Annotated in this window: 38 protein-coding genes; 18 read left to right on the top strand and 20 right to left on the bottom strand. The window is 69.8% G+C overall.

Going from position 1 to position 48,986, the window contains the following annotated elements:
* Positions 1 to 127: 127 nt before the first annotated feature.
* On the bottom strand, positions 128 to 565 hold the full coding sequence (locus tag BQ8420_RS10795; RefSeq protein ID WP_087097931.1) for a hypothetical protein: 438 nt from the start codon (positions 563 to 565) through the stop codon (positions 128 to 130).
* A 200-nt stretch (positions 566 to 765) separates the two neighbouring features.
* Here BQ8420_RS10795 and msrB point away from each other — a divergent pair, with 200 nt between their 5' ends.
* The 3 genes from msrB to pssA all read left to right on the top strand — a co-directional run bounded on the left by msrB (position 766) and on the right by pssA (position 2,949).
* Positions 766 to 1,212, top strand: a complete 447-nt coding sequence (gene msrB, locus BQ8420_RS10790) for a peptide-methionine (R)-S-oxide reductase MsrB (RefSeq protein WP_087097929.1) — start codon at positions 766 to 768, stop codon at positions 1,210 to 1,212.
* 263 nt (positions 1,213 to 1,475) lie between these two features.
* A complete protein-coding gene (locus BQ8420_RS10785; protein WP_087097927.1) occupies positions 1,476 to 2,144 on the top strand; it encodes a phosphatidylserine decarboxylase in 669 nt (222 codons plus the stop codon).
* The gene (gene pssA / locus BQ8420_RS10780) at positions 2,131 to 2,949 is read left to right on the top strand and encodes a CDP-diacylglycerol--serine O-phosphatidyltransferase (RefSeq protein WP_087097925.1); all 819 of its coding nucleotides are present in this window, start codon (positions 2,131 to 2,133) and stop codon (positions 2,947 to 2,949) included. Before BQ8420_RS10785 ends, pssA begins: the two co-directional genes overlap by 14 nt.
* A gap of 94 nt (positions 2,950 to 3,043) precedes the next feature.
* On the opposite strand, the gene hemQ is transcribed toward pssA, so the two are convergent.
* Complete coding sequence (hemQ, locus tag BQ8420_RS10775) at positions 3,044 to 3,754, bottom strand: hydrogen peroxide-dependent heme synthase (protein WP_087097923.1); 711 nt, start codon at positions 3,752 to 3,754, stop codon at positions 3,044 to 3,046.
* Positions 3,751 to 5,229 (bottom strand): protoporphyrinogen oxidase, encoded by a 1,479-nt coding sequence (gene hemG / locus BQ8420_RS10770; protein WP_200815886.1) that lies wholly within the window; start codon positions 5,227 to 5,229, stop codon positions 3,751 to 3,753. Before hemG ends, hemQ begins: the two co-directional genes overlap by 4 nt.
* A 212-nt stretch (positions 5,230 to 5,441) precedes the next feature.
* Here hemG and BQ8420_RS10765 point away from each other — a divergent pair, with 212 nt between their 5' ends.
* Positions 5,442 to 6,560 (top strand): DUF4349 domain-containing protein, encoded by a 1,119-nt coding sequence (locus BQ8420_RS10765; RefSeq protein WP_235006061.1) that lies wholly within the window; start codon positions 5,442 to 5,444, stop codon positions 6,558 to 6,560.
* A 76-nt stretch (positions 6,561 to 6,636) separates the two neighbouring features.
* Here the strand turns inward: BQ8420_RS10765 and hemE are convergent, their stop codons facing one another.
* Positions 6,637 to 7,605 (bottom strand): uroporphyrinogen decarboxylase, encoded by a 969-nt coding sequence (gene hemE, locus BQ8420_RS10760; RefSeq protein ID WP_235006062.1) that lies wholly within the window; start codon positions 7,603 to 7,605, stop codon positions 6,637 to 6,639.
* Positions 7,606 to 7,986: 381 nt separating this feature from the next.
* On the opposite strand from hemE, the gene BQ8420_RS10755 reads away from it, so the two are divergent.
* The 10 genes from BQ8420_RS10755 (at position 7,987) to BQ8420_RS10710 (ending at position 19,353) form a co-directional block, all read left to right on the top strand.
* On the top strand, positions 7,987 to 8,562 hold the full coding sequence (locus BQ8420_RS10755) for a DUF3000 domain-containing protein (protein WP_087097941.1): 576 nt from the start codon (positions 7,987 to 7,989) through the stop codon (positions 8,560 to 8,562).
* A gap of 185 nt (positions 8,563 to 8,747) precedes the next feature.
* Positions 8,748 to 10,010, top strand: a complete 1,263-nt coding sequence (locus BQ8420_RS10750; RefSeq protein WP_235006059.1) for a ribonuclease D — start codon at positions 8,748 to 8,750, stop codon at positions 10,008 to 10,010.
* A gap of 211 nt (positions 10,011 to 10,221) precedes the next feature.
* On the top strand, positions 10,222 to 11,376 hold the full coding sequence (locus BQ8420_RS10745; RefSeq protein ID WP_200815885.1) for a tetratricopeptide repeat protein: 1,155 nt from the start codon (positions 10,222 to 10,224) through the stop codon (positions 11,374 to 11,376).
* Between the two features lie 101 nt (positions 11,377 to 11,477).
* Positions 11,478 to 12,089 (top strand): FBP domain-containing protein, encoded by a 612-nt coding sequence (locus BQ8420_RS10740; RefSeq protein WP_235006057.1) that lies wholly within the window; start codon positions 11,478 to 11,480, stop codon positions 12,087 to 12,089.
* Positions 12,090 to 12,368: 279 nt separating this feature from the next.
* Positions 12,369 to 13,568 (top strand): acetyl-CoA C-acyltransferase, encoded by a 1,200-nt coding sequence (locus BQ8420_RS10735; protein WP_087097915.1) that lies wholly within the window; start codon positions 12,369 to 12,371, stop codon positions 13,566 to 13,568.
* Positions 13,565 to 15,658 carry a 3-hydroxyacyl-CoA dehydrogenase NAD-binding domain-containing protein gene (locus tag BQ8420_RS10730; RefSeq protein WP_087097913.1) on the top strand — a complete coding sequence of 698 codons (2,094 nt, stop codon included), beginning with the start codon at positions 13,565 to 13,567 and terminating at the stop codon, positions 15,656 to 15,658. The genes BQ8420_RS10735 and BQ8420_RS10730 overlap by 4 nt, the downstream gene beginning before the upstream one ends.
* A 173-nt stretch (positions 15,659 to 15,831) precedes the next feature.
* Positions 15,832 to 16,311, top strand: a complete 480-nt coding sequence (locus tag BQ8420_RS10725) for a hypothetical protein (protein ID WP_369825496.1) — start codon at positions 15,832 to 15,834, stop codon at positions 16,309 to 16,311.
* A 202-nt stretch (positions 16,312 to 16,513) separates the two neighbouring features.
* Entirely contained in the window at positions 16,514 to 17,092 is a 579-nt protein-coding gene (locus BQ8420_RS10720; protein ID WP_087097911.1) for a TetR/AcrR family transcriptional regulator, read from the top strand.
* 110 nt (positions 17,093 to 17,202) lie between these two features.
* The gene (locus BQ8420_RS10715) at positions 17,203 to 18,567 is read left to right on the top strand and encodes an MFS transporter (RefSeq protein ID WP_087097909.1); all 1,365 of its coding nucleotides are present in this window, start codon (positions 17,203 to 17,205) and stop codon (positions 18,565 to 18,567) included.
* A gap of 24 nt (positions 18,568 to 18,591) precedes the next feature.
* Positions 18,592 to 19,353: an SDR family NAD(P)-dependent oxidoreductase gene (locus BQ8420_RS10710; protein ID WP_087097907.1), complete on the top strand. Its 762-nt coding sequence runs from the start codon at positions 18,592 to 18,594 to the stop codon at positions 19,351 to 19,353.
* Between the two features lie 77 nt (positions 19,354 to 19,430).
* Here BQ8420_RS10710 and BQ8420_RS10705 read toward each other — a convergent pair whose 3' ends face one another.
* On the bottom strand, positions 19,431 to 21,692 hold the full coding sequence (locus tag BQ8420_RS10705) for an MMPL family transporter (protein WP_087097905.1): 2,262 nt from the start codon (positions 21,690 to 21,692) through the stop codon (positions 19,431 to 19,433).
* A 151-nt stretch (positions 21,693 to 21,843) separates the two neighbouring features.
* On the opposite strand from BQ8420_RS10705, the gene BQ8420_RS10700 reads away from it, so the two are divergent.
* Together BQ8420_RS10700 and BQ8420_RS32670 are read left to right on the top strand one after the other, a co-directional pair.
* Positions 21,844 to 22,635, top strand: coding sequence for a TetR/AcrR family transcriptional regulator (locus BQ8420_RS10700; RefSeq protein ID WP_087097903.1), 792 nt, complete (start codon positions 21,844 to 21,846; stop codon positions 22,633 to 22,635).
* A gap of 567 nt (positions 22,636 to 23,202) precedes the next feature.
* Complete coding sequence (locus tag BQ8420_RS32670; RefSeq protein ID WP_235006055.1) at positions 23,203 to 24,048, top strand: neutral zinc metallopeptidase; 846 nt, start codon at positions 23,203 to 23,205, stop codon at positions 24,046 to 24,048.
* 35 nt (positions 24,049 to 24,083) lie between these two features.
* Here the strand turns inward: BQ8420_RS32670 and BQ8420_RS10690 are convergent, their stop codons facing one another.
* The 3 genes from BQ8420_RS10690 to BQ8420_RS10680 form a co-directional block, all read right to left on the bottom strand.
* Positions 24,084 to 25,499, bottom strand: coding sequence for an FAD-dependent oxidoreductase (locus BQ8420_RS10690; RefSeq protein WP_087097899.1), 1,416 nt, complete (start codon positions 25,497 to 25,499; stop codon positions 24,084 to 24,086).
* Positions 25,500 to 25,552: 53 nt separating this feature from the next.
* The gene (gene dxs / locus BQ8420_RS10685) at positions 25,553 to 27,481 is read right to left on the bottom strand and encodes a 1-deoxy-D-xylulose-5-phosphate synthase (protein WP_087097897.1); all 1,929 of its coding nucleotides are present in this window, start codon (positions 27,479 to 27,481) and stop codon (positions 25,553 to 25,555) included.
* Between the two features lie 275 nt (positions 27,482 to 27,756).
* Positions 27,757 to 29,025, bottom strand: coding sequence for an RNA-guided endonuclease TnpB family protein (locus BQ8420_RS10680; RefSeq protein ID WP_200815883.1), 1,269 nt, complete (start codon positions 29,023 to 29,025; stop codon positions 27,757 to 27,759).
* Positions 29,026 to 29,080: 55 nt separating this feature from the next.
* Here BQ8420_RS10680 and BQ8420_RS10675 point away from each other — a divergent pair, with 55 nt between their 5' ends.
* Entirely contained in the window at positions 29,081 to 29,287 is a 207-nt protein-coding gene (locus BQ8420_RS10675; RefSeq protein ID WP_087097933.1) for a helix-turn-helix domain-containing protein, read from the top strand.
* Positions 29,288 to 29,390: 103 nt separating this feature from the next.
* On the opposite strand, the gene BQ8420_RS10670 is transcribed toward BQ8420_RS10675, so the two are convergent.
* The 6 genes from BQ8420_RS10670 to BQ8420_RS10645 all read right to left on the bottom strand — a co-directional run bounded on the left by BQ8420_RS10670 (position 29,391) and on the right by BQ8420_RS10645 (position 36,845).
* Positions 29,391 to 30,161, bottom strand: coding sequence for a sulfite exporter TauE/SafE family protein (locus tag BQ8420_RS10670; RefSeq protein WP_087097893.1), 771 nt, complete (start codon positions 30,159 to 30,161; stop codon positions 29,391 to 29,393).
* 38 nt (positions 30,162 to 30,199) lie between these two features.
* A complete protein-coding gene (locus BQ8420_RS10665; RefSeq protein WP_087097891.1) occupies positions 30,200 to 31,462 on the bottom strand; it encodes a styrene monooxygenase/indole monooxygenase family protein in 1,263 nt (420 codons plus the stop codon).
* Positions 31,463 to 32,071: 609 nt separating this feature from the next.
* Positions 32,072 to 33,349 carry a sugar ABC transporter permease gene (locus BQ8420_RS10660; protein ID WP_087097889.1) on the bottom strand — a complete coding sequence of 426 codons (1,278 nt, stop codon included), beginning with the start codon at positions 33,347 to 33,349 and terminating at the stop codon, positions 32,072 to 32,074.
* On the bottom strand, positions 33,346 to 34,146 hold the full coding sequence (locus BQ8420_RS10655) for an ATP-binding cassette domain-containing protein (RefSeq protein ID WP_087097887.1): 801 nt from the start codon (positions 34,144 to 34,146) through the stop codon (positions 33,346 to 33,348). The genes BQ8420_RS10660 and BQ8420_RS10655 overlap by 4 nt, the downstream gene beginning before the upstream one ends.
* 114 nt (positions 34,147 to 34,260) lie before the next feature.
* Complete coding sequence (locus BQ8420_RS10650) at positions 34,261 to 35,406, bottom strand: sugar ABC transporter substrate-binding protein (protein WP_087097884.1); 1,146 nt, start codon at positions 35,404 to 35,406, stop codon at positions 34,261 to 34,263.
* Between the two features lie 263 nt (positions 35,407 to 35,669).
* Entirely contained in the window at positions 35,670 to 36,845 is a 1,176-nt protein-coding gene (locus tag BQ8420_RS10645) for an ROK family transcriptional regulator (protein ID WP_087097881.1), read from the bottom strand.
* A 118-nt stretch (positions 36,846 to 36,963) separates the two neighbouring features.
* Here BQ8420_RS10645 and BQ8420_RS10640 point away from each other — a divergent pair, with 118 nt between their 5' ends.
* The gene (locus BQ8420_RS10640) at positions 36,964 to 37,560 is read left to right on the top strand and encodes a uridine kinase (protein ID WP_087097879.1); all 597 of its coding nucleotides are present in this window, start codon (positions 36,964 to 36,966) and stop codon (positions 37,558 to 37,560) included.
* A 78-nt stretch (positions 37,561 to 37,638) separates the two neighbouring features.
* Here the strand turns inward: BQ8420_RS10640 and BQ8420_RS10635 are convergent, their stop codons facing one another.
* From BQ8420_RS10635 to BQ8420_RS10610, 6 genes are all read right to left on the bottom strand, one after another.
* On the bottom strand, positions 37,639 to 39,669 hold the full coding sequence (locus BQ8420_RS10635) for a serine/threonine-protein kinase (protein WP_087097877.1): 2,031 nt from the start codon (positions 39,667 to 39,669) through the stop codon (positions 37,639 to 37,641).
* 155 nt (positions 39,670 to 39,824) lie between these two features.
* Positions 39,825 to 42,158: a serine/threonine-protein kinase gene (locus BQ8420_RS10630; RefSeq protein ID WP_087097875.1), complete on the bottom strand. Its 2,334-nt coding sequence runs from the start codon at positions 42,156 to 42,158 to the stop codon at positions 39,825 to 39,827.
* Positions 42,159 to 42,289: 131 nt separating this feature from the next.
* Positions 42,290 to 43,591 carry a hypothetical protein gene (locus BQ8420_RS10625; RefSeq protein WP_235006053.1) on the bottom strand — a complete coding sequence of 434 codons (1,302 nt, stop codon included), beginning with the start codon at positions 43,589 to 43,591 and terminating at the stop codon, positions 42,290 to 42,292.
* Positions 43,581 to 45,539, bottom strand: coding sequence for a hypothetical protein (locus tag BQ8420_RS10620; protein ID WP_143847196.1), 1,959 nt, complete (start codon positions 45,537 to 45,539; stop codon positions 43,581 to 43,583). Before BQ8420_RS10620 ends, BQ8420_RS10625 begins: the two co-directional genes overlap by 11 nt.
* 47 nt (positions 45,540 to 45,586) lie before the next feature.
* Positions 45,587 to 46,888: a hypothetical protein gene (locus BQ8420_RS10615; RefSeq protein WP_087097868.1), complete on the bottom strand. Its 1,302-nt coding sequence runs from the start codon at positions 46,886 to 46,888 to the stop codon at positions 45,587 to 45,589.
* The gene (locus BQ8420_RS10610) at positions 46,878 to 48,932 is read right to left on the bottom strand and encodes a hypothetical protein (RefSeq protein ID WP_087097866.1); all 2,055 of its coding nucleotides are present in this window, start codon (positions 48,930 to 48,932) and stop codon (positions 46,878 to 46,880) included. The genes BQ8420_RS10615 and BQ8420_RS10610 overlap by 11 nt, the downstream gene beginning before the upstream one ends.
* Positions 48,933 to 48,986: the final 54 nt, after the last annotated feature.

Here is a 48,986-nt window from a genome sequence, read left to right as displayed (position 1 = left end):
TATAAGAGTCAGCCCCTGTGGTGCCCCGACCCCCGGCACCGCCCATGAACACACTGGAGGGGCCTCACCGTGAGGCCCCTCCATCGTCATGCACACCCGTTGGTTCTTCCGGTCACCACTCGTGCCTCTAGCGTCGGCGACGCTGTCGCTTGGAAGCGAAGACCAGGAACGCCAGCGGTAGGAACACCAGTCCTACCGCCAAGGCCCCCGCCGCGGCGAACAGCATGGCGTCGGACGAAGTCATCGCCCACTGCGCCATACCCGCTCCCAGGAGGACCGCCACCGCGACCGCGGCGACGGCGATCATGCCGAAGAGCCAGGTCAGCCCTCGGTCACTCCAGGGTTCGGGACGCGCGTGTTCGATCCCCGCCAATGTGGAGCGGACGCTGAGCTCGGTCGCCCAGCGCAGTTCCCGGCCCACGGTGGCCGTACCGTCGGTGACGACGCGAGCCCGTGTGCGGGCCCCCATCGTCACCTGGTCCAGCCGCCACAGCCCGTAGCGAATCCTTCCAACGCGCAGTGGTCGCCGACTGACTCCGAGTGCCTGTTGAGCTGTAACAGCCATGCCACCTGCCTCAGTGCACCTCGACCACTAACCCCTCTTGAGCCCGTACCCGCCAAGATCATTACCGAACGTCGCGAAGGGGTGAAGATAGGTGCATGTGGCCCTAAGGATGATTTACCTACCCCCGAGGTGATCATCCGTTTCTGTCTGGTTCAGCGCCCGGTCGGCATCGAGGCCCGTTTCCGGGTAGCGTCATCACCATGGCTGACGCATCGGACCAGGCACCGCGTTCCAACGCCGGAGCCGCACAGGACCTGCCCACGAACGAACAGGGGTGGCGCGAGCGCCTGGACCCCATGGAGTACGCGGTACTCCGTGAGGCGGGTACCGAGCGCCCCTGGACCGGCACCTATGTCGACACCAAGACCACGGGCGTCTACCGTTGCCGGGGATGCGGGACCGAACTGTTCCGCTCGGACGAGAAGTTCGACTCCAACTGCGGTTGGCCGAGCTTCTTCGATCCGGCCGACTCCGAAGCCGTGACCCTGCACGAGGACGGATCCCTCGGCATGGCCCGGACCGAGGTGCGGTGCGCCACCTGCCGCTCCCACCTGGGTCACGTCTTCCGCGGCGAGGGGTACGACACCCCCACCGACGCCAGGTACTGCATCAACTCCGTAGCGCTGTCCCTAGAGGCCACGGAGTAGGCTTATCTTTTCGGTTCGCCGGGTATCCCGTGGCCACGGCCATGGCGGGGTACCCGGCACCTCACCGATTCCCGCCCCCGTGGGATCAGGGATATTCTCACCAGCGCACCGACGATCGACCCCCTGGTCGAACGGAAGCCGCGCGCACGGCGGGGATACCTCACCCGGTGACCGCGCATCGCCCCGCCACCCGTACGGGGCCCGACCCTCACAGCGGTGACCGATGTGCGGGCGAACCGACCGACCCGCGACGAAAGCGCCCGATGACCGACGACTCACCTTCCTCCTCCGTCTCCCCACGTCCCCCGGCCCGACCTCGCATGGGCATGGCCCAGGGTTCGGCCCCTTGGTTGGTACCGGCGTTGGGTGCCGCGGGTGCCGCGGCCCTGGCCGCACGGGGTTCCAGGGCACGAACCCTGGCCGCCCTGCCCGTGATCGCCCTCGCGGCGGGGATGACCTGGTTCTTCCGCGACCCGGACCGCGGCCCGGCCACCGGGCGTGTGCTGTCCGCGGCCGACGGCGTCGTCCAGAGCATCGACCCCCGGCCCGACGGGCGTACGCGGGTCGCGGTCTTCATGAACCCCCTCAACGTGCACGTCAATCGTGCCCCCCTTGCCGGAGTCGTGACCGGCGTCGAGCATCGCCCCGGGGGATTCCGGCCCGCCTTCGACAAGGACAGCGAGCGTAATGAACGCGTCATCTGGACCCTTGAAACCGAGATCGGTGAGATCACGGTCGTTCAAATCGCCGGCGCGATGGTCAGGCGTATCATCCCGTATCTCGCTGCGGGGCAGAAGGTCGAACAAGGCGAGAGGATCGGCCTCATCCGGTTCGGGTCACGCGTCGACGTCTACCTTCCGTCCGGGGTCGCCCCGGCGGTGGAGATCGGCCAGAAGGTCCGCGCCGGGGAAACCCGTCTTGACGCCGGCTGACACCACGAGTGCGCCGGAGACCGGTGAGGCCCCGGAGGAGGCGCCCAGGCTCCGCCTGGGAGTCGCCGACTACCTGACCCTGGGCAACGCCCTGTGCGGTTTCCTGGCCGTATGGGCCCTGGCCACCGCGCAGAGCGCCCATCTGGCCGCCGGCGCGGTCGGCCCGCTGCCCAAGGCCGCGTTGGCCACCGTGGTGGGCCTGATGATGGTGGCGGCCGCCTTGGACGTGCTCGACGGCCGTGTCGCCCGTAAGTGGGGCGGCAGCGGCATGGGCGCGGAACTGGACAACCTCGCGGACGTGATCAGCTTCGGTGTCGCCCCGGCGTTCTTCTTCCTCGTGTGGGGCACCATCACCACCGAAGGCGCGATGTGGCCCTTGGCCGGCGCGAGCGCCGTACTGCTCGCGGTGATCGTGCGGCTGGCCCGCTTCTCCTGCCAGACCCCCGGGGCCGACTACTTCACCGGTCTGCCGTGCCCGTTCGGGGCGATGGCCGTGGTGACGATCGTCCTGTTGGACCCTCCGGCCCTGGTCGGCGTGGCCGCGACGCTGCTGGTGGCCTGGCTGATGGTGAGCCGCATGGAGTACCCCAAACCCAAAGGTCGCAAGGCCTACGTGGTACTGGGGCTGCTCGCGGGCGGCGTGGTCCTCATGGTCGCCTGGGGCCTCGGTCTGCCCGCCGGTGACGTGCTCATCTACCTGATGAGCGCCATGGTGTTGGCCTTCATCATCACCATCCCGTTCTACGTGATCGCCACCCGGCGGGGCGCCACCACGCCCCGGGGTGAGAGCACCCCCGTCGAATAGACACGGTCGAACAGGCACGCGAACGCGAGAGGGACCCCGCGACTCCGGTGGAGTGGCGGGGTCCCTCTTCTTTCGCGCGTGGACCCGTGTCCGGTTACGGCAGGGAGGCGACCAGCTCGGCCGCGCTCTTGCGACGGCCGCTGTAGAAGGGGATCTCCTCACGGGTGTGCAGGCGGGCCTTGGCACCGCGCAGGGTGCGCATCAGGTCCACGATGCGGTGCATCTCGTCGGCCTCGAAGGCGAGCAGCCACTCGTAGTCGTTGAGGCCGAACGAGGAGACCGTGTTGGCCCGCACGTCCGGGTACGGGGCGGCCATACGGCCGTGCTCGGCGAGCATGGCGCGACGCTCGTCGTCGGGGAGCAGGTACCACTCGTAGGAGCGCACGAACGGGTAGACGCAGATGTTGTCGCGCGGCTCCTCACCGGCCATGAAGGCCGGCACGTGGCCGCGGTTGAACTCGGCGGGGCGGTGCAGGCCCATGACCGACCACACCGGGGTGGAGGCACGGCCGATCCGGGTGCGCCGGAAGTCGGAGTAGATGTCCTGCGCCTGGTCGGAGGTGTCGGCGATCCACCAGAACATGATGTCGGCGTCGGCGCGATAGCCCTGCACGTCGTAGCTGCCGCGCGTGGTGACGCCCTGTTCGGCGGCCTTGTCGAGGAGCGCTTGGAGCTCCTCCGCGGCGGCGTCGCGGTCCACACCCTCCAGGCTGTCGACCTTGAAGACCGACCACATGGTGTAGCGGATGATTTGGTTGAGGTCGGTCCCGTCCTGCGTGATCGACTCGTTCTGCCGGCCTGTCACGGGTTGACTCCTTGCTCGTTCGTTCCCTCGGCGCTTCGGGCGCCGCGGCTGGTGTGGCTGTGGTCGATGAGCGTGTCGGCCAGACGCGCGGCCTCGCGGCCGGCGTCGGCGACACAGGCGGGGATGCCCACTCCCCCGTAGGCGGCTCCGCACACGCCGAGTCCGGTGCGGCCCTCCACGTCCGCGCGGATCCGCTCCACCCGACCGGCGTGGCCGACCCCGTACTGCGGTAGACCGTCGGTCCAGCGGGTCACGCGCGTCTCGACGGGTGCGCCCCTCATCCCGGTCACCTTCGTCAGGTCGGTGAGGGCGGCGGCGGCCAGTTCCTCGTCGGAGCGGTCCAGGACGGACGCCTCTCGGAAACGGCCGATGGAGCATCGTAGAACGACCAGGTCCGCGCCCGGTTCGACCCTATCCAGCTCCTGGGCGATCCAAGGCCACTTGTTGCTGGAGAAGGTCGCGGCCTTGATGGTCGTCCCCTCCCCCGCCGGAACCAGGAATCCGGTGCCGGTCAGGGGCTCGGGGAAGGCGGAGGCGGGCAGGGCGAAGGTCACCAGGGCCATGCTCGCGTAGTCGACTCCGCGCAGTTCACGGGCGGCGGTGGGCGCGGTGTCGGCGAGGAGCCTGGCGGCCTCGGCGGCCGGGCAGGCGAGCAGCACCGCGTCGCAGGCGATCTCCTCGACCCCCTGCGCGCTCTCCAGTCGCACGCTCCAGCCTTGCGAGGTGCGGGCGAGGGCCTGGACTCGGGTCCCGGTGCGCAGGTCCTTCTGGCGGGCGGTCAGGGCGTCCACGACGGACGCGACCCCTCCTCGCAGGGAGGCGAAGACCGGGCCGGCCTTGGTGGGCGCCGAGCCCCGCCCCTTCAAGCTGCCGTGCACCGCCCGCATCAGCGAACGGTCCGACCGGGCCATCGGCGCGATCTGCGGCAGCGTGGAGTCGAGGGAGAGCTCCTCGGCCCGGCCCGCGTACACACCGCCGAGCAGGGGTTCGACCAGTCGTTCCACCACCTGGCGCCCCATACGGGTACCCACGTAGGTCGCCACCGGTACGTCCGAGCGCACCGGGGTGCTCGGCCAGACCAGGTCCAGCGCGGCCCGCGCGGTCCCGGCCGGGGACAGCACCCCGCTGCGGGCCAGGGCCCGCAGGTCGCCGGGCACGCCCATGAGCTGCCCCTTGGGCAGGGAGCGGATGCGCCCTCGACTGTAGACGGCGGCCGAACCGGGGCCCGGGTGGACGATCCGGTCGTCCAGTCCGAGCTCGGAGAACAGCTCCACGGCCTCGGGTCTGCGGGCGAGCACCGCCTCGGCCCCGGCGTCGACGGACACGCCCGCCACCGGCGAGGCGCGCAGCTTGCCCCCCGGAACGTCCGCGGCCTCCAGCACGGTGGTGGTGATCCCCCGGGCGTTGAGACGGTACGCGGCGGTCAGTCCGGAGACCCCGCCCCCGACCACGACGACATGCGGTGCTTCAGGCATGTCTCCAGCCTTCCAGATGCCGTGCGTCACAGCGTCCCGCCTCGCCCCTACGGGACGTCGGCCGGACGGACGTGCCCCGATGACCCGTGATCGAGGGGCGTCCGACCCGTTGTCCCGCCGTTACCGGATGAGCAGAACGCGACCCGGTTCCGTCACGTCGAACAGGTATGGACACTTCAACGCCTTCGGGTCCAGGGCGCGTCGTCACGCTGATGGCCTCCGCCGTCCTGGGCGCACTGTTACTGACCGCCTGCGGCGCTTCCCCACAACAGGCGGACTCCGAGGCCTCCGGGAGTTCGGCCCCCGATTCCCGGGATCTCACCGCGCCCGAGAACGCCGACGCCGAGGCCCCCGAGGCGGCCGAGCAGGACGGTGGTGAGTCCGAGTCCGTCGACTCGGTCGGCTCCGACGTGGAGATCGACGACCGGCAGCTCATCCACACCGCGCACATGACCGTGCGGGTGCAGGACGTGGCCGAGGCCTCCGACGCCGCCAAGGAGCTGACCCGGGACACGGACGGGTACGTCGCCTCCGAACAGCTGTCCACGCCCGCTGACGGCACCCCCGAGGGGGAGCTGACCCTGCGCATCCCCAACGGTGAGTACGAGGGAACGCTCACCGCCCTGGCTGAGCTCGGCGACCGCTCCGACATCGAACGCTCCGTGGAGGACGTCACCGAGGAGATCGCCGACGTCGAGAGCCGCATCGAATCCTCCGAGACCGCTCTGGAGTCGCTGCGCGGCTACCTGGAGGAGGCCGAGGACGTCGACGACCTGCTCCGGGTGGAGCGGGAGATCCAGGACCGTCAAGCGGACCTGGAGTCGTTCCAGGCCCGGTTGGAGACGTTGCGGAACCAGACCTCGTACTCGACGGTGCACCTGACGCTGCGACCGCCCGCCACCTACCTGGAGGAGCGGTCCGACGACGAGTCGATCGGCTTCCTGGGTGGGCTGGAACGCGGCTGGCGCGCACTGTTGTCGCTGGGTGAAGGCCTGTCCGTGCTCGTGGGCTGGCTGGCGCCGTTCGCCCTGGTCGTGGCGGTGATCGGAGCCTGGCCGCTGTGGCGGTGGCGTCGTCGCCGGCAGGAGAACCCGAACGCGGGCGGCCGGAGCGGACGCCGGTTCGGTCGGGTGCGTCCCCGTCGACACCGGGCGCCCGTACCCGCCGGGACACCCTCCACGACGGGCGGACGCTCGGGCGAGGGCACCACCGACGAGCCCGGGTACGTGCCCGAGGACCGGCCGAACTCCGAGGGCGTCGAGGGCGTCGAGAGGCCCGACGACGTCTCGGAAGCCGGTGAGGAGGGCCCCGACGGCCGATCGGGTTCCTGACCTCGCCCCCGAACACGCCGACGCCCGGCTCCGTGAACAGGAGCCGGGCGTCGGCGTGAGAACGATCGAACCGCTGCTAGTGCGCGGTCTCCTCGTGCACGAACGCGGTGAGGCGTTCGAGCATGGTCGGGTCGGTGGTCGGCAGCACGCCGTGACCCAGGTTGAAGATGTGGCCCTCGGCGGCGCGTCCACGGGAGAGGATGTCGCGCGTACGGTCGGCGACCACCTCCCAAGGGGCGAACAGGGTCGCCGGGTCCAGGTTGCCCTGGAGGGCGAGGCCCGGCTGGACCCGCTGGGCGGCCTTGTCCAGCGGTACCCGCCAGTCCACGCCCACCACGTCGGCGCCGGATTCGCCGAGCAGACCGAGGAGCTCGCCGGTGCCCACACCGAAGTGGATACGCGGCACCTCGTACTCGCTGAGCTGGCCGAAGATCCAGGAGGTGTAGGGCATCACCAAGGCGCGGTAGTCCTCGGCGCTCAGCGCGCCGACCCAGGAGTCGAACAGCTGGACCGCGCTGGCCCCCGCCTCGATCTGGGTACGCAGGAAGCCGAGCGAGATGGAGGCCAGACGGCGCATGAGCTCGTCCCACAGCTCCGGCTCGCCGTACATGAGCGCCTTGGTGTGCTCGTGGTTCTTGGAGGGCCCGCCCTCGATGAGGTAGGAGGCCAACGTGAACGGCGCACCGGCGAACCCGACGAGCGGCTTGTCGCCGAGCTCGCCGACGATCTGGTCCACGGCCTCGGTGATGTAGTGGACGTCATCGGGTTCGATGTCGCGCAGTCGCTTGATGTCACCGGCGCCGCGGATCGGGTCCTCGACCACGGGGCCGACCCCGGGCTTGATGTCGAGGTCGATGCCGATGGCCTTGAGCGGGACGACGATGTCGCTGAAGAAGATCGCGGCGTCGACGTCGTACCGGCGCACCGGCTGCATCGTGATCTCGGTGACCATGTCCGGGCGCGTGCACGACTCCAGCATCGGCACGTCGCCCCGGACCTGTCGGTATTCGGGCAGGGAACGCCCGGCCTGGCGCATGTACCACACCGGGGTGTGGGACACAGGAAGGCGCCGGCAGGCACGAAGGAATGGAGAGTCTTGAAGCGTCACACCTTGAATCGTGCCATGCCCGTGGCGATGGTCCCACTCGGATCACCGGGTAGGACGAGGGGAGGCCGGCCACACCCTCCGTCGGCGGGACCGGAAACCCGACGGGCACCGAATCGGATTCGGTCGTGAACCGGCGCGGTTGGCGTGTTCGCGGTCCCAAGATCATCACGAAACCCCGACACGCCGGGGGATCTGCGACCCCCCACCGGTGACTCGTGCCACCGTCGACCAGTGCCCACCATCACACCATCGGCGGGACACGTCCCGAAGACCCCGCCAGGACGTGATCACCACAATATGAAGGCTGACGTTTTCACCATGCCCGATGTCGGTAACGCCGAGAACGCACAAGACACGTTCCGGCGAGCGGTCGAGGCCCTGCGGTCCCCTCTGCTGCGCCCCGAGATCGCCGTCCGGGAGATCCCCTCGCCTCAGCGGTTGGCGCCGCACTCCGCCGCCGTCTCGGCCGAGGTCACCGTCCAGGACGAGGAGATCGCCTGGGGACGCCTGATCGTCCTGTACGACCCCGAGAACACCCGCGATTGGCCCGGACCCTTCCGGGTCGTGTGCCAGGCCAACTCCGAACTGGAGTCGGAGATCGCCACCGATCCCCTACTCGGTCCGGTGGCCTGGAGCTGGCTCACCGACGCCCTGGAGGTCAGCGAGGCCACGCATCACACGTTGAGCGGGACGGTCACTCGGGCCACGACGGAGGGGTTCGGCACCAAAGCGCACGAGGGCGCGAACACCGAGGTCGAGATGCGCGCCTCGTGGACCCCCGAGGCGAACGATCTGGCGCCCCATGTGAACGCGTGGCTGGCTCTGTTGGCCTCCGCTTCCGGTTTGCCGCCCTTGGACGTCACCGACATCGCCCGCCAACGTTCACGCCCCTGACCGCCCTTCGGAGGCACCCCGCACCACCGGCGTTCTCCCTGTTCACAGCCCACGAACGGCGTGGCCGGGTCACCGTACGGCCACCTTCGAGGAAGACCCCTCGAACACGAAGCCGGCACAGTTCCACGGCCGCCACGGGACGCTTCATATCCGCGTCCGGTAGTCACAGCGCATACCGTAGTGGTGTGGCGAACGCGTTGAACTCCAAGACAGACTCCCGCGAAACCGACAACGACGAATCGGAGAGGGCGCCTCTGCTGCGGGAACCACGCGAGGGCCTGCCCGAGATCACGGCGGACGCCGATTCCCTCGCGGGTGTGGTCGCGGCGCTCCGCGCCGGTTCCGGTCCCGTCGCGGTGGACGCCGAGCGTGCCTCCGGTTACCGATACGGCCAGCGCGCCTACCTGGTCCAGTTGCGCCGTGAGGGCTCCGGTTCGGCCTTGATCGATCCGATCGCCTGTCCCGACCTGAGCGAGATCGACTCCGCGATGGACGAGGCCGAGGTGGTGCTGCACGCCGCCCACCAGGACCTGCCGTGTCTGACCGAGGTGAACCTGCGCCCCTCCCGGTTGTTCGACACCGAACTGGCCGGGCGGCTGCTCGGGTACCAGCGGGTCGGCCTGGGGTTCATGGTGGAGCGGCTGCTGAACCTGCGTCTGGCCAAGGAACACTCCGCGGTGGACTGGTCGCAGCGACCGCTCCCCGAGGACTGGCTGCGGTACGCCGCGCTGGACGTGGAGATCCTCATCGAGCTTCGGGACAGCCTGGAGAGCGAACTGGAGGAGACCGGAAAACTGGAGTGGGCCCGGGAGGAGTTCGACTCGGTCCTGGCCGCACCGCCCAAGGAACCGCGCCCCGACCCCTGGCGGCGCACCTCCGGTATCCACAAGGTCCGCAACCAGCGTTCCCTCGCCGCGGTGCGCGAGCTCTGGTACGAGCGCGACCGCATCGCCCAGGAACGCGACACCTCCCCGGGTCGGGTGCTTCCCGACGCGGCGATCGTGGAGGCCGCGACGGCCATGCCGCGCACCACCCCCGAACTGACCAAGATCCGCCAGTTCGGCATCAAGCTCGCCAGGCGCTACCTGAACACTTGGATCAAGGCGATCAACCGGACGCGGGACATGGCCCAGGCCGACCTTCCACGCCCCAACGCCCCGGGGGACGGGCCGCCCCCGGTGAACCGGTGGGCCGATCGCGCGCCCGACGCCGCCCGACGCCTCGACACGGTCCGCTCCACCGTGACGAGGATCGCGGAGGAAGTGGTGATGCCGACGGAGAACCTCCTGCTGCCGGACAGCGTCAGAAGGTTGGCGTGGGCACCCCCGGAGACCGTGGACCCGGACTCGGTGGGTGAGTTCCTGCGCTCGCGCGGGGCTCGGAACTGGCAAGTCGGGCTGACGGCGGAGGCTCTGACCGACGCACTGCGCGAAGCGGAAAAGGCGTAGCGATTCCCCCATCGGGGCGCATCGAACCCTAACGTGAGGGAAGTCACCACCCCTCAAGGGCGGTTCATGCCTGTTCCGTAGCCCGGTGTCCGATTAAGTTATAGAAGCGTGCCCCGGATCGTCAGGGGATCGTTATCTGTTCGTTGGGTGTGTATCGGACCGTGGACCCACAAGGTCCCGGTACGTGATCAGGGAAATGTGGTGAGTCCGCTTGTCGTTCTGGCGTGTGTTGCTGCACAGGGCCGGGTTGACGCGTTCTGCCGAGGTCCAGCCGACCAAGGCCGTCCAGCCCACTTCCACGGACCGCACGGAGCATCCCGAGGAACGTGCCGCGGACTCCGAGGTTCGTTCGACCCCGGTGCCCGAGCAGATCTCGGCGACGGCCGTCATCGCGCCCGTCAAGGCCTTGGCCGCCGCGCTGCCCAGGCGGCCCGAACGGTCCGCACTTCCCGAGCGGCCCGAACGACCCGAGCTGCCTGCCGGGTCCGGCGCGGGAACGACCTCCGTGCAGGACACCGGTCGGAAGGACATCGCCCCCACGACGAGGGCGGCCTCCGTGAAGAGCTCGGGCTCCGGTCCGGGCGTTCCCACCGCCGGGATGCGCGCCGCGAGCCTGGAGCGCACCCTGCAGTCACTGGTGGAGCGACTCGGCACCGAGCACCCCGACACCATCACCGCCCGCAACAACCTCGCGACCAAGTACGCACAGATGGGGCGGCGTCAGGCAGCCGTGCAGCAGTTCGAGCTGGCGTTGGCCGAGGCCGTCGCGGTCTACGACGAGGAGCACCCGCGCAGCGAGATCATCCGGGAGAACCTGGCCTGGGCGTACGAGGACGCCGGTCGTCCCGCCGACGCCGCCGGTCAGTGGGAGACCCTGCTCAGCCAGCGCGAGAGCCAGTTCGGCCCGGCCGACGAGGACACGGTGGAGGCGCGTATGCGCCTGGCCGCGTGCTACCGGCGCAGTGGTCGGGTGGACGCCGCCGTGGCCCACTACGAGCGGGCCATCGAGGACGTCGCCTCCACCAAGCGCCGTGAGGAGCTGCGTCTGGGTCTGAGCGCCGCGCAGAGCATGGCCGGCCGCTACGAGGAGGCCGTCACCCAGCTGCGCATGGTGCTGGCCGCCCGCAGGCGCCGGCTGGGCAAGGGCCACCTGGACACGCTGGCCGTGCACCACCGACTGGGTCGCTCCCACACACAGGCGGGCCGCCCCGACCATGCCGTCGAGGTGCTGCGCGAGGCCTACCGGGTGGCGCTCAACTCCTCCGGTGACCCGGAGGTGCGCCGGTTGACGGTGCGTCTGCGCCGTGACCTGGCCGGGGCCTACAACGCGGCGGGACGTCACCGCGACGCCAACGCTCTGCTCTGAGCACCGACAGTCGCACACCGACAGGCACACGGGGCCGGGGATCCTTCGGGGTCCCCGGCCCTCGGTGTTCTCGGTGCGACGGGCCGGACCCGGGGCGCCACGTGCGAAAACCACTCGCGTGCCCGGAGCCTGGCCGGCAGTATCCGTTGGTCGCCCCCATCGACCACGCCATACCCGTCGACCGCATCGAACGACCGGAGAACGCCATGCTCGAACTCAGCGACGGGGAGATCCGCTCCTCGTTCGTCAACTGCCCCAAGGGCGAGACCAAGCGCATGCACTATCCGCCGACCATGCCCGTCCTGGGCTGGGAGGACACGGACTTCCTGGGGTGGGTCGACCCGAAGGCGCCCAACCGCGCCTATCTCGTGATCGACGCCGGCGAGCACCCGATCGGGGTCGCCCTGCGTCTGCCCAACAGTGGCCGCAAGACCGACTTCTCCAAGTCGATGACGTGCTCGTTCTGCGTGACCGTGCACCCGGCCGGTGGCGTGCGCCTGTTCAGTGCCCCCAAACCCGGCAAGGCCGGCAGGCAGGGCGACACCGTGGGGCTGTACGTGTGCGCCGACCTGGCCTGCTCGCTGTACGCGCGGGGCAAGCGGGAGTCCTCGTTGATCCAGCCCGCGGAGACGATCGGCCGGGAGGAACGGATCCAGCGCCTGCGCCTCAACGTCGACCGTTTCGTATCCCGCTTCCTCGACGGGCAGGGCTGAGATCGGGCGGGTTCTCCCACCCGGGACGGGACTCCGACCGGTAGGTCCGAGCGACGCGGCGTGTTCGAGGTCGGGATCGGCCGCGCACACTCCAGGCTTGGTGTCGGAGGACGGAATCCACGCTCCTCGCACCGCGTTGTCCATTGCGCCCACGAACACCGGGGGTCGGGCGCTCTCCTTACTTCCGGAATGACCCGCCCCGCTGCTCGCACTATTTGTTACTGGCGAGTAGCATGACCTCAACAGTCCACCCCATCGCTTGAAGAAGGAGGGGCCATCGTGCCGCGAACCGCCCGCGAAGTCGTGTTCGTCGACGGGGTCCGCACCCCGTTCGGCAAATCAGGCAAGGGCCTCTACGCGGAGACGCGCGCCGACGACCTCGTCGTCCGCGTCATCCGCGAACTGATGCGCCGCAACCCGGGCCTCCCCCCGGAGCGCGTCGACGAGGTCGCCATCGCCGCCACCACCCAGATCGGTGACCAGGGCCTGACCCTCGGCCGTACCGCCGCCCTGCTGGCCGGTCTGCCCCGCAGCGTCCCCGGCTACTCCATCGACCGCATGTGCGCCGGCGCGCTCACCGCCGTCACGACCTCCGGAGCGGGCATCTCCTTCGGTGCCTACGACGTCGTGATCGCCGGTGGTGTCGAGCACATGGGCCGCCACCCCATGGGCGAGGGCGTCGACCCCAACCCCCGCATCATCTCCGAGAAGCTGGTCGACCCGTCCGCGCTGGTCATGGGCAACACCGCCGAGAACCTGCACGACCGGTACCCGTCCATCACCAAGGAGCGCGCCGACGCCTACGCGGTGCGCAGCCAGGAGAAGGTCGCCAAGGCCTACGCCGACGGCAAGATCCAGGACGACCTGGTCGAGATGCTGGTCCGCTCCGCGGAGAAGGGCTTCGGCCTGGCCACCGAGGACGAGCCGCCGCGCCCCGGCACCACCATGGAGACGCTGGCCGCCCTCAAGACCCCGTTCCGCGCGCACGGCAACGTGACGCCCGGCAACGCCGCCGGCCTCAACGACGGTGCCACCGGTGCCCTCATGATGGCCGAGGACGTCGCCGAGGAGCTGGGCCTGGACGCCAAGATGCGCATGGTCGACTTCTCCTTCGCCGGTGTCGAGCCCGAGGTCATGGGCGTGGGCCCCGTCCCCGCCACCGAGAAGCTGTTCGCCCGCCGGGGCATCTCGATCGACGACATCGGTCTCATCGAGATCAACGAGGCCTTCGCCGTCCAGGTGCTGGCCTTCCTCGAACACTTCGGCGTCGCCGACGACGACGCCCGCGTCAACCCGTGGGGCGGCGCCATCGCCCTCGGTCACCCGCTGGCCTCCTCCGGTGTGCGCCTGATGATGCAGCTCGCGCGCCAGTTCGCCGAGCGCCCCGACGTCCGTTACGGCATCACCACCATGTGCGTGGGCCTGGGCATGGGCGGGACCATCCTTTGGGAGAACACCAACTACGAGGGGGGCAAGTGAGCACCGCGATCGAAGAATCCCGGAAACTGTTCAAGGACGAGATCGTCACCAAGGCGCTCTCCCGTGACATCGAGCTCCCCTACGGGGCCGGCAAGGCCGTCCTGATCACCCTGGACAACGGGCACGACCACACCAAGCCGAACACCTTCGGCCCCGGCGGTCTGCTCAGCCTGGACGCCGCGATCGAGGCCGCCAAGGCGCGCACCGACATCGTCGCGGTCGCCGTCACCGGCAAGCAGTTCATCTTCGCCGTCGGCGCCGACCTCACCGGTGTCCCCGCGATCCAGACCCTGGAGCAGGCCAAGGCCATCGGCAAGCTCGGGCACGACGTGTTCCGCAAGCTCGGTGAGCTGGACGTACCGACCTTCGCGCTGATCAACGGCGCGGCCATGGGCGGCGGCGTCGAGGTGGGCCTGCACTGCACCTACCGCACCATCTCCTCCGGCGTACCGGCCTTCTCCCTGCCCGAGACCTTCCTCGGACTCGTCCCGGGCTGGGGCGGCACCTACCTGCTGCCCAACCTGATCGGTGCCGAGAAGGCCCTCAAGATCATCATCGACAACCCGCTCGCCCAGAACAAGGTCATCAAGGGCAAGCAGGTCTTCGAGATGGGCATCGCCGACGCGATCTTCGAGCCCGCCGACTTCGTCGAGGAGTCCCTGCGCTGGGCCGCCCGGGTCCTCAAGGGCGACGTCCAGGTGGAGCGCCCCGAGGTCGACAAGGGCGAGGCCTGGGACAACGCGGTCAACATGAGCCGTTTCGTCGTCGAGGGCAAGCTGCACGGCGCCGCCCCGGCCCCGGCCCGCGCCGTCGAGCTGGTCGCCGCCGCCAAGACCGCCACTCGTGACGAGGGCTTCGCGGCCGAGGACCAGGCGCTCGCCGACCTCATCATGAGCCCCGAGCTCAAGGCCGGCCTGTACGCCTTCGACCTGGTCCAGAAGCGCGCCAAGCGTCCCGCCGGCGCCCCGGACAAGTCGCTGGCGCGCAAGGTCACCAAGGTCGGTGTCGTCGGCGCCGGTCTGATGGCCGGCCAGCTGGCCCTGCTGTTCGCCCGCCGCCTGGACGTTCCGGTCGTCATGACCGACCTGGACCAGGACCGCTTGGACAAGGGCGTGGCCTACGTCCACGGCGAGGTCGACAAGCTCCTGAAGAAGGGGCGCGTCAACCAGGACAAGGCCAACCACCTCAAGGCCCTGGTCACCGGTTCGCTGACCAAGGACGCCTTCTCGGACGCCGACTTCGTCATCGAGGCCGTCTTCGAGAAGATGGAGATCAAGAAGCAGGTCTTCGCCGAGGTCGAGGCCGTGGTCTCCCCCGAGGCGATTCTGGCCACCAACACCTCCTCGCTCTCGATCACCGAGATGGCGTCCGAGCTCGAACACCCCGAGCGGGTCGTGGGCTTCCACTTCTTCAACCCGGTCGCCGTCCTCCCGCTGCTGGAGATCGTCCGCGGCGAGAAGACCGACGACGCTTCCCTGGCCACGGCCTTCGCCGTCTCCAAGAAGCTGAAGAAGACGTCGGTGCTGTGCAAGGACGCCCCGGCGTTCGTCGTCAACCGCCTGCTCACCCTGTTCATGGGCGAGGTTCTGGCGGCCGTGGGCGAGGGCACCGAGCCCGAGATCGCCGACCGCGCGGTCGCTCCGCTGGGTCTGCCGATGTCGCCGCTGATGCTGCTGCAGCTGGTCGGCCCGGCCGTCGGTCTGCACGTCGCGGAGACCCTCAACGGAGCGTTCCCCGAGCGCTTCGCGGTCTCCCCGCAGCTGAAGGCCGTGGTCGAGGCCGGCAAGTCGGAGATCTTCGCTCCGGACTTCACCATCGACACCGAGGTGAAGGAGCTCCTCAAGGGCGGCGAGAACCCGTCCGAGGAGCCGGAGATCCTGGACCGGGCCCTGCGCGCCCTGGCCAAGGAGATCCAGATCATGCTGGACGAGGGCGTGGTGGCCGAGGCCGCCGACATCGACCTGTGCCTGATCACGGGCGCCGGTTGGCCCTTCCACACCGGTGGCATCACCCCGTACCTGGACAAGGTCGGCGTGTCCACCGCGGTCAACGGCAAGCCCTTCCACGAGGGCGCCCCGCAGGCCGTCTGAGGTCTCACCAGCAGTGCCCGAACGGGCCCGGTCTCCACACGGAGACCGGGCCCGTTCCATGTCTTTCATGGCATTATTCTTGAACCATTCCCAAAACGACTTATCCCCACATTCGCATTACTCGCACATACCCATAAGCAACTCTCGGACCTCCGGGTTTCACCCTCAAGCCCGTGGTCTTGGGCCCCGATCGCATTCCGGCGATCACCGATCCGACAGAGGTCGGACGTTTCCCGACTTTGGGCGTTTTGTCCGCTGCGGCGCATGGGCCGGCCGACCCTGACGTGATCCGGGCTCTCCACAAGGGTCTGGATTCGATCGACCAGGAAATGGCGACGAAGTATGTTGGATACGCTCTGCACCTGCTCACCGACAGCAACGGCCAGAGGGCTCTGGAGGAGCTGATGATGACGGACACGTACGAATACACGAGCGCCTGGACTGAAAGCCTCAAGGCCGAGGGCGAGGCGAAGGGCGAAGCGAAGGGCGCGGCGAGGACACTCCTCCGTGTGCTGGAACGCGACGGGGTCGAGGTCGCGGAGCAGGCACGCCAACGCATTCTCGACTGCACCGACCCGGGGCAGATCGAAGCCTGGGCCGACAAGGTCTTCGGTGGTCCCATCACCCACATCGACGAGCTCTTCGACGAGTGAATCCCCGCGTCCGGGGCGCCAGGTCGTTCCCTTGCCGAGAGCGGCCAGGAGGGTGGGCGGTGGACATTCTTCAGCCGACCCTCCGCGTTACTCTTGGCGTTGCTGCTCGGGGCTGAGGGGATGCCCCGTCACCATCATCACTCAGGTAACCCCACTCCTTCTTTCTTGACCGATCGTTCTCGAAAGAGATAGCCTCTCCACCATGGCGAGAACCAAGGAGTTCGATCCGGACACCGCACTACTCCGCGCGATGGAACTTTTCTGGCGCAAGGGCTATGAGGCCACGTCCATGGCCGACCTGGTGGCGCACGTGGGCGTGAGCCGGGCCGGCCTGTACAGCACCTTCGGCGACAAGCACGCGCTCTATGTACGGGCGTACGACCGCTATCTGGAAGAGGGGGTCGACTTCGTCGGCGAACTCTCCCAACCCGGCCCCGTGCTGCCGGTGATCCGGTCGCTGCTGACCAGGTACGCGGAGGAGTCGGCGACCGACTCCGACCGTCGCGGCTGCCTCGTGGTGAACACGGCCGTGGAACTGTCCCCGCACGACACCGTCCTGGCACGCCGGGTCGAGGCCAACTGGAGCCTTGTGGAGACGGCCCTGTTCTCTGCACTCACCAGAGCCCGCGCCCAGGGTGAGCTATCGCAGGGCCGCGACCCCCGCGCACTGGCGCGCCTGCTACTCGTGACCCTCCAAGGGATGCGGGTCGTCGGCAAGAGCAGTGATGACCCCGCCCGCCTGCGCGACGCGGCCACGGAGATACTGACCCTCCTGAGCTAGCCCCTCGAACTCACGCTCCACCCCCGCACACGCCCGGGACCGGGCCCCAGGCATGGGGGCGACTTCTGTTCAAATTCAAGAATGATCATTCTCAAAAGAGGGATCGCCCCTTGTCTCATCTCCCGCCCCCACCCGCTTCGGCCGGGGAACAACGCTCCTCCACTCCCCGCATTGCCTTCGCCCTCCTGGGAACGGTTCAGGTCACGCTCATCGCCGGGATCACGGTGCTCGTCGTGGCCCTGCCGCAGGTTCGGCTGGCACTCGGCCTCACGAACAGCGAACTCGCCCTGGTCACCAGCGCCTATGGGGTCTCGTTCGCGGGACTGCTCCTGCTCGGCGGTCGTCTCGCCGACCTGTACGGAGGCCGCCTCCTCCTGGTGACCGGACTCGTACTGTTCGCAGTGGCGTCCGCGGGCTGCGCCGTGGCGCCGACCGCGTACACCCTGGTAGCGGCGCGGTTCGCCCAGGGAGTCGGGGCCGCGTTGGCCTCACCCGCCGCCATGGCGCTGGTCTCCTCTGTCGTCACCGAACCCGCCTTGCGTGTCCGTGCCTTGGCTCTGTGGGGGGTGCTCTCCGGGACCGGGGCCACCTTGGGCGCTCTGCTCTCCGGGTTGTTCGCCCACAACGAGTCTTGGAGAGGGATTTTCGCCGTCCTCGTGGCAGTGGCCCTCCTCTGCCTGGTCGGCACCTTCCGGTTCGTACCCGCGCCGCCACCCGTCGGGGCCGGGCGCCTGGACATACCCGGCGCGGTCCTGGGCACCACAGGGCTGACCGCGACCGGTTACGGCATCATCGAGGTCGCGCCGGTCGCTCTCGCGGTCGGGGCGGTGTCCCTGGTCGCTTTCGTGCTCGTCCAAGCCCGTTCCTCGCAGCCGCTGGTGCCACTGGGACTCCTGGCCACTCGACCACGTGCCGTGGCCCTGGGTTCCATCGTGCTTGCGTCGGCGGCCATGGCCGGCGGGTTCTTCTTCCTGTCCCTGTACTTCCAGGACGAACGGGGCGCGTCCGCCCTGGCCACGGCGTCGCTGTTCCTACTGTTCGGTCTGGCGCTCACCGCGACCGGCCTCCTGGCCGGACGCCTTGTCTCTCGGTACGACGTGCGGCCCGTTCTCACCGCCGGTCTCGTCATCGGCGCCGCCGGGCTGCTTCTGCTGGCCCCGCTGGGCACGACGGTGCTCGCGGGTCTGGTCGTGATGCCGGTCGGAGTGGGGCTGGTCTTCTCCTCGGCCACCGTCCTGGCCGCACGCGACTCCCCCGCCCGTCTGTCCGGCGTGGTGGCGGCCGTGGCGACCACGGCCATGGAGGTCGGTCCCACGGTCGGTTTCGCCCTCCTGGTGGCGCTCGCCTCCGCGGCGGGCGGCTACGGACCCGCCCTGACCGGCGCCGCGCTCCTCTTCCTCCTCCTGACACCCGCCGCACTGACCCTGCGCCGGACCACCCGGACACCCCTTCGGGAAACCTCATCCGACCAGTAGACGCACCCTCCAAGGAGCCCAGTCATGACCTCCCGATTCCACCAGCGCGTAGTCCTCGTCATCGGGGCCGGTTCCGGCATCGGCCGGGCCACCGCACTCGCCTTCGCCAGAGAGGGTGCCACCGTGGTCGCGGCCGGCCGCGACAAGGACCGCCTCGCCGGAACCGTCGAACAAATCCGCTTGGTCGGAGGCACCGCCGACCACTTCGTCACCGACCTCACCCGAGAGGAACAGGTCGAGGAGCTGGTCGCCAACGTCGTACGGCGCCATGGCGCACTGCACGTGGCCCACAACAACGCCGGGACTTTCGGGCCGGCCGCGCCCGTGGCGGACATGGATCCCGACGAGTGGCGTCGGACGCTGGAGACCAACCTCACCGGCACCTTCCTGGCGCTCAAGTACGAGGTCTCCCACATGCGCGAGCACGGGGGTGGCGCCATCGTCAACACCAGTTCCAACATCGGGGCCCATCTGCGCCTGCCCCACCTGGCCGCTTACGCCGCTTCCAAGGCCGGTCTCAGCACCCTGACCAGGGTCGCCGCGCGCGACCACATCGCTGACGGGGTGCGGATCAACGCGGTCAGCCCGGGCCCGGTGGACGCGCCCATGTCGCGCCAACCCGGCGAGAGCGATGAGGAGCGGACCGCCCGCCTGGGGCCGAGCATCCCCCTCGGCCGGATCGCCTTCCTGAACGAGGTGGTCTCCGCGGTCCTGTGGCTCGCCTCGGACGACGCGGGCTTCACCGTGGGGTCCGACCTGGTCATCGACGGCGGCGCCAGCGCATAGCCCACACAGGTGTGCCCGGCTCCGGGGCGGGGCCGGGCACGAACATGAGGTGACCGGTGACCGGTGACCGGATGCGGTCAGATCCCCGCGGGGATCTGTTCACGCTCCTTGTGTTCCGGCCCCTCGCCCTTGCCCCCCGTTCCCTCCTCCTTGACGGAGGGGCGGGCCTCGTCCTGGTCGTCGCCGCCCTCGGAGATACCGATGCGGTCGTGCAGCCAACGCAGCGGGCGGGGCAGCCACCAGTTCCAGTCGCCGAGCAGGCGCATGGTGGCGGGCACCATGATCGCTCGCACCAGGGTGGCGTCCACCAGGACCGCGATCGCCAGGCCCACACCGATGACCTTCAGGAAGAGCAGGCCGGAGGTCCCCATCGCCAGCAGGACCACACCCAGCAGCAGGGCGGCGCTGGTGATGATGCGTCCGGTGCGTTGCAGGCCCAGCGCCACCGAGGCGGTGTTGTCGCCGCCGCGCAGGTACTCCTCACGCACCCGGCTGAGCAGGAACAGCTCGTAGTCCATCGCCAGCCCGAAGGCCACGATGGTGACCAGCACCAGATAGGTGGGGTCGATGGTGCCGACCGCCTCGAAGCCCAGCAGGGCCGAGAAGTGCCCTTCCTGGAAACCCCAGATCACCACGCCCAGTGAGGCGCTCAAGGACAGCGCGCCCATGAGCACCGCCTTGATCGGCAGCACGATCGACCCGAAGGCCAGGAACAGCAGGAACAGCGTGGATCCGACGATGAACGCGATCGTGGTGGGCGCGTTGTCGACGATGGCGTCGAGGTTGTCCAACTGCATGGCGGCCACGCCGCCCACCAGGGCCTCGTCGGCGCCCTCCGGGGCCGGTTCGGCGCGCACGTCCTCCACGAGTGCCTGGACCTCGGGCGCGTCGGTGGCTCCCTGGTAGCCCACCTCGATGTGGACGACGCCCTCTCCGGCACGTTCCACTGTGGTGCGCACCGAACCCGGCAGGGCGTCCAGTCGGTCGACGTACTCGTCGAGGTCCTCCTCGGTGGGCTCTCCCGTCACGACCACGTGCAGTCGGCCGACCTGACCGGCCGGGAAGTCCTCCCCCATGGCCTCGGTCGCGATCCGGGAGTGGGCGTCGGCGGGCAGGTAGCGCTGGTCGGTGGTGCCCAGGTCGGTCGAGGCCAGCCCGGAGCCGAAGGCGACCAGGACGCAGCCGACCGCGACCAGCGAGACGGCGGGGCCGCGCATGATGGTGCGGGCCAGACGGGCCCAGGCCCCGGCGTTCTCGTCGAGGGTCCCGGTGACGGTGCGGCGCGGCAGCGGCAGCTTCATCCGGTCGATCCGGTGCCCCACCACGGACAGCAGGGCGGGCAGGAAGACGAGGGCCGCGACGAGGTCGAAGGCGACGACGGCGATCCCGCCCCACCCGATGGACTGCAGGATGGGTTGGGGGAAGAAGAGCAGCCCGGCGAAGGCGATGCCGACGGTGACGCCGGAGAAGGCGACGGTGCGCCCTGAGGTGTCCACGGTGCGCCGGACGGCGTCGCGTACGTCGCGGCCCTTGTTCAGTTCCTCGCGGAAGCGGCTGACCATGAACAGGCCGTAGTCGATCGCCAGCCCCAGCCCGAGGAGGGTGGCCACGTTGATGGCGAAGACGGAGACCTCCGTGACGTGGGTGAGGGCCCGCAGCACGGTGAGGGAACCGAGGATGGCCAGGCCACCGACGGCGAGGGGCATCAAACCCGCGACGAGGCCGCCGAAGATCACGACCAGGAGGAGCAGCAGCACGGGCAGGGTGAACAGTTCGGCGCGGACGATGTCACTCTCGGCGGTCTCGGAGAGCTCGTGTTCGACCGCGATGGGGCCGCCCAGGTGGGTTTCGAGGGGACCGGCCTCAAGCGCGGCGGACGCCTCCTCGTACTGGTCGAGTCGTTCCTCGTGGGTCCGGCCGGTGAGGGTGATCGGTATGTACGTGGCGTGCATGTCCTCGGACACGAGCATGCCGCGTTCGATATCGGCGAGGTCCTCGTCGAGGTAGAGGTCGTGGTCGGCGACGACGTCCTCGGGCAGGCCGTCCGAGACGCGCTGCACGGCTTGGGCGAAGGTGGGGTTGTCGACCTTGATCTCGTCGCTGCGGTACATCGCGATGATGTCGATGTCGGCGTGGCCCAGTTCGTCTTCGAGGACCTCCATGGCCTGGGAGGACTCCGATCCCGGATCCTCGAAGCCGCTCTCGCTGACGTCCTGGAAGACCCCGAGACCCCAGACGACGGAGAGCACCGCGAAGAGGCCGGTGACGGCGATCACCCACCATCTCCCGCGGTGGGCTCCGAGCCCCAGCCGGCCGAAGAACCCCGTTTTCGTCGACATTGCCGCCCCTCCGCGCGAACATGAGTCATGTTCGTTAACAGTGTTTGCTAACGGTGTTCACTTAAGCGTGCGCCCGTTACGATGTCAATATCGTCGACGTGAACAGAGCGACGCCGGCGAACCGGCGTCGAGACGGGGTGGACCACTGAACATGACGAAACCGCCGGTCACGAGCGAGCCTCGACCCGAGGCCGTACTCAGTCGTCGCGATCGTGTGCGCGAGGCCACACTCACCGAGATCAAGTCGATCGCGCGGCGACACCTCGTGGAGCACGGTGTCGCCGGGGTCTCCCTGCGCGCCATCGCCCGTGAGATGGGCATGACCGCACCGGGGCTGTACCGCTACGTGCCGGGCATCGACGCACTGTTGGTGGCGATCACCGCCGACATGTTCGAGGAGTTGGCCGACACCGTCGCCGCCGCCGACGCGTCGGCCCCGCCCCAGGACACCGATCTGCGCCTGCACAGTGCGCTTCGAGCACTGCGGTCCTGGGCCATCACCCACCCCGCCGAGTTCTCCGTGATGTTCGGGCCGAGCACTCGACTCGACCCGGAGGCCGACATCTCCCCCGCCCTGGAGGCGGCCAGGCGCTTCGCGTCCACCTTCTTCGCCCTGTGCGATCGCCTGCTCCAGGAGAAGGACATCCCGCTGCCCGCGGACGAGGAGATCGGGCCCGAGCTCACCGCCGAACTGCGTTCCTTCGCCGACACCGTGGGGTTGTCCGCGCACGTCATGCAGACAGGGGCGGCCCTGATGCTCACCCGGTGCTGGATCCGCATCTACGGCGTGGTGTGCATGGAGGTGTTCCAGCACCTGGGATTCGCCGTCAACGACATGGAACCTTTCTTCGAGGCCGAGCTTCAGAACCTGATGACCGGCCTCGGTGTCCGGTATCTCCCCGTCGAGCACATGGGGAGGCCCGTCACGGGCACCGCCGGTTGACCCATACTGGAGGCTTGGGGCAGTTGTCCGTTTCGTGGGTACGAAACGGACATGCCCTTTCCCTGTCGGCGCGATGACGAGGATGGCCCCGTGGAAAACCGAACCGGAGACGAGGCTCCCGGGGAGAACCTCCCTCGGCCCGACCGGCACGGCACCCACCCCGGAGACGCTCCGGGACCGGAGCCGATGTCCCGCGCGCCCGAGGCCCCACGGGCCCCGGAGGGCGCGCACGCTCCAGGCGCCCCGCAGGATCCGCGTGGAACTCCACAGGGCGCACCGCCGCGAGGGCCCGTGGCCCCTCCGGCCTCGTGGGCGGCTCAGGCGGCTCCGAACCCGCACCCGCCACAGGGTCCGGGCGCCACCCACGCGCACGCCCCTGGCGCACCACAGGCCCCTGGAACCGCACGGGCGCCGTGGCCCCCGCAAGCGTTCCCCGGGACTCCCCCGCCGGCGGCCTGGGCACACGGCGGCCCCGGAGGCCCCGGCCCGCAGGGACCACCGTGGTATCCGCATTGGGGGCCACCGACGTGGTACCCGCCGCCTCGGCGTCCGGACCGGGGCAAGGGCGTGCTCATCGCTGCCTTCGCCGCCGCTTCGATGGCACTGGTCGCCCTCATCGCCGGCGTGGTGGTCGTGGTCAACACACCACAGCAGCAGTCCTCCCCCGGGGGAACCGATCTGTCCGCCCTTCGGGACCGGGAACTGCTCGCCCGGCCGGCGCCCGCCGAGATCGACCTGATCGACCACCCGCTGTACGACATGACCACGCCACCGCCGATCGACTGCGACCTGCCCGACCTGGACGTCGAATCCGACGAATCCTGGGAGGGGTTCTCACGGGAGGCCGGGAACTGTCTGGACGAGCTGTGGGCACCGGTCATGGAAGAACTCCGGCTCGTCCCCGCCCTGCCCGACGTCACCGTCATCGGCGAGGGCCTGGACAGCGACACGGAGGACGCCTTCACCCTGGCCTACTACGAGAGCGACGTCAGCACCATCACCGTGATCCTGCCCAACGTGCGCGAGGTGTCGGAGTTCATCCCCGCGGACGAACGCGAGGTCGTGTGGCTGGCCCTGATGGGCCACGAATACGCCCACCACGTCCAGAACTCCACCGGAATCCTGCGGGTCTCCCACGACCTGCGCCGCAGCGCGGGCAACGCGGCCGACGAACTCGACACGCTGCGCCGTACCGAACTACAGGCCGAATGCATGGCCGGGATCGCGCTGCGCGGCATGGTCGATCCCGGAAGTGACGCCCTCGACGTCGTCAACCGGCACTTCAACGACGGCGGCGATCTGGACACCCACGGCAGCGCCGCCAGCCGCACACTGTGGCTGGAGGCGGGTTGGGAGGGGGAGACCGTGAACGGTTGCAACACCTACGGCGCCGAACCGCACCAGGTCGGTTAGGGGATGCTCCACGGAACACTCCCCCGGAGAACCCCTCAGCCGCGGCCCAACGCCTTGCGGTAGGCCTCCCAACCACCGAGTTTGACCCGTGGCCCCCGGTCGAGCTCGGCGGCGAGCCCCGCCTCCGCCTCGTCGATGCGCAGCCAACCCTGGTAGTCGCTGGCGGTCAGCCCCCGCTCCGCGAGGAGCTCGACCAGACCCACCGGTTCGGGCACCCCGGCGCGCAGGGCGTCGGCGTCGGCCAGCAGGGAACGCACGGTCGCGGCGGCGTCGGACTTGTTGGTACCGATCACCCCGGTGGGGCCGCGTTTGATCCACCCGGCGACGTAGTCGCCCGGCACTCTGCTCCCCCCACCGTTCAACACCCGTCCCTCTTCCTGGGGGACGGTGCGTACGCGCTCGTCGAAGGGCACCCCGGCCAAGGGCACGCCCGCGTAGCCGACCGAACGCAGCACCATGCCCACGTCCAGGGTCGAGTGCTCCCCGGTGTCCACCAGCCGTTCCCGGTCGTCCAGACGGGTGTGCTCCACCCGCAGCGCCTCCACCCCGTCCGTGCCCAGGACTCGCTCGGGGCGGGTCCAGAAATGGAACTCGATCCGGCGCGGACGCCCCTGGGGCGCGCGCTCGGCCTGTTCGCGCAGCAGCTTGAGGTTGGTGCGGGAGGCCTTGGCGACCTCGCGTAGCCCCGGCCGGTCGGCGCCCACATCGGCGAGGTCGATGTCGACCTGGTCCGGACGCACGACCACGTCCACGTCCGGCAGCTTCATCAGATCGCGCAGCTCGGGTGCGGTGAACTTGGCCTGGAGGGGTCCGCGTCGGGCGAGTACGTGCACGGTACGGACCCGGCTCCGGGACAGCACGTCCAAGACGGGCTGGGGGATGTCGGTGTGGCGGAGTTCGTCCGCGGTCTTGACCAGGATGCGGGCCACGTCCAGGGCGACGTTGCCCGCCCCGACCACGGCGACCTCCTCGGCGTCCAGGACGAAGCGTTCGAGATCGCTGTCGGGGTGGCCGCAGTACCAGTTGACGAAGTCGGTGGCGGCCACGCTTCCGGGCAGGTCCTCGCCGGGGATCCCCATGCGCCGGTCCACACTGGCGCCGGTGGCGTACACCACGGCGTGGTGGGAGCGGGCCAGGTCCTCACGGGTCAGGTCGGATCCGAACTCGACCCCGCCGACGAAGGTCACGTGGGGATGCTCCAGGATCCCGCGCAGCGCCCTGGCCACACCCTTGATCTTGGTGTGGTCGGGGGCGACGCCGTGGCGGACCAGTCCGTAGGGGGTGTGCAGTCGGTCGAGGACGTCCACACGGACGGGGACCCCACGTTGACGGGTGAGCGCGTCGGCGGTGTAGATACCGGCGGGGCCAGAGCCGATCACGGCCACCCTGAGCGGGGCGGCCTCCTCCGGTTCGGGCGATTCGAGGTTCTGCTCGGGTTCGGAAGAGGTCATGGCCCCATTCTGGCAGCACCGAAGCTTCCATCCGATGCTGCCAGAGCCCGAGGTCAGGCGGTTTCGTCGGCCAATTCGCGGGCGTCGCCCGCGCCCTCGCCGCGACGGGAGACCGTCTCGGTGAGCTTGCGGGACAGCTCCTGCGGGGTCAGGCCCTGCTGCTGGAGGATCCGGTCGCGCTTGGCGTGGTCCAGGAACTCCTGCTCGATGCCGAAGGTGCGCACGGGCACGTCCACCTCGTGGTCGCGCAGCAGACGGGCCACGGCGTCGCCGACGGCGCCGGTGCGGCCGTTGTCCTCCACCACGGCGACCACGGAGTGCGCGGCGGCCTCCGCCACCAAGGCCTCGTCCAGGGGCTTGACCCAGCGCGGGTCGATGACGGTGACGCCGATGCCCTGGTCGGCCATGCGGTCGGCGACCTCACAGGCGACCTGGGCCATGGTGCCCACGCCCACGATGAGCAGGTCCTTGGAGTGGCCGCCGTCGGTGGCCCGGCGCAGCAGGTCCATGGAACCGACCTTGCCGATCTCGGGCAGTTCCTCGGCGACGGCGCCCTTGGGGTAACGCACGACGGTGGGAGCGTCCTCCACGGCCACGGCCTCGCGCAGCAGCGTGCGCAGGCGGGTGGCGTCGCGCGGAGCGGCCAGGCGCAGCCCGGGCACGACCTGGAGGATGGACATGTCCCACATGCCGTTGTGGCTGGCCCCGTCGTTGCCGGTGACTCCGGCGCGGTCCAGACAGAAGGTGACGCCCTGACGGTGCAGGGCGGCGTCCATGAGCACCTGGTCGAAGCAGCGGTTGAGGAAGGTCGCGTAGACGGCGACCACCGGGTGCAGCCCGTTCATCGCCATGCCGGTGGCGGAAGTGGCGGCGTGCTGTTCGGCGATGCCGACGTCGAAGATCCGGTCGGGGTAGGCGTCGGCGAACTTGTTGAGGCCGGTGGGGTGGAGCATCGCGGCGGTGATGCCGACGATGTCCTCACGCTCGGCGCCCAGTTCGACCATGGTCTCGGCGAAGACGCCGGTCCACTTCTCCACCTTGGGCCCGGGCTTGGACTTGCCGGTGTCGATGTCGAAGGGGCCGGGGGCGTGGAACTGGTCCTCGTCGTGGTTCTCGGCGGGGGCGTAGCCCTTGCCCTTCTGGGTGAGGACGTGGACGATCACCGGCCCGCCGAAGTCGCGGGCGCGGCGCAGCGACTTCTCCAGGCTCTGTTCGTCGTGGCCGTCGATGGGGCCGAGGTACTTCAGGCCCAGGTCCTCGAACATCATCTGCGGCTGGATGGTGTCCTTGAGGCCCTTCTTGAGGCCGTGGAGGGCCTCGTAGATGGGCTGGCCGACCACCGGGGTGCGGTGGAGGGTGGTCTTGGCGAGGTCGAGGGCCTGTTCGTAGCCGGGGGCCATGCGCAGCGAGGCCAAGTGGTCGGCGATACCGCCCGTGGTGGGCGAATACGAGCGGCCGTTGTCGTTGACGACGATGACCAGGCGGCGGTTCTTCTTCTCCGCGATGTTGTTGAGAGCCTCCCAGGACATTCCACCGGTGAGCGCGCCGTCACCGATGACGGCGACGACGGTCCGGTCGGTGCGGCCCTGGACCTCGTTGGCCTTGGCCATGCCGTCGGCGTAGGAGAGGGCGGTGGAGGCGTGGGAGTTCTCGATGAAGTCGTGCTCGGACTCGGCACGAGAGGGGTAGCCCGACAGCCCGCCCTCGGACTTGAGGTTCGTGAAGTCGTGCCGGCCGGTGAGGACCTTGTGCGTGTAGGCCTGGTGGCCGGTGTCGAAGAGGATGGGGTCGCTCGGCGAGTCGAACACCCTGTGCAGGGCGATGCTCAGCTCGACGACGCCCAGGCTGGGGCCCAGGTGCCCACCGGTCTCCGAGCACGACCGGATCAAGAACTCCCGGATCTCCCGGGCCAGCACAGGGAGCTGATCGGCCGAAAGCCTCTTGAGCGCTTCCGGATTCTGTATCGACTCGAACAGTGTCACTGTCTCGTCAGTCCCCTCGTCCCGCGTGTCCGCTTACGTTTGCCAGAAGCGTCCCCGGTCTCGGGGCGGCCTTGGCTACCGGCAGGTATACATACCCGAGTTTATGGGCCCTCGTCCATGGGTTCCGCCGGGTACCCCGAAGTCGGGGATCCAACACCACCCGTGGGGAGCACGGCGGTACCTCTCGTGAGACGTCACGAAGGGATCCACCGTCACACCGGTTCCGGCGTGAAGTCTCCCTCGCGTGAACGCGGGGGCTTCCTGCTCAAGGTCGGTCATGCCGTTGCCTTTCGCTTCGGTTGACGCTTCAACGCCCCGCCCAACGGCTGGAGGGCTCCACGTCCTGCCACGCCGCTTCCCGGCGCGGTTGGCTTCGCTGCTTGGAGAGCGGCGAAGTGGGTGTTCTTCGCGGCGTTGGTGTCAGCGTTTCCGACCCATCCACAGGTGGGGTTGGTGCAGGCGAAGACCGCTTGGCTCTTACGGTTCCTCGCATCCACGAACCCGCACATGTGGCACCTCTGGGAAGTGCCAGGGGCAGGAACAACGACCACACGGCCGCCGCGTTCGGTGGTCTTATACGTGAGTTGGGTGTGCAACTGGTGCCATGCCTCGCCCTGGATGGACCGGTTCAGCCCGGCCTTCTGACGGACCTGCTCGCCGGGGGTCTCAGCGGTTCCGCGTGCGGAGCGGACCATCCCGGCGATGTTCAGGTCCTCCAACCCGATCAGGCTGTAGACGCTGGCGAGGGTGTGGGTGGTCTTGTGCTGCCAGTCCGCGCGCCTCCGGGTGAGACGAGCACGAAGGCCGTGGATTTTGTCGTAGGTGGCCTTCAACCGGTTCGACGTCGAGTCACCAGGTTTATGGGAACGGCGTTGCCGTGCGGCCTGGCGCTCCAACCTGACCAAACGCTCCGACTGCTTGGGGTTGGACCACTGCGGGTGGGTGTAGTCGGTTCCGTCCGACAGCGCCAACGGCACCACGACACCCCGATCAATGCCCACGGTCGGCCCGGTGTGAGGGGCGGGGTCGTCTTGTTCCCAGTGGGCGCGGAGCACGATGTGCCACCCGTTGGCCTCCCGCACCACACGCGCTCCGGTGACCTTGCCGGGGATGGGGCGATGGGCTCGGAACCGCACCACACCGACCTTGGGAACCTTCACAATAGACCAGCGGCCGGACAGCCGGGTGATGTTCAAGTCTCGACCTTGGGGGAGGTCCACGGTCATCTTCGACCGGACTCGGGACTTGAACCGAGGTGTTTCAGCCCGGCCTTCCCAGCAGTTCACCCACGCGCGGTGGTACTGCCTCAACACCTGCTGAGCAGCCTGCGCGGGAAGACCCGCCAGCCAAGGGATGTCTTTGCGTGCCTGCCGGATGGCTTTGTCGGCGAGGGTGAGGCTGGGGCGGCGCGAACGGCCTCCCCATGTCCACCAGTCGTGCAGCAGGTTCCACATGGCACGGGCGGCGTGCCCCTGCGTTTGGAGGGCTTCGGCTTGTTCGGGGGTCGGGTACAGGCGGAACTTGATGCCGCGCTGGATCTCCACACCAACCCCCTTGTTCAATCTGACCATGAACAGCCTACCGAATACCATACTGACTATGAACATTGAAGGGTGGGCCACCACCCAACAGGCTGCCGATCTCCTTGGCGTCGAGCGAGAGTCCGTGTACATCTACGTCCGACGCCTCAAAGACTTCCCACAGCCGACCAAAATCGGCCGCACCTTGCTGTTCGACCGGCAAGCACTGCTGGATTGGCGTAAGGACCACCCCGCCCGAGGCAAACGCGATTCACCCCCGGCCTGAAGAGCACGGCCCTCTCGCGGACATTCGGTAGATTACTCGGTTTCGCCACCGTCTTTACCCCGGAACTCCGAGAACGGGCGTGCCGGGGCCACGGGTGCCGAGGCTATCCGAGTGCGGCCTGCGCGAGAAGTCCCACGGCGGAGACGGACACCACGGTGAGCAGGACGGCGCGCATCCGGGCCGGGTTCACTCTGCGACGCAGCCGGTTCCCGATGAAGAAGCCGAGGCCGATGAAGGGGATCACGGAGAGGCCGACGGCGGTGGTCCGGGTGTCGATCTGGCCGCCCACGACCAGGGCGGCCAGGGAGAACAACCCACCGAACAGGAAGAACACGGCCAGGGTGGCGCGGACCTTCTCCGGCGGCTCGTTCTGGTAGACCAGGGCCATCGGAGGGCCGCCCACGGAGGTGGCGGTGCTCGTGAAACCCGAGAGCGTTCCCGCGACGACCAGCGAGAACGGGGTGACATGGACCTTGAAGGAACGCACGGTCAGTGCGACGGCCACCAGCACCATCACCCCGACGAACGCCGCCAGGGCCCGGGGTTCGAGCCCGGCCACGACCCAAACGGCGATCAGGGTGCCCGGAACGCGGGCCGGAAGTCCCCACGCCATACCGCGCCAGTCCACCTGACGCCACTCCTGCAGGAGGGTGAGCACCGGAAGGACGCTCGCGCTGATCAGGAGGGTTCCCGGCATCAGCGTGGGGTCGAGGAAGGAGATGACGGGGGCGGCGACCAGGCCGAGGCCTAGCCCGACCATGCTCTGGACGGCGGCCCCGACCAGGACCGCGGTCGCTGTGAGGAGGAGGAAGACCCACGGGTCGATCTGGCCGAACAGTCCGTGAGCGGTGGGTGTGAGGAATTCAGCGAGCATCAAGGGAAGAAGCTATATCCCCCCTCACCCGGTCGGATTCAGGTGGTAGGAAGATGGGATGAAAAGTCGGTGGTGCGCCGGATCCCGTCCACGTACTCCAGCGCACGTTCGGGATGCAGGAACCAGTCGATCAGCCCGGTGGGGTCGCTGAAGGAGTCGGCGAACCGGTCGGCGGTGGGCCGGTGCCGTTCGGCCAACCGGTACAGCTCCCACACGTGGGGCGGCCCGGACAGCATCACCCGGCTCCAGGCGGTCACCTGTCGGGCGCTGCGCCAATAGGTATCGAAGGCCCCGCGCATGAACGCCTCGTCGAAGGGGCGGCCACCGTGGTCGACGATGGCACGCCGGTACACGTCGGCGCACAGCGACGCCATGTTGGCGCCCTGGGCGGTGATGGGGTCGTTGGAGACCACGGAGTCGGCCATCCCCCAAACGAGCGTCCCTCCCGGCATCCGGACCACGGGTTCACGGACCACCGGGACGTAGCCGCCGTACAGGGCTGCCCTGGGGTCGGCCAGGCGGGCGCTGGAGAAGCGTTCGTACTCCCAGGGCGCGTACCGGCGCATCACGTCCAGCAGCCCGGCGAGCACGACGTCTCCGGTGGCACCCCGGGGCAGGGGGCGATCCAGCGGACCGCCCGGTACCGCCTCCACCATCACGGCGTGGCAGGGGCCGTTCAGCGACAAGGTGGGCAGGGTGAAGACCTCCCCCGCTTCGGGGACCACGGTGCGCGCGAGGACTCCCCCGGCCGGGTGTTCCTCGCCCCCGCTCACGTAGGCCAGTGCCAGGCGCCGCTGAGGTTCCTCGAAGTGGAAGCGCCGCGTGTCGCGGGGGAAGATCTCGGCGAGCCCGCCCCGGCCCGCGGCGACCACCACGAGGTCGTATTCGGTGCCGAGCGCCTCCATCTCCGCCCGGCTGACCCGGTGGCGCAGGAAGCGACCACCGCCCTGGACGAACAGCTCCAACCAGGTCGCGAGCTTGAGCCGTTGGTCGACCGACCGGGCGGGTTCGGTCAGACGCCCCACCCAGTCCACGTCGGGGACACCCCCGCCCCGCCGCGCGGCCACCCGCACTCCGACACCGTTGACCTCGGGCGCCTCGTCATCCCAGAAGGCGAGTCCGTGGCGGCGTTCCCGGCGCAGCGCGGGTCCGAACAGACACTGCGTGGACATCACGCCACCCGCCCTGACCTCGTCGGGGCCCCTGGGGTCGACCAGGGTCACGTCGTAGTCCTCCGAGAGCAGGCCGAGGGCCAACTGGAGCCCGGACTGTCCGGCACCGACGACGAGGATCTTGCGCATGTGTCTCCTTCGCACCCGTGCGCCGGAGAGGCCACGGGGCAGAGTGGTCTCCAAGCCCAGGATTCGGGCACGACCGAGCCGGGACACGTCGTCCTGGTGGGCGACGCCCCCATCACGGCCGGTGGCTTCATCGAGCGAAGCTAGCAGTGCTCGCACGAGCCCCGGGCGCACCCCTCGACCACGGGACCTTCGCCCCCGACGCGGTGGGACCAAGGGGCCCCCGACCCCTCGTGATCGGGGTCACCGTGGACGACCGGACCCGGAACCACTCCCCCCGCGCGCGTCGCAGCGTCGACACAGGTCAGAGCGAGCACCCGGGGCGCACTTCACGTTCACGGCGATGCCCGGTGCCCGCGGGGCCGGTGTCGCGCACGACGAGCGCCGTGCGCACCGGGTGCCCCGACGCCCCTCCGCCGAGAAAGGGACACAGTTCACACCCCTGCCGTCCCGGACCGGTCGGCCCTTCCCCACCAGGACATGACGAAGGCCCGGGCCGGTGGGAGTGTGGCCGGCCCGGGCCTCGAAGGAGGGTCCGGGGTGAACCCGTCCTTCTCATCCTCCAGGAGAGGTCTTGTGGGCGACGCGCGAGCGCCGCTCCGGTGCGGTCCCTCAGCCACCGCCCCTGGCGTGGGTCTTGCGTCCACGACGGGAGATCGCGTCCAGGATGACGGCGATGAGCAGCACCGCGGCGGTGATCATGAACCGGACGGAGGTGTCCATCTGCAGCAGGAGCAGCCCCGAGGTGATCGCGCCGAGGACCAGACCGCCCAGCAGCGCCGAGTAGGCGTTGCCGCGCCCACCGAAGAGGCTGGTTCCGCCGATGACGGCCGCGGCGATGGCCATCATCAGCTCCTCGCCACCACCGGTGGACACGCTCGCCGCGAAGTTACGGGAGACGAACATGACACCGCCGATGGCCGCGAGCATCGAAGCGATGCCGAACACCGTGATCCGGACGAAGTCCACCCGGATACCGGCACGCCGTGCCGCCTCGGAGTTACCGCCCACCGCGTAGACCATGCGCCCGTAACGGGTCTTGCGCAGGACCAGGTCGAGGATGACCACGAAACCCACGAAGATCAGAAAGGCCAGCGGCACGCCCTTGTACTGGTTGAGGATCCACACACCGCCCATGAGCGGCAGGGCCAGCAGGAAGGCGCGGAAGAGCACCTCGACGAGCGGCTTGTAGGGCAGGTCCGCCTGTCGACGACGCCGCTCGACCAGCAGGACGGAGACCAGGTACACGATCAACGCCACGGCGACCAGGAACCAGCCCACCACGGGAACGAAGTAGGTCTGGGTCAGCATCGCGATGGGGCCGGTGGCGCTGGTGTTGATGCTGCCGTCGCTGCCCATCAGGTTCAGGTGCAGCCCCTGCCAGCCCAACAGACCGGCGAGGGTGACGACGAAGGCCGGGACGCCCATCTTGGCGAAGATGAAACCGTGGAGCAGACCGACCAGCAGGCCGATGCCCACGGCCACACCGATCGCGATCCACTCCGATACCCCATGGCGGACCGCCAGGACCGCGAGGACACCGGCGGACAGACCCGCGACCGAGCCGATGGACAGGTCGATCTCGCCCAGCAGCAGCACCATGATCACGCCGGTGGTCATCAAACCCACCGCGGCGATCTGGACGGTCAGGTTCGACAGGTTCTGCGGGGACAGGAACCGGTCGTTCATCGACTGGAAGACGATGCCGATCAGGATGAGGCCGACGATGACCGGGGCGGGCCCGAGTTCGCCTCCTTTGAGGCTGCGCTTGACCGCCTCCAACCACCCGCTGGGTGAGGCGACGGTGGCCAGCAACCGAGGGTCACGCCGGGCTCCGGTGTTCTCCCCGTTCACCTCGGCGTCTTCTGTTGCGTGTGTCTGCTGGCTCATTCCTTGTCCTTCGTGGCCGTGGCCGATGAGCCGGTGCGGGTGGAACGGCGGGATACCGGGTTGTCCGAGGCGCCCGTGATGGCGGCCACGATCTCTTCGTAACTCGTCTCCGCGATGGGGAAGTCACCGGCGTCGCGCCCCAGGCGCAGGACCATGGCGCGGTCGGCGACCGCCCGGACATCGGCCATGTTGTGGCTGATCAGGACCACTCCCAGCCCTTGGTCGCGCAGCCGTTCGATGAGGTCGAGCACCTGCGCGGTCTGGGCGACGCCCAGGGCGGCGGTCGGCTCGTCCAGCATGACCACGCGGGGCTGACCCAGGAGGGAACGGGCGATCGCGATGATCTGGCGCTGGCCGCCGGACAGTGCCGCGACGGGGACGCGCAGACTCGGGATGCTCACCGACAGGGAGTCGAGGAGCTCCACGGCGCGGCGCTCCATCTCGACCTCGTCCAGGGTGCCCGGGAAGTGCAGTCGCTCGTTGCCCAGGAAGAGGTTCCCGACGATGTCGAGGTTGTCGCACAGGGCAAGGTCCTGGTAGATGGTGGCGATGCCCAGGCGCTGGGCGTCGGCCGGGGTCCCGATGGTGACCGGCGTTCCGTCCCAGGTCATGACGCCGCCGCTGTCGGCGGGGTGCGCGCCCGAGATGACCTTGACCAGTGTGGACTTGCCCGCGCCGTTGTCACCGAGTAGGGCGACGACCTCTCCGGCACCGACGTGGAAGTCGACCTCGCTGAGGGCGCGTACGGCCCCGAAGGTCTTGGAGATCCCGGATAGTTCCAGGATGGGTGTGCTCATGCTGATTCGTCTCTTCTCTCGTCCCGGCGAGGAGGGCGGGCCTCCTCGCCGGGGCGTCCCCCGAAGGGTCGGCCCCGACGGCACGGGCCCGGGCCGACCCGGATGACCCGGTGCTTAGAGGGCTTCCTTGCAGAAGTCCGTGTCCTCGTAGTCGGAGGTGCAGATCTCCTCGATGCTGTAGAAGCCGTCGGAGACGACCGTGTCGCCGATGTTCTCCTCGGTGACGGAGACGGGCTCCAGCAGGACCGACGGAACCATCTCGCCGTCGGCATCCTCGGTCTCGGTGACCGCGTGCTCGCCCGCTTCCAGTTCCTCACCGGTGGCCAGGGAGACGGCCATGGCGGCGGCGAGCTCGGCCTCGGGCCGGATGGCCTTGTAGACGGTCATGTACTGCTCACCGGAGATGATGCGCTGGATGCCGTGCAGTTCGGCGTCCTGGCCGGTGACCGGGGGCAGGTCCTCCACCGAGACTCCGGCGCTGCGCAGCGCGGAGACGATGCCCGCGGCCATGCCGTCGTTGGCGGAGTACACGCCCACGATCTCGTCCAGTCCCAGGGAGGTGATGGCGCCCTCCATCTGGCTGTTGGCCTCGTCCGGCGACCAGTCGGGGGTGTCGAACTCCTGACCGATCTCCACCTGGTCCTCGAAGATCTCGTGGGCGCCGGCCTTGAAGTCGCCCGCGTTGGGGTCGCTGGGCGAGCCGTTGATCATGACGATGGAACCGTCGCCGGCGGTGCCCTCCTGCTCCAGGGCGCCGATCAGCGCCTCGGCCTGGACCTGGCCGACCCGGACGTTGTCGAAGGAGACGTACATGTCGGCGCCGCCCTGGGCCAGGCGGTCGTAGGCCACGACCGGCACGCCCTGGGACTGGGCCTCGTTGACGGTGCCCGCGGCGGCCTCGGAGTCGACGGCGCCGAGTACGAGCACGTCGACACCGTCGGTCAGCATCGCCTGGGCCTGCGTCTGCTGCTCGTCGACGTCCTGGTCGGCGTTGGCGTAGGAGAACTCGCACTCGGGGCAGAGATCTCCGAGCGCTTCCTCGAAGTAGGGCCGGTCGAAGGCCTCGTATCGGGCGGTCTGGAGTTCGGGCAGGAGGAGTCCGACGTGGAAGCCCTCGTCCAGGGTGTGTTCCTGGGACTCGGTTTCGGCGCCGTCGGTGGTGAGCGAGCCGCAGGCCGAGGTGAGCAGGGCCAGGGCGGCCCCGGCGGCGGCCAGCCCGAGGGCGGCCGTACGTCGGGGGTGGAGGCGTTGTGTGTTCACGACGCGTTACCTCTCAAGGATGCCTGTACGGGGTGGGGGTGGTGCGGGGTGGGAACTCGCGAGTGCTGTTGTGAAGTAGAACCCCGCACAGGCCTTGCCGTCAACTAGTGAACACATAACCGAAACATCACGAGTATTAGCTTCACCACATGAAGACAATAAAAGGGCAGGTCAGAGCCGCTTCGAGGGTATGTGATCATCTGTTACGGCCGACCGGGAACACGACCCGACCGTTCAGGCCGCGACAACGGGCGGCCCCGGGTTCAGGCCAGGGAGTGAGAAGCCATGAGCAGAGCGCCACGAAGCGCCGCGTCGGCGCCCTGGGTACTGGCCACCACCCGAAGATCGGACAGGGCGCTGCCCAGCGTTCCCAGCTCCATGGCCCTGCGCATCGGGTCGAGCAGGAGGTCGCCCGCCGCGGCCAACTCCCCACCGATCACCACCAGCTCCGGGTTGAACAGGTTGGCGATGATCGCCGTTCCCTGCCCCAGAGCCGTCCCGGCCTCGGCGATCACCCTGCGGCTGCCCGGGTCGCCCTCCAACGCGGCGTCCACCACGCCCGCCAGACCCGCGGTCCCGGGGCCGGCGCCACGGAAGGAGTCACGGGGCAGCATGTGCATCAGGTAATCGGTCCCGACGAAGGTCTCCAGGCAGCCGCGGTTACCGCAACGGCACACCTGTCCCCGCTGGTCCAGGCCGATGTGCCCGACCTCGCCCGCGGTTCCACCGGCCCCCCGGAAGAGCTGCCCCGACATGACGATGCCCGCGCCGACCCCCACGTCCAACACGAGCCGGATCACGTGGTCGACGCCCTGGGCCGCGCCCAAGGCGCGCTCGGCCGTCACCGCGAGGTTGGCGTCGTTCTCCACCAGTACGGGCGAACCCAGACGCTCCGACAGGGCCGGCCCCGGCCGGAACCCGGCCCAACGGGGCACGCAGGAGATGTCCCCGACCACCCCGGTGCCCGGGTCGATGGGTGCGGGCACCGAGGCCACGACCGCCCCGACCCGACCCGGATCGATCCGGGCGCGGAGCAGGGTGGTCTCGACCAGCCAGGCCGCCCGGCGCACGGCGCGTTCGGGATCGGTCGTCACCTCGTACTCGATCTCCTCGCCGGCCAGGGGGTTGCCGTCGCTGTCCCCCACGGCCACGGAGATCCGGTCGACCGTGAAGGCGAGGGCCACCACCGTCCCCGGTGGGCGCAGTAGCGTGACGGCACGCGCGCGTCGACCGTTCGAGGAGGTGTTGCGCACCGAGACCGCGCCCGCGGAGCGCAGACCGCGCACGATGTTGGAGACGCTCGCCGCGGACAGCCCGGTGGCACGTGCCAGTTCGGCCTGGGTCCGGGTACCGTCGCGTCGCAGTACCTCGACCACGCGCCGCTCGTTGGCCTGACGCAGCGCTGACTGCGACCCGGGGGTCGTGTCGGCCTCGGTCACCGCGTACCCCTTTGTGGTCGACTGTGCTGGCACTGATGCTCGATCGAATGTTACAAGCCTTAAAAGCGGGCGGGGACGCGTGGCCGCCCGCCCACACGGGGAGTCGAGGGACCGGTACATGGTTCGGGTGCGGACGGACGAGGTGGAGTGGGCCGCTCGGGTGGCACGGAGGGTGTCGGTGGTGCCACGACACGGACATCGGGTACGCGTGGTGTCGGTGGAGGGGCGTTCGGGTTCGGGCAAGAGCACGGTGGCCGAACGGGTGCGGAGCGAACTGGTCGCACTCGGAGAACCGGTGGCGACGCTGACGATGGAGGACCTCTACCCGGGCTGGGAGGGGCTCGCACGGGCTCCCGAACTGCTGCGGACCTGGGTGTTGGGGCCCCTCGCCGAGGGGCGGACGGCCGCATGGCGGCGCTATGACTGGGAGAGCGGCGCCTTCGAGGAAGGGTGGCGAACCCTGCCCGAGGACCTGGGTGCGGGCGGGACCCTGCTCGTGGAGGGGTGCGGTTCCGGAGCGGGCGCCGTGCGCGGGTGGAGCGACGTCCTGGTGTGGGTCTCGGCCCCCGACCACGTGCGCCGGGCCCGGTTGGACGCTCGGGAGGACGCCGACCTGTACGCGCCCTTCCGGAAGGCGTGGGCCCGCCAGGAGGAGGCGTTGTACTCGCTCGACCACCCGCGCGAACGTGCCGACCTGGTGGTCGACAACCCGTGACCGTCACACCGCCGGTGATGCGTTCCGGGCCCCGGGGACACGACACCCTCCGGCCGAAAGGGGCCTGGTGTGCTCGGATCAGCGCGAGGCGGCGGGCCCGGAACAGATCTGCCGCGCCCGTGCCAGGTCCTGGTCCATCATCCGTAGGCCCCGCTCGTAGTGCTGCCCCATCGACGACTTCTGTTTCTCCAGGTTCTGATCCTTGGAGTGGGATCGGAACTCCATCCCCACCCAGCCCGCCAGCAGCAGCACGAACAGCACGCACGACAGGACCCCGAGCGCGATGGCGGGGCCCACACCCGTGGCGGCTCCCGACACGCAGGAGACCAGGGAGAACGTCAACGCCAACGTCACGAGCCACAGCATGCCCATCCGCGCGGCCTTCCTATCGCCCTGTCCCGAGGACGCGGACCGGTGCGCGGCGAGATCCCCCTCCCAGCGGTGACGCTCGGCGGCCAGGTGCACCACCGTGCTCGCGGAGCCGTGGACCGCGGCGCCCGCACCGGCACGGTCCGCACCCGGGCTCGCCTCCACCCGGGACCAGAGCACCCTGAACCATTCCCGAGCCCAGGGTCTCGACCCGGGATCCGGTGCGACGAGCGCCGTGGGGTGCAACAGGAACACCAGAGTCAGTGCGGGATCGATCTGGGAGCGGATACTCCCCCAGCCGGTGAGTCCCTCGGTGAGTTCACGGAGGAAGTGCGTGCCCGCACGCTCGGCCCGTGCCAGCTCCTCGGCCAGCGAGCGCAGCCGGTCGGAGTCCTCGCCTTCGTGCCGCGCCATCACGCGCAGCACCTCGGGTCTGGCCAGCAGGAGCAGTTCGTTGTCGGTCGGGTCGCCGGTGCCCAGGGGCCGGGGGTCGTGGAAGAGCACGGAAAGTCCGGTGACGGACGCGTCGTGGTCACGGAAGCGTGGCGGCAGTGCCGGGTTCGCCTCCGCGATGAAGGTGGCCAGGGCGAGGTTGACGTCGCGGATCTCCCGACGGAACAGGGCACGGTCGACCTCGGTGTCACTCAGGTCCTCCATCACCCAGGACCCCAGGGTCGCGAACTCCGCACGGTCGGCGAAGATCCGCAGCGCCTCCGGCCAGTGCCGTTGGAAGGCGGCGGCCAGATCCGCCACATTCGTGAAACGGGTACCGGCGAAGTGGTACGGAGGAACGTCCCCGCCGATGGAACGTTCCGGCCCCGCCTGGTCCTCGGGCACCCCCCACGAACCGGCCGAGTGCGTACCCGCCGGATGTGCGCCGGGAAGGGCCGAAGCGTCCTTCGGCGGCTGCTCCACCGGCGTGGTCCGAACGGGGGCGGTGCCCTCCACCAGGTGCCGCAGCAGAGTCCGCGCGTCGGGCCGGTCCTCGGGTTTCTTGGCCAGGCAGGCCAGGATGATCTCCAACAGCGGCCCGGACAGATCGCCGGTGTCGGGCTTCCCTCCCAGAACCCGCGCGATGCGGGCGGCCTGGCTGGGCCCGGGGAACGCGTCCTTGCCGGTGGCGGCGAAGACCATCACCGCGGCCCAGGAGAACACGTCCACCGAGGTACCGATGCGTGTGCCCTCCAACTGCTCGGGGGCCATGTACCCGACCGTCCCGACGATGCCGCTGGCGGTCACCGACGTGGCCTCGATGGCCCGCGCGATACCGAAGTCGATCACCCGCGGCCCGTCCGACCCCAGCATGATGTTGTCCGGCTTCAGGTCCCGATGCACCACACCGGCGGCGTGGATCGCCGCCAACGCCGTCGCCGAGGACACCGCCAACCGCCGCATGTCGCCACCGGTACGGGGGCCGTTCTCGGTGACCGCCTGTTGCAGGGTGGGGCCGTCGATGTACTCGGACGCGATCCAGGGTCGGTCCGCGTCGGGGTCGGCGTCGAGGATCTCGGCGACATAGGAACCACCGACGCTGCGCGCCCGCTCCACCTCCGCGGCGAAGCGCCGCCGCATGTTCTGGTCATCGGACCAGGTCGCGTGCAGCAGTTTGACCGCCGCGCGGGTCCCGTCCTCGGCCTCACCGAGGAGGACCTCACCGAATCCACCTATGCCCAGCCTTCTGACCAGCCGGTATCGGCCGACCGTGCGTCCGGGGCCGACCTTCTCCGTGGCCTCGCTCACGAAGCAGCCTCTCTTGGGTCGTGCGTTCGGGGGTAGCCGCGCTCGGGGGTCGCGCGGACGAGCTCGCCCGGGCGAACCGCCGAAATCAGCATTCGCTCATCCGGGACACGAGCCGATGTGCAGTTCCTACAGTACGTGCGGACGAAACGATCGGGTCAGCCGGAGGTGATCCGCCGGGCACGTTCCAGGTCGGAGCGGATCCGGCTCACCCCGTGGTTCAGCTGGGGCAGCTGCTGGCGGGAGTGCTGGAGTTCCATGACCCGTTGGGCCCGACGGGCCGCGCCACCGCACATCACCCAGTTGGTGACGCTCACGCCGACCGCGCCCACCAAGGCGAGCACGCCGAGCCCGAACAGGAACTCGGCGAACCCTCCCCCATCGGCCAACCCGAGTACGAAACCGACCGGCAGGGCCACGATTCCGTACTTGCACGCCTGTGCCGCCCTGTGCATCCGCTGCTGGAACGTCACCTTGTCCTCAAGGGCCTCGTGTGCCCCGGAGACCTCCGAGTGGCGCCCCTCCCAGTAGTGGCGCTGGCGGGACAGTGCCTGGACGGTGGGCATGGCGGCGTGGACGGCGGCGGCGTACCCGGCGGAGTCGGGGAGTTCCGCGCCGATCACGGACCGCCACAGGATGTCCACCCAGTCCGCCACCGCGCTGTCGCGGCCGTCACCGGGCGGGGTCATCTGGTCGGGGGTGAGGAGGAAGGCCATGACCAGCGCCGGGTTGACCGTGACCCTGGTCGATCGCCAGCCCTCCAGTTCTTCGGCCAGGCGGGCGCACAAGGCGTTGCCGGCTCGTTCGGCCCCGTCCAGGTTCTCGGCCAGGCGGTGGTGCGCCCCTGGTTCGGGACTCTGATGCGCGCCGAGGATCCGTAGGAGCTCGGGGCGGGCCAGGAGGACCATCTCGTTGGCCCGCGGGGCTCCGGTGAGCAGCGGGCGCGGGTCGGCGAACAGGGACCGCAGGTCGCTCATGGCGACGGCCCGCCCGCGAAAGACCGGGGGCAGGTCGGGGCGCAGCTGTGAGATGAAGGAGGCCACGGCCAGGTTGGCGTCGCCCACCTGACGGCGGAACAGGGATCGGTCGATGGTGGTGTCGCCCAGGTCGTTCATGATCCAGGCGCCCAGGACGGAGCGTTCCGCCGGGTCGTTGAAGACCTGGACCGCGGCGGACCAGTCGCGCTGCATGGTCTCGGCCAGCGTGCCCGCGTCCTGGAAGCGGGCGCCGGCGAAGTGGTACGGGGGGACCAGGCCCGAGGGCGCCGGCGTGCTCGGGGCCCCGAACGGGGCGCCCTGGTTCTGAGGATGGACCATCGGGCCCTGGGCTTGCGCGGCGGAGAAGGACGCGCCCACCGGGTACGGGCCGGACTCCGCGGTCCGCCCGTGGGGCGGGGCCGGCGATGGCCGCCCCGGTGGGGTCGTGGCCGGTGACCGGCCCACGGCCGCACCCGGGCCCGCCGTTCCACCCGGGTCCACGCCCGCGACCCGGGTCGGGTCGACCCGGGCCACTCGGGTGGGGTCGACCGGCACGACGCCGGCGGGCGGATGCTCGGCCACGCGGGTCCGGTCCACCCCGACGCGGGTCATCGCGTCCGGTGCGGGCGTGACCGTGGTCGCGTCCGGGGCCTCCACCGCGGCGGGTGGCGTGGATACCGGTCGGGCTCCGGTGGGTGTGCTTCCACCGGCCGGGCCCGCGATCAGGTGCCGCAACAGGGTGGAGGCGTCCGGGCGGGCGTCGGCGTCCTTGTTCAGGCAACCGGCGAGAACGCCCACCAGGGGACCCTCCACGCCCTCCAGGTCCGGTGTGCCTGCGAGGATGCGTGCGATGCGGGCAGCCTGGGTGGGTGCCGGGAACGCCTCCCGGCCGGTGGCGGCGAACACCATCACCGCGGCCCAGGAGAACACGTCGACGGCCGCGGTCAGGCGGGCACCCTCCAACTGTTCGGGTGCCATGTAGCCGATGGTGCCGACCACGCCGCTGGCGGTCACCGAGGTGGCCTCCACCGCTCGCGCGATACCGAAGTCGATCACCCGGGGCCCGTCCGACGCCAGCATGATGTTGTCCGGTTTCAGGTCCCGATGCACCACACCGGCGGCGTGGATGGCCGCCAACGCCGTCGCCGTGGACACCGCCAACCGCTGCAACTCGCTGCCGGAGCGGGGCCCCTCGGTCTGCACGGAGTCCTGAAGCGTCGGTCCGTCGATGTACTCGGAGGCGATCCAGGGCTGCTCGGCCTCCAGGTCGGCGTCCAGGATCCGCGCCACGCAGAATTCGCTCACCCGGCGCGCCTGCTCCACCTCCGCGGCGAAGCGCCGCCGCATGTCCTGGTCGCCGGACCAACTGACGTGCAGCAGCTTGACCGCCGCACGACCGCCGTCCTCGGCCTCGCCGAGGAACACCTCACCGAATCCACCGCGTCCAAGGGACCTCAGCAGCCGGTAACCACCGATCACGCGTTCGTGCGCGTCCTGGTTCCGGGGGTCGTCCACAGCCTGCCCCGTCTCTTGCTCGTCGTGTCTCCCACAGGCCCCGCGGGGCCTCCCCCGTCAGGGTGTCACAAAGGTGGGACCGTGCATGCCCCGCCCGGGTTCCCTCCGGAGCCCGAATCGATGTCGGGACGTTACCGGCGCCCGGAGTGGTCTCCGCGCAGGACCCGTTCCACCAGGTCGTCCCGGAGGGTGCCGTAACCGGTGGCCGCCCACACGCTCTGCTCCGCCGGCACCTCGTAGTAAGGGATCTCCTCCCCGTCGTGCGGGGCGGGCAGCACCGTGGGACGGACCCGGCCGCGTACGGCGCGGGCGCACTCGGCGCACAGGGGCACCCGGATGGTACGGGAGCCGCCGAATTCACGCCACTGGGTCGGTTTGGTCTCGGTGCCGTGCAGCGGATTGGCGTAACAGGGCCTGCGCGGGCTTCGCCGCCCCACCAGGGCGTCCTCGGACAGATCCAAGAGGACGAGTACACCCACCGCGTCGGGCAGGGTGGGGCCTTCGGCGACCATGCGGTCGTGGACCCGGGCGGCGGCGTCGCGGGCGTCCAGGGCCCGGGACAGGTCCTGTGGGTCGACCCGGTCGGCGGCTTGGAGGCGCTCCCCCAGTTCGATGAGGTCGCGTGCCCCGTTCTCGACGACGGACTCCAGGCGGGCACGGTCGGCGTTGTCGAACGCGGCGTGCTGGGCGACGGGCGTGGCCGAACGCCGCCGCGTCCGGACCAGGAACAGGGAGATCCCGAACCCGACCAGCCCCACCAGGACGACCAGGCCCACGTTTCGCAGAACGGGGTTCATGGGCGTAGTGGGGGCGGAGTCATCGCTCGTGCCGCGTTCCTCTTGGTAGTCGGCCATGGCGGCCTCGTAGGCGGCTTCGGGGTCCTCCGACAGGGCCGCCTCGACCGCGGCGTCCACCTCGGTGGGGATGAGGCTCTGGCCGCCCATGGTCTCGTAGCTCGCGGCGAGCGCCCCGTGGAAGGCGGGCTTGGTCCAGTCGTCCGAGGCGGTGCCCAGGTCGTGGCCGTCCAGACCGCCCGAACTGTTGTAGATCAGGTAGTGGCCCTCTCCGCCGCCCGTGCGGTCGTGCACGGCCGAGGCCACGGCCTCGCTCTCACCGTTCCAGGTGTCGCCCTCGGTGAGCGGGACGACGATGACGTACAGGTCGAGATCGCTCTCGCCGATCCGTTCGGCGACACGTTCGCGCGCCTCGACGGCGAAGGCGTCCTCGTAGGCGGGGTCGACGTGGACGGGCGACTCCCCCAGGCTCTCGGCGATGGCCTCCGCCGGGGTCGCCTCGCTCTCGGCGGCCCCCTCGGTGGTGTCGGCCAGGGCCGCCGGGGCGAAGGCCGCCGAAACGGCCAGGACCAGAGCGGGGACCGATGCGCGGAGCATCACCCACGGGCTCCGGCGAGGGGTGCGCGATTCAGTGGACACGGTTCTCCTCAAGTAGCCGTCCGATCATCCGAACGGGCTTGTGCACGCCGAAGGCGTGGCTGATCCACGGGTCCTTCGACGACTTCCGGTAGGAGTGCGCCGTGGTCGTGGTGCGCAGTTTCAGGACCCTCGCGAGGCGCTCGTCCTCCGAGAGTCGGGCGCAGGACGAGCACAGGTACCCGCTGCCGCCCGCCGCACGGGTGGCGTAGCTCTGCGTGGAGAACGGATGCAGCGGGTTGACCACGCAGGGACCGGTGGCCGCGTCCGGGCGCTCGGCGACGGCCCGGACCCTGCGGCCCAACACCACGACACCCAACAGGTCGAGTGTTGCGAGGTCACGATCGGCGAGCAGGAGCACCGCTTCCGCCTGTCGCATGAACTTCTCCGGGATGGCCTCCGGGTCCCGGTCGAGCAGCTCGCGCACTCGGTCGGCCTCCCCGGAGGCCATCCGGCGCAACCGGTTCGGTCCCATCACGGTGATCAGAGAACCCTCGCCGGTCCGCTTCCTCAGGTACAGGGTCAGGTAGCTCAGGCCGATGACGAGGCCGGCCAGGAGTGGTCCCAAGAGCAGCACGCCGGGGACGAACCCCTCCCCTCCCCAGAAGCGTTCGGCGCGCGGCTCGGGCAGGTTCGGCTCACGGTCGGTGAAGAGCGGCTCGAACCCGTCGCCGGGGGTGAAGTCCACTTCGGCCAGCTCCGTGACGGCCTGTTCCACTATCGCCGGCAGGGACGATTCCTCTATTCGACTCATCGGCGACCACAGCGCGTACGGGTCGACGTCCAGTCCGCTCACCGCGGCCCCGACGTCGGGGGTGTGGGTTCCGGGGCCGACGACCAGGTAGACGCCGTCCCGTTCGGCCACCGAGGCCAGGGCCGCCGCGAGAACCTCGGCCTGGCCCTCGACCTCGTCATCGGTCGCCAGTGGCACCACGGCCACGTGGACGGGGACAGGGGCGTCGGTGAGCGTCTCTCGGACCTCCGCCAAGCCCTCTCGGGACAGCGACGACAACGGGTCGACGTACAGGGGGTCCTCGGTGAGCTCCGCGGCCAGACGCTCGGCCCGGTCGGTGGTGACCACGTAGGGGGCCTCCAGGCGGGCCAGTTCCTCGGGGTCGGCGACCTCCGAACCGCCGACCGGCGCGCTCATCGTGTACACGTGGGCGCCCGCCACCACGGAACCGGCGGTCGCCAACGTGACCGCCACGGCGACGACGGGGAGCACGCGCCGGCCGCGTCGCACCCCTCGCCAGGCGATCCACCCCCCGATGATCACCAGAGCCCCACCCGTGGTCCCCACCAACAGCCCGAGGTTGTTGGGCCCGTTGAAGCTGTTCGGGTCGATCTCACCCAGGAAACCCTCGGGTCGACGTTCCAGCTCGACCGCGGGTGGTTCCTCCCCGGCCAATCCGGCCGCCACGAGCGACGCCACGTCCTGGGCCGGCGCGCTGTAGGCCTCCGCGTCGCGCACCGCTTCCCGGGCGCCGTCCACCGACAGGTCCGCCCCGTACACCTGCAACTCGGTGTACATGCCCTTCGGCGGCAGGAGCACGTAGACGCCGTCGGCGCCGAGTCGGTCGTGCACGGCGGGCATGATCTCGTCCATGCCACCGGGCGTGCCGGCACCGACGAACGGGGAGACCACCACGTGGTAGGGCACGTTCAGGGGTGCGAAGGCCGCGTGCAGCTCCTCGGCCAGTTCCGCGTGCTGCGTCACACCGCCCACCGCGTCGTCCACCACCACCGCCGCGCCCTCGGGCTGTTCGGACAGCAGTTCGGTGTAGTGCTCCGCGACGGTGGGCGGATTCTCCCGCCCCTCGGCCGGGCCGGGCTCGGGTTCGGCCATGGCGGCGGGTGCTGCCGCGAAAAGGACGAACAGCGCGCCCGCCAGCAGGGCCGGGATTCGGGGAAGGCAGGGGAGGGACCGAGAGGCCCGTGGGGACGCAGGCATGCGCCGATAATAGCCCTCGCGCCTCCGGCCAGAGCAATCCTGCCTGGTCAACGCCGGTGCTCGCCTCGAAGAATCCGCTCTACGAGGTCATCGCGCAACGCCCCGTAACCGGTGGCCGCCCACACGCTCTCCTCGGCGGGCACCTCGTAGTAGGGCACCTCCCGCCCCTGGTTCCGGGCGGCCAGCACCGTGGGTCGGACCCGATCCCGGACGGCCTTGGCGCACACGGCGCACAAGGGCACCCGCATATCGGCTGACCCACCGAACTCCCGCCAACGCGTCACCTTGACGTCGGTCCCGTGCAGGGGATTGGCGTAACAGTGCGAACGCACGCGCGCCGAGCCGCGCTTCTGAGCGGGGAGCACGGCCCGGGCCAGGTGGTCCTCCGCCATGTCCAACAGCACGAGCACGCCGGCGATGTCCTCCATCGCTCCCTCGTCGGGAAGCCCGTCGTGGACGTTGCGGGCCGCCGCGTGCGCGTCCAGGGCCCGGCCCATCGCCTCGGTCGCCTCTGGGTCGTCGGGGCGGGTCCGCGCCGAACCGACGCGCTCGCCGAGCTCCACCAGCTCCCGCTCCGCCTTGCGCACCAACTCACCCCGCCGGGCCAGGCCGGCGTTGTCGAAGGCGGCGTGCTGGGGCACGGTGGGCACGGCGCGGGGCCTGCGCCACCGGTACACCCCGAAGCCGAGTCCGACCAGGGCGAGCACGGCCACGACCCAGGGCAGGATCGTGACCGCCGAGTAACCCCCGGGGCCGAGGGAGTAGAACCAGTCGGTCAGCCCCTTCTCCTCGGACGCCACGGCCTCGTCGTAGAGCACCTTGGGTTCGTCGGTCAGCGCGATCTCCACCGCCCGATCCAACTTGTCCACGGCCCGGTCGTCGTATTCGAGTTCGTAGGAGACGGTGAGGGCGGAGTAGAAGGCGCGCGAGTCGTCATCCGCACCGCCCGTCTCGAAGTCGTGGCCCGAGACGGTCCGGCCGTCCATCACCAGGTAGTGCCCCTCGCCACCGATCCGGTCGTGCACCGCCGCGACCATCTGTTCCGCGTCGCCGGACCAGTCGCCGCCTTCGATCAACGGCACGGCCAGCACCCGGAGCGGAACCTCGGAACCATTGATCTGGTCCTCCAGCGCGTCCGCCCGTTCCTCGGGCAGGGCGGAAGAGAAGGAGGGATCGACGTGGACCGGTGAGGCCTCCAGCTCGGCCACGATCCGTTCGGTCGGGCTCACCGTCTCCGTCTCGGTGTCGGCCGTGGCCGCCCCGGGGAAGGCGGTCACGAAGAACACGGTCAGGAGCGCGCCCGCGACCGCGGTCGGACGGCCTCTCACCGTTCGGTGGTCAGTGGACATCGGTCTCCTTCAGCAGGTTTTCCACGTCGAGTCGGTACTTGGTCCCGAAGCCGTTCCGGTTCCACTCCCGGTCCAGGTCCAGGTACGGGACACGGCCGCCGCCCGGGCCGGTGACCCGGAGGGTGCGGCCACGTCGGCGGGACTCCGGTAGGGCGGAACAGGACGCGCAGACGGGTTGTGGAAGCACCACCTGCCGTTTCCCCTTCTTCTTGCGCACCGCCCTTTGCCGCACGGACGCCCCGTGCAGGGGGTCGACCGCGCACACGGGTTCGTCGGCCAGGGCCGCGGTCTCCGGGTCCGGGTCGAGGCGAAGGACGGTCCGGTCGGCCAGCACCGTGACCCCGACGAGGTCGAGTTCGTCCGGGTGGGCGGCCAGAACGGTCAGGGCCGTGTCGGACTCGCGCAGGGCATCGTCGCGTCCGGGGTGGTCGGCCGGGGCCGCCTGGAGCGCCTTGGCCATGCGGCGTACCGCGCGGTCGGCGCGAGGTCGCAGTGCGCGGCCGGGGGCGACCCGCATCCGGTGCACCAGACCGTTCGCACCCCACACGATGGCGAGGAGCACGCCGGCGACGATCGGCCCGATCAGGAACATCGACTCGAAGAAGTCACCGGAGAAGAACCGGGACAGACGCGAGGATTCCGAGTCCGGGTTCGCCCGGGACTCCACCGTGTAGGGCACCTCCGAAGCCCCCGGGGCCGCGACCACGTCCTGTTCCACGACGTCCAGCAAGCCGTCCAGGGACTCCGCCGCCGTGGAATCGTCGAGGTATCCGGTGAGCCCCTCCAGGTGCGCGTGGTCGCGCTCACCGTCCGCGTAGTCCACGCCGAAGCGGGCCGTGTCCACCTCGACCGACTCCCCCGCCCGGCCGTGCACGATGACGTAGAACCCGTCCTCGTCCATGACGTGGTGCAGGGCGTGCGCGAAGATCTCCCCGTCGCCGCCCGACTCGTCGTGCGGGTTCATCGGCAACACCGCGACGTAGGCCGGGACGTCCTCGGGGAGTTCGCGCTCCGAGATCCGATCCAGTCCCTCGGTGTCCACCTCCGTCTGCGGGTCGACGTAGAAGGGGTCCTCGCGCAGCGCCTCGGCGACGCGCTCCACACGGACGGTGTCGACGACGTAGGGCGCCGTCTCCGGTGGTACGGGGGCGACCTTCTCGACGTCCTCGGGCAGGGTCCCCCGGTCGAGGTGGACCAGGGACGCGGCCACGACCACGACACCGGTGACGGTGGCCAGGACCATGCCCGCCGTCAGTGCGCGGTCGCCGCGGAGCCTGCCGGGGTGACCCGCCTCCATGGCGTTCCGGCGGCGGCCCGAGCGCACCGACCCGAACACCAGGGCCAGGGTGATGGTCGCCCCCACGGTGAGGGCGGTGGCCTCACCGAGTCGTTCCGGACTGTCGTGGGACTCCATACGCAGCGGGCGCAGGTACGACTCCGCCCACCAATAGAGCGGTCCGAGTCGCTGCCAGGGCGAACCCCACCTTTCCTCGAACCTCTCATCGAGGTCGGGGGCGACCAGGGTCCGCGCGAAGAGTTCGGCGCCGGCGTCGATGGGCAGGTAGGTGACGAGGTTCTCCTCGGCCAGGAGCACCCTGTTGGCCTTCTCCACCGGCAGACCCACGTCCTTGGCCACCGCGGTCACCTCGGCCGACCCCGGTCGCAGGTAGACGTACAGGCCGGGCCGGCCGACACGGTCCTGCACCGCGGCCAGGAAGTCCATGGGCATGGTGGAGTGTCCCGGCAGGGCGCCGGCCACGACGTAGTACGGAACGTCCAGCGGGGCGAAGGCCTCGTGCAGGTCCGTCTCCAGTTCGTCCAGGTCGTAGAGGCCGGAGATCGAGTCGTCGACGATGACCGCCTCGCCCTCGGGCTCCTCGGTCAACAGGCCCGCGTAGTACTCGGCCGCCCCCACACGGTCCTCGACGGACCCCTCCGTGTCGGCTTGAGCCGGCGCGACGCCCAGCAGTACGAGGAGGGCCAGCAACGACGCCGAGACGAACCTTGGCGCGGCACGGGACGCGCTGGGGTGGTGGGGCAACATCCGGTCATCCTGTCTCGGCTCGCCGCCGGGTTCTTCGGGAGATGGGGAGGGTGG

The organism is Nocardiopsis sp. JB363 (assembly GCF_900143625.1).
Lineage (GTDB): Bacteria > Actinomycetota > Actinomycetes > Streptosporangiales > Streptosporangiaceae > Nocardiopsis.
This window is presented reverse-complemented; position numbering and strand designations above follow the sequence as displayed.

Bases quoted from the DNA above. Each gene is read 5' to 3' on its own strand.
- BQ8420_RS10700 (WP_087097903.1), top strand. From the start codon at position 21,844: ATGACGAAACCGCCGGTCACGAGCGAGCCTCGACCCGAGGCCGTACTC.
- BQ8420_RS10710 (WP_087097907.1), top strand. From the start codon at position 18,592: ATGACCTCCCGATTCCACCAGCGCGTAGTCCTCGTCATCGGGGCCGGT.
- BQ8420_RS10655 (WP_087097887.1), bottom strand. From the start codon at position 34,146: ATGAGCACACCCATCCTGGAACTATCCGGGATCTCCAAGACCTTCGGG.
- hemG (WP_200815886.1), bottom strand. From the start codon at position 5,229: ATGCCTGAAGCACCGCATGTCGTCGTGGTCGGGGGCGGGGTCTCCGGA.
- BQ8420_RS10615 (WP_087097868.1), bottom strand. From the start codon at position 46,888: ATGTCCACTGACCACCGAACGGTGAGAGGCCGTCCGACCGCGGTCGCG.
- BQ8420_RS10620 (WP_143847196.1), bottom strand. From the start codon at position 45,539: ATGCCTGCGTCCCCACGGGCCTCTCGGTCCCTCCCCTGCCTTCCCCGA.
- BQ8420_RS10660 (WP_087097889.1), bottom strand. From the start codon at position 33,349: ATGAGCCAGCAGACACACGCAACAGAAGACGCCGAGGTGAACGGGGAG.
- BQ8420_RS10670 (WP_087097893.1), bottom strand. From the start codon at position 30,161: ATGCTCGCTGAATTCCTCACACCCACCGCTCACGGACTGTTCGGCCAG.
- BQ8420_RS10665 (WP_087097891.1), bottom strand. From the start codon at position 31,462: ATGCGCAAGATCCTCGTCGTCGGTGCCGGACAGTCCGGGCTCCAGTTG.
- BQ8420_RS10720 (WP_087097911.1), top strand. From the start codon at position 16,514: ATGGCGAGAACCAAGGAGTTCGATCCGGACACCGCACTACTCCGCGCG.
- BQ8420_RS10675 (WP_087097933.1), top strand. From the start codon at position 29,081: ATGAACATTGAAGGGTGGGCCACCACCCAACAGGCTGCCGATCTCCTT.
- BQ8420_RS10755 (WP_087097941.1), top strand. From the start codon at position 7,987: ATGCCCGATGTCGGTAACGCCGAGAACGCACAAGACACGTTCCGGCGA.
- msrB (WP_087097929.1), top strand. From the start codon at position 766: ATGGCTGACGCATCGGACCAGGCACCGCGTTCCAACGCCGGAGCCGCA.
- BQ8420_RS10785 (WP_087097927.1), top strand. From the start codon at position 1,476: ATGACCGACGACTCACCTTCCTCCTCCGTCTCCCCACGTCCCCCGGCC.
- BQ8420_RS10765 (WP_235006061.1), top strand. From the start codon at position 5,442: ATGGCCTCCGCCGTCCTGGGCGCACTGTTACTGACCGCCTGCGGCGCT.
- BQ8420_RS10795 (WP_087097931.1), bottom strand. From the start codon at position 565: ATGGCTGTTACAGCTCAACAGGCACTCGGAGTCAGTCGGCGACCACTG.
- BQ8420_RS10705 (WP_087097905.1), bottom strand. From the start codon at position 21,692: ATGTCGACGAAAACGGGGTTCTTCGGCCGGCTGGGGCTCGGAGCCCAC.
- BQ8420_RS10640 (WP_087097879.1), top strand. From the start codon at position 36,964: ATGGTTCGGGTGCGGACGGACGAGGTGGAGTGGGCCGCTCGGGTGGCA.
- BQ8420_RS10690 (WP_087097899.1), bottom strand. From the start codon at position 25,499: ATGACCTCTTCCGAACCCGAGCAGAACCTCGAATCGCCCGAACCGGAG.
- BQ8420_RS10610 (WP_087097866.1), bottom strand. From the start codon at position 48,932: ATGTTGCCCCACCACCCCAGCGCGTCCCGTGCCGCGCCAAGGTTCGTC.